The sequence below is a fragment of the Marinobacter albus genome (genome assembly GCF_030238305.1).
In the GTDB taxonomy this organism is placed as follows: Bacteria; Pseudomonadota; Gammaproteobacteria; order Pseudomonadales; family Oleiphilaceae; genus Marinobacter; species Marinobacter albus.
Window position 1 is genome coordinate 1,767,996 of sequence record NZ_JASSQD010000001.1, and the last position, 57,356, is coordinate 1,825,351.

Annotated in this window: 52 protein-coding genes and 1 tRNA gene (1 of these 53 only partly in view); 36 read left to right on the forward strand and 17 right to left on the reverse strand. The window is 54.6% G+C overall.

Annotation, left to right across the window (positions count from 1 at the left end; all coding sequences use genetic code 11):
- Positions 1–193 precede the first annotated feature (193 nt).
- Positions 194–1,255: a quinolinate synthase NadA gene (gene nadA / locus QQF73_RS08310; RefSeq protein ID WP_285367843.1), complete on the forward strand. Its 1,062-nt coding sequence runs from the start codon at positions 194–196 to the stop codon at positions 1,253–1,255.
- 12 nt (positions 1,256–1,267) lie between these two features.
- Here nadA and QQF73_RS08315 read toward each other — a convergent pair whose 3' ends face one another.
- Positions 1,268–2,779: a M48 family metalloprotease gene (locus QQF73_RS08315; RefSeq protein ID WP_285367844.1), complete on the reverse strand. Its 1,512-nt coding sequence runs from the start codon at positions 2,777–2,779 to the stop codon at positions 1,268–1,270.
- Positions 2,780–2,911: 132 nt separating this feature from the next.
- On the opposite strand from QQF73_RS08315, the gene QQF73_RS08320 reads away from it, so the two are divergent.
- Positions 2,912–3,139 (forward strand): sulfurtransferase TusA family protein, encoded by a 228-nt coding sequence (locus tag QQF73_RS08320; RefSeq protein ID WP_219865916.1) that lies wholly within the window; start codon positions 2,912–2,914, stop codon positions 3,137–3,139.
- 16 nt (positions 3,140–3,155) lie between these two features.
- The gene (locus tag QQF73_RS08325) at positions 3,156–4,235 is read left to right on the forward strand and encodes an AI-2E family transporter (protein ID WP_219865915.1); all 1,080 of its coding nucleotides are present in this window, start codon (positions 3,156–3,158) and stop codon (positions 4,233–4,235) included.
- Positions 4,236–4,242: 7 nt separating this feature from the next.
- Here QQF73_RS08325 and QQF73_RS08330 read toward each other — a convergent pair whose 3' ends face one another.
- The gene (locus tag QQF73_RS08330; RefSeq protein WP_285367845.1) at positions 4,243–4,710 is read right to left on the reverse strand and encodes a peroxiredoxin; all 468 of its coding nucleotides are present in this window, start codon (positions 4,708–4,710) and stop codon (positions 4,243–4,245) included.
- 74 nt (positions 4,711–4,784) lie between these two features.
- On the opposite strand from QQF73_RS08330, the gene dapA reads away from it, so the two are divergent.
- From dapA to QQF73_RS08360, 6 genes are all read left to right on the forward strand, one after another.
- Positions 4,785–5,663, forward strand: coding sequence for a 4-hydroxy-tetrahydrodipicolinate synthase (gene dapA / locus QQF73_RS08335; RefSeq protein WP_219865913.1), 879 nt, complete (start codon positions 4,785–4,787; stop codon positions 5,661–5,663).
- Positions 5,664–5,698: 35 nt separating this feature from the next.
- Complete coding sequence (gene bamC / locus QQF73_RS08340) at positions 5,699–6,796, forward strand: NlpB/DapX family lipoprotein (protein WP_285367846.1); 1,098 nt, start codon at positions 5,699–5,701, stop codon at positions 6,794–6,796.
- Between the two features lie 45 nt (positions 6,797–6,841).
- Positions 6,842–7,555, forward strand: coding sequence for a phosphoribosylaminoimidazolesuccinocarboxamide synthase (purC, locus tag QQF73_RS08345; RefSeq protein WP_219865911.1), 714 nt, complete (start codon positions 6,842–6,844; stop codon positions 7,553–7,555).
- Between the two features lie 31 nt (positions 7,556–7,586).
- Positions 7,587–8,324 carry a TIGR04219 family outer membrane beta-barrel protein gene (locus QQF73_RS08350; protein ID WP_219865910.1) on the forward strand — a complete coding sequence of 246 codons (738 nt, stop codon included), beginning with the start codon at positions 7,587–7,589 and terminating at the stop codon, positions 8,322–8,324.
- Positions 8,325–8,336: 12 nt separating this feature from the next.
- Positions 8,337–9,344 (forward strand): NAD-dependent epimerase, encoded by a 1,008-nt coding sequence (locus tag QQF73_RS08355; protein ID WP_219865909.1) that lies wholly within the window; start codon positions 8,337–8,339, stop codon positions 9,342–9,344.
- A 117-nt stretch (positions 9,345–9,461) separates the two neighbouring features.
- A complete protein-coding gene (locus QQF73_RS08360; protein WP_219865908.1) occupies positions 9,462–10,094 on the forward strand; it encodes a GNAT family N-acetyltransferase in 633 nt (210 codons plus the stop codon).
- Positions 10,095–10,128: 34 nt separating this feature from the next.
- Here QQF73_RS08360 and QQF73_RS08365 read toward each other — a convergent pair whose 3' ends face one another.
- The 8 genes from QQF73_RS08365 to QQF73_RS08400 form a co-directional block, all read right to left on the reverse strand.
- Complete coding sequence (locus QQF73_RS08365) at positions 10,129–10,950, reverse strand: RluA family pseudouridine synthase (RefSeq protein ID WP_285367847.1); 822 nt, start codon at positions 10,948–10,950, stop codon at positions 10,129–10,131.
- A gap of 109 nt (positions 10,951–11,059) precedes the next feature.
- Positions 11,060–11,866, reverse strand: a complete 807-nt coding sequence (locus tag QQF73_RS08370; RefSeq protein ID WP_219865906.1) for a cupin-like domain-containing protein — start codon at positions 11,864–11,866, stop codon at positions 11,060–11,062.
- Positions 11,867–12,167: 301 nt separating this feature from the next.
- Positions 12,168–12,244, reverse strand: a tRNA-Val gene (locus tag QQF73_RS08375).
- A 55-nt stretch (positions 12,245–12,299) separates the two neighbouring features.
- Positions 12,300–13,250, reverse strand: coding sequence for a DMT family transporter (locus QQF73_RS08380; RefSeq protein ID WP_285367849.1), 951 nt, complete (start codon positions 13,248–13,250; stop codon positions 12,300–12,302).
- 156 nt (positions 13,251–13,406) lie between these two features.
- Positions 13,407–14,495, reverse strand: a complete 1,089-nt coding sequence (locus QQF73_RS08385; protein WP_219865904.1) for a hypothetical protein — start codon at positions 14,493–14,495, stop codon at positions 13,407–13,409.
- Positions 14,496–14,619: 124 nt separating this feature from the next.
- Complete coding sequence (locus tag QQF73_RS08390) at positions 14,620–15,693, reverse strand: hypothetical protein (RefSeq protein ID WP_285367850.1); 1,074 nt, start codon at positions 15,691–15,693, stop codon at positions 14,620–14,622.
- 140 nt (positions 15,694–15,833) lie between these two features.
- A complete protein-coding gene (locus QQF73_RS08395) occupies positions 15,834–16,451 on the reverse strand; it encodes a YceI family protein (protein ID WP_219865902.1) in 618 nt (205 codons plus the stop codon).
- The gene (locus tag QQF73_RS08400; RefSeq protein WP_219865901.1) at positions 16,438–17,172 is read right to left on the reverse strand and encodes a CDP-alcohol phosphatidyltransferase family protein; all 735 of its coding nucleotides are present in this window, start codon (positions 17,170–17,172) and stop codon (positions 16,438–16,440) included. The genes QQF73_RS08395 and QQF73_RS08400 overlap by 14 nt, the downstream gene beginning before the upstream one ends.
- Before the next feature lie 144 nt (positions 17,173–17,316).
- Here QQF73_RS08400 and QQF73_RS08405 point away from each other — a divergent pair, with 144 nt between their 5' ends.
- From QQF73_RS08405 to QQF73_RS08420, 4 genes are read left to right on the forward strand one after another with little or no spacing between them, the layout of a single operon-like run.
- Complete coding sequence (locus tag QQF73_RS08405; protein ID WP_285367851.1) at positions 17,317–18,318, forward strand: zinc-dependent alcohol dehydrogenase; 1,002 nt, start codon at positions 17,317–17,319, stop codon at positions 18,316–18,318.
- A gap of 27 nt (positions 18,319–18,345) precedes the next feature.
- Complete coding sequence (locus tag QQF73_RS08410; protein ID WP_219865899.1) at positions 18,346–18,744, forward strand: 6-pyruvoyl trahydropterin synthase family protein; 399 nt, start codon at positions 18,346–18,348, stop codon at positions 18,742–18,744.
- Positions 18,731–20,665: a glycosyltransferase family 4 protein gene (locus QQF73_RS08415; protein WP_285367852.1), complete on the forward strand. Its 1,935-nt coding sequence runs from the start codon at positions 18,731–18,733 to the stop codon at positions 20,663–20,665. Before QQF73_RS08410 ends, QQF73_RS08415 begins: the two co-directional genes overlap by 14 nt.
- A gap of 50 nt (positions 20,666–20,715) precedes the next feature.
- A complete protein-coding gene (locus QQF73_RS08420; protein ID WP_285367853.1) occupies positions 20,716–21,663 on the forward strand; it encodes a lysylphosphatidylglycerol synthase transmembrane domain-containing protein in 948 nt (315 codons plus the stop codon).
- Here QQF73_RS08420 and QQF73_RS08425 read toward each other — a convergent pair.
- The gene (locus QQF73_RS08425; RefSeq protein ID WP_219865896.1) at positions 21,620–22,483 is read right to left on the reverse strand and encodes a RibD family protein; all 864 of its coding nucleotides are present in this window, start codon (positions 22,481–22,483) and stop codon (positions 21,620–21,622) included. The two genes, QQF73_RS08420 and QQF73_RS08425, sit on opposite strands and share 44 nt — an antisense overlap.
- A 157-nt stretch (positions 22,484–22,640) precedes the next feature.
- Between QQF73_RS08425 and QQF73_RS08430 the strand changes: the two genes are divergently transcribed.
- Entirely contained in the window at positions 22,641–23,057 is a 417-nt protein-coding gene (locus tag QQF73_RS08430; RefSeq protein ID WP_219865895.1) for a helix-turn-helix transcriptional regulator, read from the forward strand.
- A gap of 17 nt (positions 23,058–23,074) precedes the next feature.
- On the opposite strand, the gene galU is transcribed toward QQF73_RS08430, so the two are convergent.
- A complete protein-coding gene (gene galU / locus QQF73_RS08435; protein ID WP_219865894.1) occupies positions 23,075–23,911 on the reverse strand; it encodes a UTP--glucose-1-phosphate uridylyltransferase GalU in 837 nt (278 codons plus the stop codon).
- 333 nt (positions 23,912–24,244) lie between these two features.
- Here galU and QQF73_RS08440 point away from each other — a divergent pair, with 333 nt between their 5' ends.
- The 10 genes from QQF73_RS08440 to prpF all read left to right on the forward strand — a co-directional run bounded on the left by QQF73_RS08440 (position 24,245) and on the right by prpF (position 37,768).
- Positions 24,245–25,396 (forward strand): ShlB/FhaC/HecB family hemolysin secretion/activation protein, encoded by a 1,152-nt coding sequence (locus QQF73_RS08440; RefSeq protein ID WP_285367854.1) that lies wholly within the window; start codon positions 24,245–24,247, stop codon positions 25,394–25,396.
- A gap of 144 nt (positions 25,397–25,540) precedes the next feature.
- The gene (locus tag QQF73_RS08445) at positions 25,541–27,034 is read left to right on the forward strand and encodes a glucan biosynthesis protein G (protein WP_285367855.1); all 1,494 of its coding nucleotides are present in this window, start codon (positions 25,541–25,543) and stop codon (positions 27,032–27,034) included.
- A gap of 24 nt (positions 27,035–27,058) precedes the next feature.
- Positions 27,059–27,346, forward strand: coding sequence for a hypothetical protein (locus QQF73_RS08450; protein WP_219865891.1), 288 nt, complete (start codon positions 27,059–27,061; stop codon positions 27,344–27,346).
- On the forward strand, positions 27,333–29,450 hold the full coding sequence (gene mdoH / locus QQF73_RS08455; protein WP_285367856.1) for a glucans biosynthesis glucosyltransferase MdoH: 2,118 nt from the start codon (positions 27,333–27,335) through the stop codon (positions 29,448–29,450). Before QQF73_RS08450 ends, mdoH begins: the two co-directional genes overlap by 14 nt.
- A gap of 12 nt (positions 29,451–29,462) precedes the next feature.
- A complete protein-coding gene (locus QQF73_RS08460; RefSeq protein ID WP_219865889.1) occupies positions 29,463–31,043 on the forward strand; it encodes an OpgD/OpgG family glucan biosynthesis protein in 1,581 nt (526 codons plus the stop codon).
- 108 nt (positions 31,044–31,151) lie between these two features.
- Positions 31,152–31,832, forward strand: coding sequence for a GntR family transcriptional regulator (locus tag QQF73_RS08465; protein ID WP_219865888.1), 681 nt, complete (start codon positions 31,152–31,154; stop codon positions 31,830–31,832).
- A gap of 18 nt (positions 31,833–31,850) precedes the next feature.
- A complete protein-coding gene (gene prpB, locus QQF73_RS08470) occupies positions 31,851–32,738 on the forward strand; it encodes a methylisocitrate lyase (RefSeq protein ID WP_219865887.1) in 888 nt (295 codons plus the stop codon).
- A 45-nt stretch (positions 32,739–32,783) separates the two neighbouring features.
- Positions 32,784–33,914: a bifunctional 2-methylcitrate synthase/citrate synthase gene (gene prpC, locus QQF73_RS08475; RefSeq protein ID WP_285367858.1), complete on the forward strand. Its 1,131-nt coding sequence runs from the start codon at positions 32,784–32,786 to the stop codon at positions 33,912–33,914.
- Positions 33,915–33,995: 81 nt separating this feature from the next.
- The gene (gene acnD, locus QQF73_RS08480; RefSeq protein ID WP_219865885.1) at positions 33,996–36,593 is read left to right on the forward strand and encodes a Fe/S-dependent 2-methylisocitrate dehydratase AcnD; all 2,598 of its coding nucleotides are present in this window, start codon (positions 33,996–33,998) and stop codon (positions 36,591–36,593) included.
- Positions 36,590–37,768, forward strand: coding sequence for a 2-methylaconitate cis-trans isomerase PrpF (prpF, locus tag QQF73_RS08485; protein WP_219865884.1), 1,179 nt, complete (start codon positions 36,590–36,592; stop codon positions 37,766–37,768). The genes acnD and prpF overlap by 4 nt, the downstream gene beginning before the upstream one ends.
- Before the next feature lie 71 nt (positions 37,769–37,839).
- Here the strand turns inward: prpF and QQF73_RS08490 are convergent, their stop codons facing one another.
- Positions 37,840–38,574: a THxN family PEP-CTERM protein gene (locus tag QQF73_RS08490; protein WP_219865883.1), complete on the reverse strand. Its 735-nt coding sequence runs from the start codon at positions 38,572–38,574 to the stop codon at positions 37,840–37,842.
- A 285-nt stretch (positions 38,575–38,859) separates the two neighbouring features.
- On the opposite strand from QQF73_RS08490, the gene QQF73_RS08495 reads away from it, so the two are divergent.
- The 10 genes from QQF73_RS08495 (at position 38,860) to QQF73_RS08540 (ending at position 51,326) form a co-directional block, all read left to right on the forward strand.
- The gene (locus QQF73_RS08495; RefSeq protein WP_285368288.1) at positions 38,860–40,344 is read left to right on the forward strand and encodes a bifunctional 2-methylcitrate dehydratase/aconitate hydratase; all 1,485 of its coding nucleotides are present in this window, start codon (positions 38,860–38,862) and stop codon (positions 40,342–40,344) included.
- 712 nt (positions 40,345–41,056) lie between these two features.
- The gene (locus QQF73_RS08500; protein WP_219865882.1) at positions 41,057–42,469 is read left to right on the forward strand and encodes a TIGR03013 family XrtA/PEP-CTERM system glycosyltransferase; all 1,413 of its coding nucleotides are present in this window, start codon (positions 41,057–41,059) and stop codon (positions 42,467–42,469) included.
- A 60-nt stretch (positions 42,470–42,529) separates the two neighbouring features.
- Positions 42,530–43,171, forward strand: coding sequence for an XrtA/PEP-CTERM system exopolysaccharide export protein (locus QQF73_RS08505; RefSeq protein ID WP_219865881.1), 642 nt, complete (start codon positions 42,530–42,532; stop codon positions 43,169–43,171).
- Positions 43,172–43,222: 51 nt separating this feature from the next.
- Positions 43,223–44,752 carry an XrtA system polysaccharide chain length determinant gene (locus QQF73_RS08510; protein ID WP_219865880.1) on the forward strand — a complete coding sequence of 510 codons (1,530 nt, stop codon included), beginning with the start codon at positions 43,223–43,225 and terminating at the stop codon, positions 44,750–44,752.
- Positions 44,749–45,648 carry a P-loop NTPase family protein gene (locus QQF73_RS08515; protein ID WP_228743209.1) on the forward strand — a complete coding sequence of 300 codons (900 nt, stop codon included), beginning with the start codon at positions 44,749–44,751 and terminating at the stop codon, positions 45,646–45,648. Before QQF73_RS08510 ends, QQF73_RS08515 begins: the two co-directional genes overlap by 4 nt.
- Positions 45,649–45,661: 13 nt before the next feature.
- Positions 45,662–46,927, forward strand: a complete 1,266-nt coding sequence (locus QQF73_RS08520; RefSeq protein WP_285367859.1) for an outer membrane beta-barrel protein — start codon at positions 45,662–45,664, stop codon at positions 46,925–46,927.
- Positions 46,928–46,967: 40 nt separating this feature from the next.
- Positions 46,968–47,837, forward strand: coding sequence for an XrtA system polysaccharide deacetylase (locus tag QQF73_RS08525; protein WP_219865878.1), 870 nt, complete (start codon positions 46,968–46,970; stop codon positions 47,835–47,837).
- Positions 47,838–47,859: 22 nt separating this feature from the next.
- A complete protein-coding gene (locus tag QQF73_RS08530) occupies positions 47,860–49,173 on the forward strand; it encodes a FemAB family XrtA/PEP-CTERM system-associated protein (protein ID WP_219865877.1) in 1,314 nt (437 codons plus the stop codon).
- Positions 49,173–50,291, forward strand: coding sequence for a glycosyltransferase family 4 protein (locus tag QQF73_RS08535; RefSeq protein ID WP_219865876.1), 1,119 nt, complete (start codon positions 49,173–49,175; stop codon positions 50,289–50,291). Before QQF73_RS08530 ends, QQF73_RS08535 begins: the two co-directional genes overlap by 1 nt.
- A 228-nt stretch (positions 50,292–50,519) precedes the next feature.
- A complete protein-coding gene (locus QQF73_RS08540; RefSeq protein WP_285367860.1) occupies positions 50,520–51,326 on the forward strand; it encodes a polysaccharide deacetylase family protein in 807 nt (268 codons plus the stop codon).
- On the opposite strand, the gene QQF73_RS08545 is transcribed toward QQF73_RS08540, so the two are convergent.
- Both QQF73_RS08545 and QQF73_RS08550 read right to left on the reverse strand, forming a co-directional pair.
- A complete protein-coding gene (locus tag QQF73_RS08545) occupies positions 51,306–52,475 on the reverse strand; it encodes a carboxylate--amine ligase (protein ID WP_219865874.1) in 1,170 nt (389 codons plus the stop codon). The two genes, QQF73_RS08540 and QQF73_RS08545, sit on opposite strands and share 21 nt — an antisense overlap.
- An 8-nt stretch (positions 52,476–52,483) precedes the next feature.
- Positions 52,484–53,659, reverse strand: coding sequence for a carboxylate--amine ligase (locus tag QQF73_RS08550; protein ID WP_219865873.1), 1,176 nt, complete (start codon positions 53,657–53,659; stop codon positions 52,484–52,486).
- A 241-nt stretch (positions 53,660–53,900) separates the two neighbouring features.
- Between QQF73_RS08550 and QQF73_RS08555 the strand changes: the two genes are divergently transcribed.
- Both QQF73_RS08555 and QQF73_RS08560 read left to right on the forward strand, forming a co-directional pair.
- The gene (locus tag QQF73_RS08555; protein WP_285367861.1) at positions 53,901–54,437 is read left to right on the forward strand and encodes an arsenate reductase/protein-tyrosine-phosphatase family protein; all 537 of its coding nucleotides are present in this window, start codon (positions 53,901–53,903) and stop codon (positions 54,435–54,437) included.
- The gene (locus QQF73_RS08560) at positions 54,430–55,776 is read left to right on the forward strand and encodes an O-antigen ligase family protein (protein WP_219865871.1); all 1,347 of its coding nucleotides are present in this window, start codon (positions 54,430–54,432) and stop codon (positions 55,774–55,776) included. Before QQF73_RS08555 ends, QQF73_RS08560 begins: the two co-directional genes overlap by 8 nt.
- A 59-nt stretch (positions 55,777–55,835) precedes the next feature.
- Here the strand turns inward: QQF73_RS08560 and QQF73_RS08565 are convergent, their stop codons facing one another.
- Together QQF73_RS08565 and QQF73_RS08570 are read right to left on the reverse strand one after the other, a co-directional pair.
- Positions 55,836–56,825 carry a glycosyltransferase family protein gene (locus QQF73_RS08565; RefSeq protein ID WP_285367862.1) on the reverse strand — a complete coding sequence of 330 codons (990 nt, stop codon included), beginning with the start codon at positions 56,823–56,825 and terminating at the stop codon, positions 55,836–55,838.
- A 23-nt stretch (positions 56,826–56,848) separates the two neighbouring features.
- A protein-coding gene (locus tag QQF73_RS08570) for a polysaccharide lyase family protein (protein WP_285367863.1) crosses the window boundary here: on the reverse strand, positions 56,849–57,356 show its 3' portion. Its footprint extends 365 nt past the window's final position; the window shows 508 of its 873 coding nt (coding positions 366–873); its start codon lies off the right edge, out of view; its stop codon occupies positions 56,849–56,851.

Here is a 57,356-nt window from a genome sequence, read left to right on the forward strand (position 1 = left end):
ATTGCAGGACCCTTCACGGGTTTTTGCGAAAAAGAGCCTACGGGCTCTTTTTTTTTGCCTAAAAGTTCTTACCTAGTCAGGAGAGGGTACTGAAATTCCGCCCGGGGTTCTGTTGCAGCCATGCGCCAGAATCACGAAAGACGGGTTTGAAGTGATATACTCCTCCCAGACCACGCAACACAGAGATGCAGTAATGACACGAGCTGAAGATCGTATTCTTGTCCAGGAACACCTCGCCCACGCCGCGGAACCAAAACCGCTGAGCGCTGACGAGAAGGCTGATCTGGAAGGCCGCATCAAGGCAGCCCTGAAAGCCAAGGATGCGGTCTTAGTGGCTCATTATTACACCGATCCCGATCTCCAGCGCCTGGCGGAGGAAACCGGTGGCTGTGTTGCGGATTCGCTGGAAATGGCGCGCTTCGGAAACCAGCACCCGGCCTCGACCGTGGTCGTGGCAGGCGTGCGCTTTATGGGCGAGACGGCCAAGATTCTCAACCCCGAGAAGAAGGTGCTGATGCCAACCCTGGAAGCGACCTGTTCTCTTGATGTTGGCTGCCCCGCGGATGAATTCGCGGATTTCTGCGATCAGCACCCGGACCGCACCGTTGTGGTTTATGCGAATACGTCGGCGGCCGTGAAGGCGAGGGCCGATTGGGTGGTGACCTCCAGCTGTGCCCAGGCCATTGTTGAGGATCTGGATGCGCGCGGTGAAAAGATCCTGTGGGCGCCCGATAAGCACCTGGGGCATTATGTCCAGAAGACCACAGGCGCTGACATGCTGTTGTGGGACGGATCCTGTATTGTCCATGAGGAATTCAAATACCGCGGCCTTGAAGACCTGAAAGCGCTCTATCCGGAGGCGGCAGTGCTGGTTCACCCGGAGTCACCGAACGCTGTCGTGGAAATGGCGGATGTGGTGGGGTCAACGTCCCAGTTGATTCACGCGGTCCAGAGCCTGCCGAACGACAAGTTTATCGTGGCAACCGATAACGGCATCTTCTACAAAATGCAGCAGCTTGCGCCTAACAAGACGCTGCTTGAGGCGCCCACGGCCGGTAATGGTGCAACCTGCCGAAGCTGCGCCCATTGCCCCTGGATGGCCATGAATGGTCTGCAGAACCTGCTCCATGTGCTGGAGCACAGTGATCAGGAAGTTGAGGTGGATGATGCCTTGCGTGAGCGCGCGCTCAAGCCTTTGCGGCGGATGCTGGATTTTACGGCCAACATGAACCTGAAGGCCGCAGGCAACGCCTGATCTTCCCGTTTGTCAGCTATTGCGCCGGGCGTTCAGGCGGCTGGTGATTTCAGCCAGTCTTTCGGTCACAACCTGGCGTTGGGGGGATCCTGCCGGAAGCTTTTCCTGGGCTTGTCGCAACTGACGTTGGGCTGATTCGAGATCTCCCAACAGTGCATCGTATTCGGCCCGTGCACGATGCACACCGACGATGTTACGTGCCATGCCTTCAGCCTCGGCCAGCCGGAGCCAGAGATGTTCCTGGGCGGGAAGCTGGCGGGTCAACTGCTTGAGGTATTCTGCGGCGGCGGCGCCATTGCCGTCCGCTATTTCCGCTTCCGCGAGTTTGAAGGTGATGGGGTAGTTTCCGGGGTTCCTGGCCAGAGCCTTCCGAAGGATGTCTCGAGCCTCCTGAATCTGCTTCTGATCGATCAGTACGTCTGCCAAGGTCACCTGAAACGTTATTCGGCCGGGGTTCCGGTCCAGAAGATCCGTTATTACGGCCAGGGCCTTTTCGGGTTGGTTGTTTTTCTGGTAGGCAACCGCAAGGCCGTAGCGGATGGCGTCGTGCCTCTGCGCCTTGTCACTGTCGAGATATGCCTCGAATGTTTCCACGGCTACGTCCGCCGAGGCGGCATAGCGCACCTGCAGTCGGTTGCGCATGAGGTGGTATTCCTGGCCGTCCCGGATGTTTTTGTCCGGGTACTGTTCGGCCCGGTTTCGGGTGTCTGCTACCCGGCTTTGGGTAAGTGGGTGCGTGGAGAGGTATTCAGGGACCTGGTTTCCCTGCAGCCGGTTCTGGCGCATCATGATCTCGAACATCTCGGGCATGCCCCGCGGGTCCATGCCCGCAGTTGCCAGGATGTCCAGGCCAATCCGGTCTGCCTCCTGTTCATGGGCCCTGCTGTAGGCAAGCATATTCTGGACTGCCAGAGCCTGGGTGCCTGCGATGGCTGCGATACCAAGGTCTGATTGGGTGACGGCCGACAGAATTATACCGGCGATCATGCCGGCCATGGTCAGAGGGGTGCTGGTTTGCTGTTGCTCAAGGCGGCGGGCAAAGTGCCGCTGGCTCAGGTGTGCAAGCTCGTGGGCAAGTACCGACGAGAACTGCTGTTCAGTTGTCGCGTTGAGGAACAGTCCACCGTTAACGCCGACAATGCCGCCCGGAACCGCAAAAGCGTTGATGTCAGGGCTGTCGATCAGTGCCAGGGTCAGGTTTCGGTCCTGGAGGGGAGCGGAAGGCACCAATCGGTAGATGATCGCGGTCAGATAATCGTAGACTAGCGGGTCCGTGATCCTCGGTGCCGATCGACGGATTGAAACCATGACCTGCTGGCCTATTTCCGATTCCTGTTGACCCGAAATGAGGCCGCCACCATTGCCACCGATATTTGGCAAATTGGATTCCTGGGCCTGAAGCGGCGTAAAGGCAACCCCGAGGCAAGCGGCCAGAGCGCCAGCTCTGGCCGTGCGGGAAAGTCGGGCAAAAGGGTATTGGAAAAAAGTCATGTAACGCAGGGTGCCTTTCATTCTAAGTGCCATTGTGACAACAGCTTACGATAAAAAGTTCTGATATTTCGATTAAAATCTATTGTGATGCAATACATTATCACTGTCGGCATAATGCGTGCTTGTTAATTAGCCTTACTGTTTCGTGAAGGTGCTTCTTTACTTATGGTAGACCGTACTCTGGATGCTTCCGGGCTTCGCTGCCCGATGCCTCTGCTTAAAACCAAGCTGGAACTCAATGGAATGGACGCGGGTGAGGAGCTTGAAGTCATTGCTACCGACTCCGGCTCGGCCCGGGATATTCCCGCTTTTATTGAGCTTTCAAGTCACCAACTGATGAGCTCATCTGAAACCGATGGTCAATATCGGTTTGTGATAAAGTGCGGCGGCTAACTTTTCGGAGTCATTGATGATCAGGATATTACGCGGTCTTGCGCACAAGTATTTTTCAGATGAAGAGGCGGTCATTCTGTTCCTAATCCTGGTGATAGGAACCGTCCTGGTCATCTGGTTTGGCGCCATGCTCGCGCCGGTTATCGCCTCTCTGATAATCGCTTTTATCCTTCAGGGGCTCGTTACCAAGCTCGTAAAGCTGGGCGTGCCGGAAATGGTCGCCATCATCGGTGTGTTCCTGCTGTTTCTCGGCGTTCTGGTGGGAGTAATTTTCGGTCTCCTGCCACTGATCTGGACCCAGGTAAGTAACCTCGCGGGCGAGACGCCGAGGATCATTCGTGAGATGCAGTCCTATCTCGAGCTGCTTCCCGAGGAGTACCCTCAACTGATTTCTGCGGATGCCGTAAATGCCCTGTATCAGCAGGTTTCGACCGAAGTGGGGCACATGACGCAATGGCTGGTGTCTTTTTCATTATCCAGCATTCCCGATCTGGTGGCATTGCTGATCTACGTGGTGCTGGTGCCCATCCTGGTATTTTTCTTCCTGAAAGACCGCGAAGTGCTACTTGGTTCTATCGGCCGGCTGCTCCCGTCCCAGCGCCCGATGATGTTGAAAATCTGGCATGAAGTGAATCTGCAGTGCGCCAACTACGTGCGCGGCAAGTCGGTCGAGATTCTTATCGTGGGCGGCGCGACCTATGTGGCATTCAAGCTTCTGGGTATGCCGTACGCTGCACTCCTGTCACTCCTGGTCGGCCTGAGCGTAGTCATTCCTTACATTGGCGCCGCTGTCGTGACGATACCCGTTGCGATGATCGGCCTGTTTGCCTTTGGCTGGGGCAGTCACTTTATCTGGGTGATGGTGATCTACGGCATTATTCAGGCTCTGGATGGCAATGTCCTGGTGCCGGTGCTGTTTTCTGAAGTGAACAACCTGCATCCGGTGGCCATTATTGTTGCGGTCTTGTTCTTCGGCGGTATCTGGGGGTTGTGGGGGGTGTTCTTTGCTATCCCGCTGGCGACGCTTCTCAAGGCGGTGTTTGCGGCCTGGCCGGTGAAGGAACGCGCCACGCCACCGGCCACTGAGCAATCCTGATCTCTGGTCAGAGAGCCCTGACGGCTTCGAGGACCTCGTGAGCGTGTCCTTTGACCCTGACGCCGCGCCAGGCTTTTCGAAGTATGCCCTTAGCGTCAATTAGAAAGGTGCTGCGGTCGATGCCCAGATACTCTTTACCGTACAGTTTCTTGGGTTTGATGACGTCAAACAGGTTGCACAGCGTCTCGTCCTTGTCTGAAATAAGGTGGAACGGGAATTCGTGCTTCGCCCGGAAATTCTCGTGAGCTTTCAGGCCATCTCTGGAGACGCCGAAGATCTCGGTATCGAGTTCAGTGAACTCTTTCATCAGGTCCCGGAAATCCTGACCCTCGGTCGTGCAGCCGGGTGTGTTGTCTTTGGGGTAGAAATAAATGACGACGTTTTTGCCCCGGAGATCGGCCAGACGTATGGTTTGATCGCCAGTGGCTGACGCCTCGAAGTCGGGCACACGTTGGTCCAGTTCAACAGATGGCATGACAACTCCTTTAATTCCCTTGTGTCAGTTCGTGCCCAACATTACCATATCGGTTTTATTCGGACGGAGCTTTTATGATTACGGGTAGCCTTGTCGCACTGGTCACGCCCATGGATCCAAACGGTGAAATTCACTGGAAGGAGCTGGATCGGCTGGTGGACTTTCATATCGAAAACGGCACCCATGGCATCGTTGCCGTGGGCACCACGGGTGAATCCGCAACCCTGGATCCGGAAGAACATTGCCAGGTGATTGGCCATATCATAAAACGCGTGGATGGTCGCATCCCCGTCATCGCGGGCACAGGTGGAAACAGTACCCGTGAGGCCATCGAGCTGACCACCGAGGCCCATAAACTGGGTGCCAACGCTTGTCTGCTGGTAGTTCCATACTACAACAAGCCAACCCAGGAAGGTTTGTACCGCCATTTCAAAACGATTGCCGAAGCCGTCCCCGGCATGAATCAGATGCTCTACAATGTTCCGGGCCGGACAGCCTGTGACATGTTGAACGAGACGGTTCTTCGTCTGGCGGATATTCCGAATATCGTTGCCATCAAGGATGCGACCGGCAACATTCCCCGTGGCGCCGAACTGATTGAGGCCTTGGAAGGTCGCTTGGCCGTGTATTCCGGCGACGATGCGACCGCAGCCGAACTGATGTTGGCAGGAGCCAAGGGCAATGTTTCGGTGACGGCGAATGTCGCGCCTAAAGCCATGGCTCAGTTGTGCGAGGCGGCCATCGCGGGCAATCGGGAAGAGACCGAACGCCTGAATGAGCTTTTGATGCCCCTGAACCGGAAACTGTTTCTGGAGGCCAACCCGATACCCGTAAAATGGGCTCTGCACCGTATGGGGATGATCAGTGAAGGCATACGTCTACCGCTGACTCCGTTGAGTGACAAGTTCCACGCGGAAGTGGAAGATGCGCTGAAAGCCTCAGGTGTGCTCTGAGTTTACTGAAACTGTGTCTGACCCGGAGTAACCCGATGCCGGTTCTTCAAGGAACCCGTAGTACCCCGTTGTTTTGTTTTCTGGCCCTCGCATCCGGACTGCTGTTGGTGACAACGCTGTCCGGTTGCAGTCTGATAGAAGATCGTTCCGAACGTTACGTTTCTGCAGAAGAGGGGAAGCCGCTCGAGCTTCCGGCCAGCGCGGAGAAGTCCCGCTTCAGTCAGGTAATGCCAATTCGGGATGTTGCTGTCGCCGACGCTGGCAAAATGTATTCGTCCGATATTCCCAGTCCGCCGGACATGACGTCCGAGATTCTTGAAGAAAACTACGTCATTGAAGAGCTCGATGGCCGTGTCTGGTTGCTGGTGAATGACGTCCCCGGACGTATCTGGCCGGCCGCGAACGCTTACATGGCTGACCGTGGGCTTGGTGTCGATTACGAAAGCCCCCAGCTAGGGCTTCTCCAGAGTGAACTGCTCAATTTCAGCATGCGTGCCCGTCAGTTGGCCGAACTGCCGGATCAGGCCGGCGTCGACGAGCCCAGGGTTGTTCTCCAGATGCGTATGGCGCCGGGAGTTCGCCGTAAGACTACCGAGATTCAGATCCGGAAGCTGACCGTCGATGGCCAACCCGAGGAGTTGGTCCCCTGGTCCGGCGTCAGCAACCCCTATCCTGATGCATTGGAACTGCAGAAACGTTTGCTTACCGACCTGGGGGATTTCCTCAAGGCCAGGGAAGAGAACAAGTCCTTCTCTCGGGCGGCCTCTGGCATGGTCAGTGACCCCCTCGTCAACCTTGTTTCAGAAGATGATCAGGCCGTCGCTATCCGAATGAGCCTTGACTACGGTCGCTCCTGGGCTGAGGTCAGACGGGCCTTGAACGAAGCCAATATCGCTGTAGTCGATCTCAACCGCAGTGAAGGCTGGTTCTATGTGGATTTCCGCACCGAGGATGAGCGTGACTCTGGTTGGTTCGACTGGTTCAGCGACGAGGAAAAGCCGGAACATACCCACACGGTCACCCTGACAGAGCGTGAAAGCGACATTGTCATTACGACCGAGCGTCTGGCCAGCTATGACGGTGAGCACACTGGGCCCGACCTTCTGGCACAGCTGTTTGACTATCTATACTGATTGAGTGGCTGGTTGGCTGACCCGATCCCACTTCGGAGACCTTTAATGGAAAAGCGTGAAGAGCTATATGCCGGTAAGGCAAAGTCCGTTTTCAAGACAGACGATCCCGATCGTTTCGTGCTCGTCTTCCGTGACGACACCTCAGCCTTCGATGGCGAGAAAAAGGAACAACTGAATCGCAAGGGCATGGTGAACAACAAGTTCAATGCGTTCATCATGGAAAAGCTGGAAGCCGCAGGCGTTCCGACCCATTTCGAAGGCTTGTTGTCCTCCACTGAGTCGGTCGTGAAGAAGCTGGACATGATTCCGGTTGAATGTGTGGTGCGCAACATTTCTGCAGGGAGCCTCTGCCGCCGGCTGGGCGTAGAAGAGGGGCAGGAGCTGACGCCGTCCACATACGAGCTGTTTCTCAAGAACGACGCCCTGCATGATCCGATGGTGAACGAATCGCTTGCCGTAAGTTTTGGCTGGGCATCGGCTGAAGAGCTCGACCGTATGAAGGAACTCACCTACAAGGTGAATGACGTGTTGAAGGCTCTGTTCGACGAGGCTGGAATGCTGCTTGTCGATTACAAGTTGGAATTCGGTCGAAGCAACGGCGACATCGTGCTGGGCGACGAGTTCAGCCCGGATGGTTGTCGCATCTGGGACAAGGAGACGCGGAAGAAAATGGACAAGGACCGTTTTCGCCAGGGATTGGGTGACGTGATTGAAACCTACGAGGAAGTTGGGCGGCGTCTGGGTATCCAGTTCGACTGATCCTGACACACAACAAAAGAAAGGGTGTTTTATGCGTAAATTGGTGGTTGCCGCCTGCAGTTCTCTAATTTTGTCAGCACCGGTGGCTCAGGCCGATGTTGTAGGGCTTGGCGCGAACGTCAGTTACTGGGATTCCGACCTTTCCGGTCAGGCCACCGATAATGGCGATGTCGTTGATGTCGAGAATGATCTCAATCTGGACAGCGACTCCAACGCCAATGCCTCACTTTATTTTGAACATCCGGTTCCCGTTTTGCCGAACGTTCGCTTGAACTACACTTTGATTGAGCAAACGGGCCGTGGTCAGTTGGGTGCTGATTTTGGCGGTATTTTTGTGGGTAGCGGCGTGGACGTCCGATCAGACCTCGATTTGGAGCAGTTGGACCTCACCCTCTATTACGAAGTGCTTGATAACTGGGTCAATCTCGACCTGGGTTTGACCGCCCGAAGTCTGGATGGCGAACTGAACGTTAAGGAGATCGGTGGAACTCAGGCCAGCAAGACTCAAGTAGATGCGGTGCTGCCTATGGGCTATGTGGCCGCCCGCTTTGACCTGCCGCTAACGGGTGTGTCGGTGGGTGCCGAAGGCAACTTCGTCAGCTACAGCGGCGACTCACTGCATGACTTCAGCGCATACGGGCAGTTTGAGATTGCGGTTCTTCAATTGAGAGCGGGTTACCGTCAGATGTCTATCGATTATGAGGACGATGACGAAAGCCTCGACGTTGAACTCGACGGACCGTTCGTCAGCGCGGGCGTTGTGTTCTAGGGAGAAGGAACTTTGAAGATTCTCGTTACGGGAACTGCCGGTTTTATCGGCTCACATCTGGCGCATCGCCTGCTCGACCGTGGCGATCAGGTCATCGGTGTTGACAACGTCAACGATTACTACGATGTCAGCCTGAAAGAGGCCCGGCTTGAACGACTGACTTGTAAGCCCGGCTTCACCGAGGTGCGTCAGGACGTTGCGGATCGGGGCGCCATGGAGGCACTTTTCGCTGAGCAGAAGCCTGAGCGGGTGGTCCACCTTGCGGCCCAGGCGGGTGTCCGGTACTCCCTCGAGAATCCCCATGCCTATGTTGACGCCAACCTTGTAGGATTCATGAATATCCTCGAAGGTTGTCGTCACAACAGTGTAAAGCATCTGGTCTACGCATCGAGCAGCTCTGTCTACGGTGCCAACGAAACCATGCCGTTCTCCGTGCATGACAACGTGGACCACCCCCTTAGCCTCTACGCAGCCTCCAAGAAGGCCAATGAATTGATGGCCCACACTTACAGCCATCTCTACAACCTGCCGACCACCGGCCTGAGGTTCTTTACTGTCTATGGTCCCTGGGGCCGTCCGGACATGGCGCTGTTCATTTTCACCAGAAAGATTCTCGCCGGTGAACCGATTGACGTTTTCAACCATGGTCATCACAGACGCGATTTCACCTACATCGATGACATCGTGGAAGGGGTGATCCGTACCCTGGATCATGTGGCAGAACCCAATCCTGAATGGACCGGCGAAAATCCCGATCCGGGCACAGGGAAGGGGCCCTACCGGATTTACAATATCGGTAGCAACAACCCCGTGGAATTGTCGCGTTTCATCGAGATCATTGAGGAGCGGGTAGGGAAAAAAGCCGAGAAAAACCTGCTGCCGCTGCAGCCGGGCGACGTTCCTGCCACCTACGCCAATGTCGACGACCTGATCGCAGACGTTGGATACAAACCCGGTACTCCGGTGGAAGAGGGGATCGCGAACTTCGTTGACTGGTATCGGGATTTCTATGGAATCTAGCCAGTTTGCCCAGGCTGGTTCGAGGAAATCCGCAACCGAGATTTGAAGTGATTCATAATCCGGCTAATATTTGAAGAGTTGCGTCCAGAATGTTAGACCTCAGGGGATGATCGGTCATTGAAGACTCTACGGCGTTGGTTGCGCCCCATAAAACGGTGGTTCAACCGCACACTTCGAATTGATGCGGGTATCTTCCTGTCCAAGCCCATCGAGCAAGACAAACTCCCCCGTATAGACGGCTCCCATGAAGTGTCCGACATGACGGACGTGACAGACCTCCGATCCGATCTACCTTTCTCCAAGGAAGAATTTAAAAGGCGAGTGAGAGAAGGCCACAGATTCTTCGAATTTTTTGTTGATAGTGAGCCAGTATCGTACAACTGGGTCGCCTGTACCGGCGCAAATATTGGCGTCTTGCATGATCTGAGGTTAAAGGTTCCTGAGAACGTGTTGTACCTCTGGGATGGTGCTACTGTCCCGGAACACAGAGGCAAAGGGTTTCTTTCTGCAATGATCAACGGAATTTTGCAGGATCAGAGTCGAAATACGAGTATTGCCTGGACAGCCGTTGCCGTAAGTAATCACTCCTCGCGGCGTGCTCTTGCCAAGGCGGGTTTTCAGCCAATGTTTACCTATGTCAGTGTTCAACTCTTCGGACGAACTCTGTTGAGTTTTGTGATTAAGGACGGAAGACTGGCAAAGGCGCAGCCTGTGTTCGATCGGTTAGCCCGCGAGCCCGTGTCTATCTGATTTATTCAAGCGACCAGCAAATTGCAGGCTTTTTCTATTCTGGACTAGCGAGACTGTTCAAGCGCTCAGGCAGACAGATCCGTATTCGCTCTCGGGCCAGAGGGCAGTCAAATTCCAGACGGTAAGCTAACAGCTGCAAAGGCACTGGGGCGGGCTTGCCATAGAGGCGATCGCCGACAATGGGGTGGCCCATGCCGGCAAGGTGTTTGCGAATCTGGTGCTTTCGACCGGTTTCAATGTTGACCGCCAGCAGGCTGGTCTCATCGGCTTCTTCAACCTGGATAGTGGTCATTCGACTGATAGCGCTTTTGCCATCAATCGGGGTGTCGACCACCCGATCCTGCACCACCAGCAGGCCACGGACTCTGGCTTGGTAGTCCTTGGTGATGGTTCTGCCGGCGAAACACTGAGACAAAGCGCCTGCGGCCTTGGGGTCGTGAGCAATTAGCATCAGACCAGCCGCGTCGGCATCGAGCCGATGTATCAGAAAGCAGTCTCGTCGCAGTTGGATTTCGGCAGTGCGTAGCAGGCTGCAGTGGTCGCCCCACTGGGACCCTTGCGCCAGCATCCCGTGGGGTTTGAACCAGACAGAATACCGGCCACGATCTTCCAGACATTCCGCCTTTCCCGGTTTACGACCAAGAACCGCGTCATCATAGAACAGCTGCAGCCGTGTCCCGGCCCGGATTTCGCGCTTGGCTTTGCGTAGTCGTACCTGTTTGCCTTTGTGCGTCCACCAGCAGGCGCCCTTGTTCATGGCATCCTTGATTCGCTGTTTAGGAAGACCTGAGGCCTCGCTGAGCGCATCAACTGCAACTTCTGTGTGTTCGACGGTGAGGTCTATGGACGTTCGCATGAGATGCTTAAAAAAAGTGGCCGAATCGGGAGGTGAGGATAAGTAATTGGCCGGGGCCTGGCAATAGAACTTGCACGCCCCGACCACGACTTGCGGCATTGGGAGAGGGCTAGTGGGCCAGTGGCTTGAAGCTCTTGTGGCGCGGCTCGTTTCCCCCCAATGCGTGAAGCAGGTTTTCGTAGAACGCGACAACGGCGCACTTCATGGCAACCGGAACAAAGGTGAAGTCCGGGAGTCTGGCGTCAAAAAGAATGGATCGTCGGAGCACGTCCACCCGCGGCGCGACGAAAGACAGGCTGATGGTAAGGGAGAGTTCACGGGTTCTCGTCTCCGTGCAGTGCGGGCTGGTTGATGGCATGTAGAGACCCATTCCAGGCTCAAGATCCAGTATCAAAGCCTTTTGGTCAAACGAAGGGCGGTATTTCAGGGACGGCGGATTGCACTCTCCACCAAAGAACTCCTGCAGACTCTGTTTCGGGACCAGCTCAGGGTCATTGGGGCTGAACGCGAGAAAGTGCTTGCTGCCTCGAAGCTGCAGCAGCAGGTTACTGCCGTAATCCAGATGGTAGGGAGTAGTCGCCTGGCCCCGGCTAATGAATAGTGAACCGGTGCAGAGGGTCACTTTGCCATAGGGCGCCGGTAAAGATTCCCTCAAAGCGGATGCCATTTCCCGAAACACATGGCGCAATATCGGTGTGTCTTCAATTTCGTGCAGTGCAATCCAGACATCTCCGTCGGGATCCTCTAACAGTTTTAACAGCTCTGATCTCGGAATGTTGTTGGTATAGACGCGTTCATGGCGTTTCTGCGCCGGCGGCTTGGCTTTGATGCTTTCGAGAGGAATGGTTTCGAGGATTTTGGCAATGCCGGAATCCGTACAGCAAGGATCAAGGTGGCAGTCATGCGTGACCGGCATAGGCTCTTTTCCGATGTCACAGAACACAGTTGAGTCAGGGGTATTAAAAGTAATCATTTCAGTCACCTGCTACGCAACGTTGGAAGATTGCAGAACAGATTGTTGAGGCGGCGTTGGCCATAAACTGACCCACAGCGGGAAAAGTGCCGATGCCTCATTGACAAGAATAAGTGAGCGCCGGATTTTGGCTATGCGGGTTTAAGAATCGTTTGAAATGCTACAGACGTTTTCAGCATTCACGCGTCTAAACCGACTGGTGTTCTGAAAAGTCTTCGGAGGGGGTTGCAGATCTTCGTGAGATTGGTAGGACCACCCAGATTCGAACTGGGGACCTCTACCATGTCAAGGTAGCGCTCTAACCAACTGAGCTATGGTCCTATGTCCTGCAACGGGGACGCAATATACTTATTCTCCGGTTTTCGGTCAACCATTTTTATGCGGTTTTCCGATTCCTCAGCCAGGTCTTTATGGCTTTGCCCAGGGCACCCCAGCGATTGACCACCAATGCAGTGAAAATCAGGGCGCACCCGCCGAGTTGGACGGGACTCATGCTCTCTCCAAACCAGCCTGCTGCAAACAGCGCTACCCAGATAGGTTCCAGTACCAGGATGACCACGCCATGGCTGTGGGCTGACAAGCTCTGGGCATAGGTCTGTAACAGAAAACGCCCCGCGGTTCCGATGAGCGCGCTCGCCAGTACCCACCAAATCAGCAGGGGCGATGGATCAACAAGGGTTTGCTGCCAGGGTTCCAGAATCAGCGACTCTACAAGTGTTACCACGCCCACGGTTAACAGTGCCAATGCGGTCAGGGGTAAAGCCGGTACCCTGTGCTTTTCGATCGTTTCTCCCCGACGGTTGATGACGATCCGTTGATTGGCAGTTCGGGTGTTCAGGGTGAAGTACAGCGCAAAGATGAAGGCGGCGCAGACAAAGAAAATTTGGCCGGGTTCCGGTTGAAAGCCGTTCTTCAAAGAGAGCAATGCAAGGCCGGAAACGGCAATGGGAATGGCAAGCCAGGTACTCGCAGGTTGTTTCTCCTTGAAGGCCAAGCGGGCAATGATGGGCACGATCACCACGCCCAGGCTGGTCAGGAATGCGCCTTCGCCCATGCTTCTTGTGTGGAAAAGGCCCATAATCCAGAAACTCATGGCCACTCCGAACACCAGGCCAACCCCCACACTGCGTCGAACCTGATCGGCACTCAGCCTTGAGAGGGGACGCCAGGCTGCGAGGGCAAGGGCGCTGCCGGCAATGAGGAACCGCGCTGCCATAAACATCAGAGGAGGCATCAGCAGAACCGCTTCCTTGGAAAACATCCAGCTGATGGCCGCCACAAGAGTCACCGCGACCAGAAGTGCATCTGATTTTTGAGCGTCGGACATTGGATACCCGTTTGAGTGTCGACCAGCGACGGAAAGACAGAAAGCGGGACAATGTATAGCTTGCGAATAAAAAAGAAAAGGCGGGCCGGGCCGGGCGGATTTGGCGGGCCCCTCCGTGAACCCGCTTTTTCCTAATTAAATCAAAGAATTTTCAGATCAGTTGTTGAGCGTGGTGTAGACCAATGTCGACATGTCGGTCTGATCGGAGCCTGGCACCTCAATATAGGTATCGCCGGCTCCCCACCATTGCCACCAAGCCCGTTGATTGTAGGTTCGGCTGGCAAAGTCCACCCGAAGTCCGTTCAGGGTTGTGTTGTTCACAACCGGCACCGACGTGTACCCAGTTTCCGATCCGAGCACGCCGCTGTGCGTTACGCCTTCGTTCATCAGGACCGGGAAGTGATTGAACCAGAGGCCATCCGGCCCGTTCTGGCTGGTTACCTTGCCGGCCAGGCTGATTCTGTTCGAGCAGGAGTCGATCCCTTCGGCCGTTGTTGAGCCACACGCGGAATGCGTCGGGACCACGCCATCGTCGGTCCCGGCGATAAAGGGTTTTGTTACCCCGCCATAGGAGGCACCCCCGGCGACAAACCGAAGCCTGGGAATCGAATTCGGGCTGATCGCAAGGTTTCGGGCCGCGTTGGTCTGTAGGTCATTTACCACGCCCAGTTTGCCCGGTTCCGGTTCAATGCCGGTGAAGGCTTCTACGGCGGCCTTCAACGGCCAGTTATACCAACTGTCATTGTAGGCAATGCTGAGAGCGAGATCGGCCAGTTCCGTACCCCCTCCGGCGCCGGAATAGTCGATGGCAGCGAGGATTTTAAGGGGGGCGAGTCCTTCCGATTGCAGCCAGCGGGCCTGGTTCTCCAGCAAGTAACGCGTTACCAGGTCTCCCGTGGAGTGGGAGACAACGATGCAGTAATTGCTGCAAAGGCCCTGTTGGCTGATCTGGCGAATTTGCTGATAGGCCTGTTGAGCAATGCTGCCCTCGATCCGTCCGTCGCTTCCCCAGTCGACTCGTGCGTCGGATCGGGATAGCCAGAACGTACGCCAGTAGTCTTCACCGGCATCTTTTACGGCCTGAAAATTTTCTGGTGGATTGGCCAGGTCTTCCTGTTGGAAGCCATGAACCAGTATCACATTATGCCCGGCTAACTTGGCCTGGGCGGTTCCGGCAAAAAGGCTGCCGGTGATTGCGACCGCGAGCGCGGCCTTGCAGGCATTTCCGATCTTTGTCGTTGTCATGATTGCTCCGTCTTTGCTGAATTATTGTTGTAACAAGACGTTTACCCGTCGTCCCCGGATACTGAAGGTACGTCCGACGGTACACCCCGGCGTCTGCCGGTCAGGAGCCGGAAAGGCCCCCTTATCAGAACTTGTCGGCCAACTGCCGGAGCAGGGCGGCCCGTCGCTCTGATTCAGGATCAACCGACGGAGCATCTCGCAGGTTTTCGAGATCCGGCGGCGAGAATGAATAGCCCTCTTCCGGCCCGAACGCGTAATTGGTCCGTTCCCCTGGCCTGGCGGGCAACTGGCGAATCTGAAGGTTGCGCAGCTCCAGTTGACCCTGTACCTCTCGGTTCGCCAGCACCGTTCCATGGGCTTTGAGAAGGATAGTGTCCGCCCCCATGTCGAGGCGTTGTTCAGACTGCAGTTGGGCAATGGGGGTTTGTCCGGCGTACAGCTGGGCGGAAAGGGCGTAGAACCCCGGCGTTTCCGGAGAGAAATGGACGGGTATGACCAGGTTGTTGTCGTTCAGGTAAGTGTCTCCGAGGCCTTCGAAGTCTCCGAGGTAGGGTTCAATAGTCAGCGTGGAGACATGCCTTACTGGCTTACCGTCCACCTGGGCCTCGACTATGAGCCGATATTCCCCGGGGTCTTCATCCGATTCCAGGGAGCCTTCATAAAATCCCCGACTGTCTGAGGAGTCGAGGTTGGTAGAAGCAACGGCCTCCCGCACTTGCGTTGCCTCCAGTGTTGCCTGAAGCCTATCGCTTACAACCTGAGGTCCCGTCAGCGACGCAACCACAAGAATGGATTCGCCCTTCGTGAACCGGTATTTCTCCAGGGTGACCGTGAAGTGGCCGTCGTCGCCCAGGGGGAGGCTGACCGGATGATAGCGATTGCCCTGGTAACCTCTGGCCTGTGCCGGTGAGAGAGGAATGGACCAGGAGGGATAGCGCGTATTTTGTGTGTATTGGTCGGCAATGCTGGTCAGCATGAAACCGAGGGCGTTGTCACCCGGCTGCCGAGGCGCCGATTGCGTGGTCGCAAGGTGACGATCCTTTATGGCCTGACCTGCAGGAATGTCTTGTCGAACGCTGTCGGAAAATGGGATGTTCAGCCATTCAAACGTCGAAGTGTTGTCTGCGGACAGAAAATAGCCGGTACCAACCACGCAGGTGGTTACAAGCATTAACAATACGAGCGCCTTGCCGGGCATCCGTCGTTTCCTTGTTATTTTTGTCTTGTTTATGGCTGATAAACATACAGACGTTAAGGACAGTCCGGCAAAGCTTTGAGTTCAGAATGTAACAAAATGTGTTCGCGATGAGGGGTAGATCACAAAACGGGAGGCTGCGCTCAGAACCAGCCGGAGTCCCGATTCGCCTCGAACCCGAAACGCATTCGGACCTCATCGCCTACGAGGGCCGAGTCGAGGCCGTAAGTCATTCCCCAATCACTCCTTTTCAAGATCGTTTCGGCGCTGATGCCCAGCGTGAAGTCCTCGTGCCCAATGGGGTAGACGGCGGATTTGTTCAGGGTGACATCGAGAACGACGGGATTGGTTTGACCCAGCATGGTGAGGTCCCCAGTAACTTTTCCCGCGTTTTCACCCGTTGATTCGAACTCAGTCAGGGTGAAGACGATCTCTGGGTACTTCGCACTGTTCAGAAAGTCCTCCCCCCGCAGGTGATCGTCACGCTTTTTGTGATTTGTAAATACGCTGTCACTCTGGAAAACCAGTGTTCCTGAATTCAGATCGCCCGTTGCCTCGTCATAGACAAATTCTCCGTCTACTTCCCGAAACATGCCAATAACCGGCGCATAGCCAATATGCATGATTTCAAAGGCCATGGAGAAATGTTCCGAGTCCACCGTGAACTTGGCCGGCTCGGCCGAAACCACAGGCGCGACGGCCATGAGCGCGGGCAAGAAAGCGAAGCGTGAAATCCGTGAAATCGTGTCAGGCAGTTGCATGAGCGGTTCTCCTTTGAAAGAGCCAGTAAATATCGACGTAAAACGAACAGATCAGGAGTATCAGTGCCGTTGCCAGTGCCAGGCTGGCAAACACGGGCGAAATTGGCGGCAGGATAGCCACCATCAGGGAGACGATTTGCCAGACACAGATGGTCTTTCGCCGGAAGCTTTCAGGAAGTGGATGGTTGAGCCAGCGCCAGAAACAACCCGCAATCAGGAACCCATAGCGCATTAATCCGAGCGCGAGCACCCACAGTCCAGCCTTGTCCAATGCGACAACAGCAACACAGAGTCCCAGAAGAAATGTGGCGTCCAGTTCCATATCAAAGCGAGCACCGAATTCGGTCTGGGAGTTGGTCGCACGGGCTATGGCGCCATCCACACCATCGAGAATCAGTGCCACGAGGGCCAAGATTCCATACAACCAGACTCCTTGCCCCAATCGATCGGCGAACGGTGCGCTGGCGAAAAGAACAATCACCAATGTTGCCCGCAGGAGCGTCGCGCGGTTGGCAGGCCCAATATCTGAATCGGGCAACCAGTGGCGAAGTACACACCCGCTGAGAACGATGAAAAGAACTCCGGCGATCAACCAGAAGAAGGCGGGTAGCGACCAGAGCAAGGCAAGCGCAGAACTAAGACCGGCGGTCAGAACGAGTGCCCACGTCAGGTCCTGCAGTGCAGTGAGACCCGGCGAAGCCGAGTCGCCTTTCGAATCCATATCAAAACCCCAGCGTATAGCATTGAAGTCTGCGGGGACGGTGCCGCAGCGATTCAGGGACTATAGTGCGTCACGTCTGAGTGTGATTACGTGGGAAATCGCCGTTCGGACTCAAAGCCACCGCCCAGATGCAGGGAGAGTCTATTGGAACCCGAAACTGAAGTGACCTCGGAAACGACACTCGCCTGGTGGGCGACAGGTCCCGGACAGGGGACTTTATTGAGAACCGAAATCAACTCGGGCCTTCCCGGTAATTCGGACGAGTTGGTGACAGTGGAAACCGTGTATTCCGGTATTAGCCGTGGAACCGAGGCGCTGGTTCTCGGCGGCCAAGTGCCAGAGACAGAATTCGAACGGATGCGAGCGCCTTTTCAGGAAGGCCGGTTTCCGTTCCCGGTCAAGTATGGCTATGCGAATGTGGGGCGGGTGACAAGCGGTCCCCGACATCTCCAGGGTCGATTGGTGTTTTGCCTGTTTCCGCATCAGCAGCGTTATCAGGTTCCGGCCTCAGCCGTTACCGTCATCCCTGAATCCGTTCCTGCCGAACGTGCGGTGCTTGCCGCGAACATGGAAACTGCTGTAAACGGGCTCTGGGACGGCGCGCCCGGCGTTGGCGACCGGATAGCGGTGGTTGGTTCGGGGGTGGTCGGTCTCCTGGTAGCCTGGCTGGCCAGTAAGATTCCGGGGACGCGCGTGACCGCCGTAGACATAAATGAGGATCGTAGGGCGATCGCGGAAGCCCTTGGGCTCAGCTTCGAGTCATCATTCGCGCCGGATGACCACGATCTGGTCTACCACACCAGCGGCCATCCCTCCGGCCTGGAGACGGCGCTCGCACTGGCCGGTCCGGAGGCGGTGATTGTGGAAATGAGCTGGTATGGCAGCCAGCCGGTGCCGGCGACCCTGGGTGGCGCTTTCCACTCCCGTAGGCTGACTCTCAGGTCCAGTCAGGTTGGCCAACTTCCGCCGCTCCGCCGCTCCCGCTGGGACCACAGCAGGCGCATGCGGCTGGCCCTTGAATTGCTTGACGATGGCCGGCTGGATTGTCTGATCAGTGGCGAGAGCCGGTTCACCGACATGCCAGAAAAGATGGCCAGCGTGCTTGCCGATGCAAATCGTACGCTATGTCACCGGATCGTTTATTAACCTGCCTGTGTTGCTTGAGGATATTCTATGTTCAGTCTGACCGTTCGCGACCACATGATGATCGCGCACAGTTTCATGGGAGAGATTTTCGGGCCTGCCCAGAAGCTTCATGGCGCCACTTATGTGGTCGATGTTTCCTTCGAGCGGGACCAGCTGGATGCCGACAATCTGGTAGTGGACATAGGCCTGGCATCAGCCTTGCTCAAAGAGGTGCTGGGTGAGTTCAATATGCAGAATCTTGACCAGGTTGGGGCGTTCGAGGGCCGCAACACGACCACCGAGTTCATGGCGGGCGTGGTTTTCGAGCGGATCGCAGACGCGATTCGAGCCGGGCGTCTGGGAGAGTCTGGCAAAGGCATCGTTAGCCTGAAAGTGACACTGTCGGAATCTCACATTGCCTGGGCCAGTTACCATGGCGCGATCTGAATCGCCCTGGGACATAGAGTTTGTGGTCCCGGGAGACCCGAATCAGAATACGGGCGGCTATTGTTATGTTCGGCTTCTGGTCGAGGCTTTGAAGCAATTGGGCCTTACGGCAGAGGTTACTGGTGTGCCAGGGCGTTTCCCCCGGCCTGACGCAGAAGCGAAAGCCGCACTGGACCGGTGCCTGAGGGGCTTTCACGACGGTGCCGTGGTTGTACTTGACGGTCTCGCCATGGGCGGTTTGCCCGAGGTTGTGGAGGCCCATGCTTCGCGATTAACCCTGACGGCGCTGGTGCATCATCCGCTGGCGGATGAAACGGGGCTGAGTGCCGAAGAGCAGCGCTGGTTCTTGACCCAGGAGAGGCGGGCCCTGGCGGCAGTCGGCAGGGTGATTACCACCAGCGGGTTCACTGCAGACCGTTTGGTTGACTTCGGTGTTCAGGCGCAGAACATCCGAACCGTAGAGCCGGGCGTTCAGTCAATTCCAGGGTCATCGACACCTGACCCTTCGGTCCGGGTTTCCGGCGACGCACCTCGCATTCTGTGTGTCGCGCACCTCTCGCCGCGCAAAGCGCAACATCAACTTATCGAAGCCCTGGCCGGGTTGCGGTCATTGCCCTGGTTCTGCACCCTGGCCGGGTCCTGCGACCGGAATCCCGACTACAGTGAGCGGGTCAGAACCCAGATCAAATCTGCCGGGCTCGAGAGTCGGGTGTCCCTCACCGGTGAGGTCAATGAAGATCGACTGTTTGATCTCTACCGCCAGGCGGACCTGTTTGTGTTTCCGTCACTTTATGAAGGCTATGGGATGGTGATCGATGAAGCCCTTGCGGCGGGCCTCCCGGTGATTACGTCTAATGGTGGGGCTCTGGCACAGACGGCAAGGCGTCGTGGGGTGGTGCAGTATGAGGCGGGTGACGTCGGTTCATTGTCTGCCACGCTGGGAGGCTGGTTGGCAGACCCGCAGGAATTGGCTCGCCAGAAAGATAGCGCCAGGCAGGAGTCGGCTCACACGCGGAACTGGCGGCTGGCGGCAATCGACTTCCAGGAAGCCATGGTTGATCTGGTGGGCACCAGGCAACAAAGCCTGTTCGACCGTGAATGGCTCCGTCGTCGCGAAGGGTCCGATCATGCTGCCCGCTCGGAAAGACTGACGCTGGATCTGGCCCGCTGGGTGCGAACGGCTTACCCAGCGCATCCTCAACGAAACGGACCCGGAGCGGGCGTCTCCATCGTTGATCTCGGAGCAGGTCGGGGCTCCAATGCCCTGTACCTCATACCGCGGTTGCACGTTCCCCAGCGGTGGCTATTGCTGGACCAGGACGCCGGCCTACTGGATGAGGCCCAGGAAAGGCTGACAGCGCCGGACGTCGAAGTGTCTCAATCAGTTGTCCGGCTGGGCGAGGATTCCCTTGGGCGCCACATCCCAGCTGAGGTCGGCCTGGTAACGGCATCGGCACTGATCGACCTGGTTTCCGAGAACTGGCTCAAGGCGTTGGTAAAGGCTGTCGTTACCCGTCAGTCAGCCTTGCTGGTGGTTCTGAGTTACGCCGGTCGTTTTGAGTTGGACCCGCCGCACGAGCACGATGACCGACTCCGTGCGCTGGTTAACCGACACCAGCATCGGGATAAGGGAGTAGGGCGGGCACTGGGAGCCGAAGCCACCCGGGTCCTCAAAGACCTGATGGAGGATTCTGGGTATACCGTTTCCGTTGCCGACAGTCCCTGGTGCCTGGAGCCGGGGAACGCCTCCCTGACCGGCAGATTGCTTGAGGGGTGGGTGCAGGCGGCTGACGAACAGGACCCCTGCGGTGCGGAATGGCTTTCCGACTGGTTAGCGACCCGAGAGACTCAGCTGGCGGCGGGAACGCTGTCCGTTACGGTCCATCACCTGGACTTGCTGGCCTTGCCGGGAGAGGCGTGAGAATGAAGTGGTCGGGGCATCCAGCGCGCCGTCCCCTACTGAAATGGGGCATGGCATCATGTCTGCTTGCTGCTGTGCTCGTGTCTGTGGATCGCGAGACGCTGTGGCAGGAACTGTCGCAGTTGCCGGTCGACCTCCTGCTGCCGGCATTGGTTTTGACGGTGTTTCAGGTGCTGTTGTCGGCATGGCGCTGGTGGTACACCTCACGGCTTCTGAAAACGCCTTTGTCGTATCCTGTGGCTGTGCGTGAGTATTACCTGGCCAGTTTCCTGAACCAGGTATTACCGGGTGGGGTACTGGGGGATGTGAATCGGGCATGGCAACACGGCAAGGCCAGTGGGCGGCCGCTGTTCGCGATTCATGGTGTCGCCATCGAGCGTTTGTCAGGCCAGCTGGTGCTGGGCCTCGTAGTGTTGATCGCTGTGGCCTGGTTGTCGCAGGCGGGCATGTTTCCCATCCAGTCTCAGTGGTGGGTGTGGGGGGGTACCGGGCTGGCTACCCTCCTTCTCTGTCTGGGGCGATTTGTCATTCGTCCGGACGATGGCCCTGAGCGGTATCTGAGGCGACTTCGGAAAGACATCGGTCGCACGCTTCTGGGGTGGCCGGCATTCCCGGTTCAGATGGGAACATCCCTTCTCGTCCTTGCCAGCTATCTGGGAGTTTTTCTGATTCTGGCCCATGGCGCGGGCTACCTCGACAGTTTGAATTCCCTGTTGCTGATGACGGCGTTGTGCAGCCTTTTGCTGTTAAGCATGGTTATCCCCGTCACCGTCTCTGGCTGGGGGGTTCGGGAAGGTGCTGCTGCGTTACTGTGGCCGATGGCGGGATTGCCTCCGGAGCAGGGCCTGGCGTTGAGCGTCGGTTATGGCGGGCTGGTTTTCCTGTCCACCCTGCCGGGGCTGCTGGTTCTGGTCGCACGGATGCGAAACGCTGGATTCCTGGTCGACGGGCAGGTCAGGAAAAATCGAGATCAAAGAGCATATCACTGCCCAGATTAACCAGTCGGGACCGTGGACGCAGCGCATCCTCCAGCAGGTCAATCTCAGGAAGGGAAAAGGCGGGCCTGCCGCTGCCGATGATCATCGGGGCCACCATGACATGAAGCCGGTCAAGCAGCCCCGCACGCAGGAATGCTGAGACGGTGACGCCGCCGCCTTCGACAAAAATCTTGCGAAGTCCGAAGTCTGCCAGTACCTGGATAATAATCGTCGGATTGACCGTCTCCCGGTCTCGGTCATCACCGAGACAGGGCACTTCTGTCACGCCTTCGCACAATGTTGCCTGGGCTCTCGGCTTGTACCGTCCGGCCACCAACCTCAGTGTTGGCGCTTCGTCATCGGTGAACAGGTGGTGGCCGTCCGGAACGCGGCGATGCCGGTCGATGACGACGCGAACCGGATTGGGGCCCTGGGTGCGTCGGACGGTCAACCGCGGGTTATCCGTCATCGCGGTTCCGGCGCCGACGATCACCGCATCCGATACAGCACGGATACGGTGCAAATGAGTAATGCCGTCTGAACCGTTAATAAACCGTGAGCGCCCAGTGACCGTCGCGATTCGACCATCGAGGCTCTGCCCGAGTTGTCCGACCACGCGTGAGGGTGTGCCGGGTGCCAGTGGCTTGCACAAGGGCAGAAAGAGGGAAAGAACGTCTTTTGCCTGGGGCGTCGCAGGATGCAGCAAATGCCATGCACCCTGGCCATTGAGCCTTACCGCAGCCTCGCTGCTTTCAGGCAAGCCCAGTGTCACATCGCTGCGATTGACGGCTTGCAGCACCAGTTGCCAGGCGGTCTCGACATCCAGAGGTTGTGCAGCCATATACATCCTGTTCCGTCGCCATCGGATTCAATAAAGGTAGATTGTGTGCAAAGCTATATGTACGTTACATTTCCAGTTTGATTCACTTTTCGGTGAGATTCGGATCTTTTCTGGGCTCAGACACACTGGCCCCTGCAGAGGGTAGAGGCAACCAGTTATGCGGTACCTGCAAACGTTCAATCGTCGCTTGCGACAGATTCGTGAGGACGGTCGCCTCTCGCGGTGGGATGTAGCCCAGATGTGCGGTGTGGAGGAGACCCGCGTCAGAAGCTGGGAGGCAACCGATGCGAGGCAGCGCAGTTACCCCAGCGTGACCGAACTGCTTGATTTCTGCATGCGTACTGAAACTCCCCTGGAAAACCTTCTTGATCTGGACGAGCCTGGCGATGGCGGCCAGCTCGAGTTACCAGGCCTGGCCTTCAGCAACAGTGACGATCTCTCGGTCGCGATCAAACAACTGGAGCAGGAAATCAACCGCGTTCAACTGTCGGAGGAGGAAGTGGAACTGCTGCGCCGGTTCCGCAATACGTCCACGGAGAACCGGCGCATGATTCTTCAGATCCTCGGTGGCTAGCCAAAGCCGCCTACCTCTCAGTTTTCCTTCTTGTAGATGTTTTCGTAAACATAGTTGGTCGCTTCAACAAAGCCATCGATACTGCCGCAGTCGAAGCGGCGGCCCTTGAACTGGTAAGCGAGCACACAGCCATTTTTGGCCTGTTCCAGAAGTGCATCGGTGATCTGAACTTCGCCGTTCTTGCCGGCCGGTGTTCGTTCGATGATTTCGAAGATGTCCGGGGTCAGTATGTATCGGCCGATAATCGCAAGGTTGCTGGGCGCGTCTTCAGGTGCCGGTTTCTCAACCATGTCGGTAATCCGGTACAGGCCATCCTTCATGGAGTCGCCAGCTATGACGCCGTATTTGTGGGTCTCGTCTTCCGGCACCTCTTCGATGGCAACAATGGAGCAGCGGAACTGGTTGTAAAGCTTGACCATCTGAGCCAGCACGCCATCCTCACCATCAGGGCCCAGGCAGAAGTCGTCCGCCAGAACCACCGCGAAAGGGTTGTCTCCGACCAGGTTGCGACCTGTCAGAATCGCATGGCCGAGGCCTTTCATCTCGTTCTGGCGGGTAAATGCAAAGGTGTTGTTATCGATCAGGTCGCGAATGGACGCGAGTAGGTCTTCCTTGCCCGAGCCTGCGATCTGATGCTCCAGCTCATAGCTGATATCAAAATGATCCTCGATAGCCCGTTTGCCGCGCCCGGTTACAAAACCAAATTCATGGATCCCGGCCTCGGCAGCTTCTTCCACACCGTATTGCACCAGCGGCTTGTTAACGACCGGGAGGATTTCCTTCGGCATGGCCTTGGTGGCGGGAAGAAAGCGGGTGCCGTATCCGGCAACGGGGAACAGACATTTTTTGATCATTGGGTTCGTCCTTTGTTGAGCAATCACTGCCCCTGAATGGGAATCTTCCAAGCGTGTCGCTTTAGCCTAATCACAAACTGTGCCGAGTTTAACGAAGTTGTCCGTCGAAATGGAGGTTTGCGGCCTTGGTGTAAGGAAGTGTAACCGGAATGTTTCAGGATCGGGCTTTGGTTACACTGTGCAACACTTCGCAAACAACTTTCAAATGCAATTATAAGGGCATGTATTGCCGCATATTAAAAGATGTAATTTTTGGTCAATCTGGCTGGTGTTGAACGCCGTTGGGCAGATAAAGTGCTGTTCATATTTTGGTCACCTCCCGAAGGATCACGAGTGCGAGTTACCCGTTTTTTTGCACTGATTTTGTGCATTTCACTCATCAATATTGGCGCCGCATCGGGCTATGAAGGCGCAAGCGGGCCTGCAGGTGGCTACCCGGGTGAACTGCTGCCATCAGTTGCCAGATACGTGGCGTCGAAAGTTCAGGTCACCGGCTCCTCCAATCACGACGACGAACGGACGTACGGCAGAGTTGGCCTTGCAAGCGATGACCTGGGCTGGTCAAAGCAGCGGATCGGGCTCAATTATCAGGACACTGTCTCCCGACGTGAAAATCTTGAGTCCAGCTCTCTGGTGTTCAATTACGGGCTTTCGGTGTCGAACTTTGATATCGGTATGGAGTTCGAGAACAGCGATTGGACGGGAGTGAGCGTTGGCGAAGGCAACCGGTTCGACTCCCAGAGCGAACACGATGTTTTCAGGATCAAGGGGAGCCGGCCACTGGTTTCCTGGCGCGGGTTTTCCCTGAACAGCCTGTTGAACCATGCCTCCGGCACTTCGAGCATGGCAAATGCGACGGGCTGGGCGGAGGAAACCCAGTACCAGATTTCGAAACTCGGACTCGAGGTGCGGGAAGATCACGAGTTGTTGGCGGGATTGCGGTCCTCCACAAGTCTTAGAGCGTTCGGCGGTGTTGAAACCCGGGACGTCACCAACACATCGAGTCACAACTACACGGAAGATCAGTTCCGGAAAATTGCGCTGTCGGCATCGATCCATCGGGATATTCATGACTGGAGCCTCGGATTGGGCGGTCAGTACCAATTTGCAGGTAAGGATCTGCCCTCAGCCGAGCAGATCCAGATTGCAGGATCGTCCTTGGCCATGGGTTACAGCGGCCAAGCCAAATACGCCGCAGAAGGCGGATGGCTGCGGCTTGAAGCGGGAAGTCCAAAATTCCGGATTCCTGTGTTCCCCGGCACTCAGTCCTCTGTCCAGATGGCGATGCTCCGTGGTTGGACCCCGGGTAATGAGCCTGACGGCCTGCAAGAGGGCGGCGCGAGCGTGGGCGAAGTTTCCCTCAAACTCGATTCCCGGGATTTTTACGCCGCATTAAGTGTGGGTAAGATGCTCGCGGTTTCGGACCCTGAGTTGACTCTTCCGAGCCACCCAGATCTGTCTTTTTCCATTTTCGTCGACATGTAACCTCCGTTTCCTCTACTTTCGAGTTGCCACTTGTGGCTAGATTTGCCTATGTTGATAGGTGATCCATCGGAAGCACGCAAGGAAGAGGGCAGGATCGTGGCAGATACCAGGAAGTATCGAGTCATACTTTGCTTGGCATTTGTTATGACGTTGCCTCGCCTCGTTTACGGCTTCGATTTTAACGATGTTGAGCAGAAAGCTGAGGCGCTTGCTGGGGCGGAATTTGAGGCGCCTCAAGAAGTGCCGGATTTTCTCCGGGAACTCAGCCCGTCCCAACATCGATCCATTCAGTTTGATCCGAACGCAGCCCTTTGGCGTGAGTCCGGGGCAAAGTTCCGGGTGACGATGATGGCGCCCGGCAGCTTTTACGCTCACCCTGTGCGCCTTAATGAGGTGAAGGAGGGAAACGAGCACCCCATTCCATTTCGCCGGGAAGCGTTTACGTATCCTGACAAGGACTTGATGAACCGTATTCCAGCCGACCTGGGGTATGCGGGATTCAAAGTCACCTACCCGTTCTCTGGCTCTGATGTGAGAGAACAGTTCCTGGTATTTGGTGGCGCCAGTTACTTTCGGGGAATGGGCGAAAATCAGCGTCTGGGAATATCGGCACGGGGCATCGCCATTAACACCGGCTTGGCCTCAGGTGAGCAGTTCCCGTCGTTCACTGAGTTCTGGCTCCAACAACCTGCAACTGGCGATGACTCAATGGTGGTGTTCGCGCTGCTTGATGGAGCCTCGATTACCGGCGCCTACCGATTTGTCATCCAGCCAGGCTCCTCCACCCGGGTGGATGTCACGGCCAAGCTGTTTTTCAGGGAGGATATTGAGCAACTGGGCCTCGCGCCTTTGACGTCAATGTTTTTCTACGGCGAGAACTCGTTGAAACCCTTGGGGCAATGGCGCCCCGAAGTTCACGACTCGGATGGCCTCCTTGTTCACGACGTTGAAACCGGGGAGTGGCTTTGGCGCCCGCTGCTGAACCCGAAAAAACTGAGGATGAGTTACCACCAGGTCGGAGATCTGGAAGGCTTTGGGTTGATGCAAAGGGACCAACAGTTTGAATCCTATGAAGATGTTGGGTACCGGTATGACGTCAGGCCAAGTGCCTGGGTTGAAAGCGGCGATGGTTGGGGGACCGGCAATGTGGTGCTGGTCGAACTGCCCACCGAGGAGGAGTCGAACGACAACATCGTGGCGTTCTGGAAACCCGATTCCACATTTCGCGCCGGGGAGACGTTGGACTTCAATTACCGGGTGAGTTTTGGTGGCCCCGATATCAGCGGTCAGAAAACCGGGCGCGCCATCCCGACCTTCTTCGGTAGCAGTGAACCCTCTGATGACAATCCCAACGCCTACCGGTTTGTCGTTGATTTTGAGAGTGAGGAGTTGTCAGGGCTTTCCCGCGACGCACCCGTGGTGAGTAATGTTTCCGGTGGGGAGGGTGTCGAGATTCTGGAGCATTTTGTCCAGTTTGTAGAAGCAAAGGACATGTGGCGCCTTTCGATATTGGCGCGTCCTGAGCCTGGCAAGGTGTTGTCCCTGAGGGCCTTCCTCAGCCTTGATGGCGCCCCAATGACCGAGACCTGGATTTACGAGCTGGGCAGTGACAATAACCTGATGCGTCAGTCCGAGTGAGCAACCCCGGGAGCAACGTTTCGAATGCGCGATATTGACCTTCAGGACGTCTTCAACCGGGCCTTCCTCTACCTCGTGGAATCCGGTGTCGAGATGACCGGAGACCAATGCTGCAGGCTGCTACAGCTTCTGGAGAAGGCGGTTCTGGCGTCTCAGGCAGACGATTCCCAGACCAGTGTCCGGGATCGTGTAATAGATATGATTCCCGAGTATTTTTCGTTACCCACTCTTGCCGTGCCTGAGATCTGTCCGCCCCTGAAACGGGGCAGTATTGGCTACAATCCGCCCGGAGTTGACGATGGGAAAGGCTAGGCAATCCGGTTGGCGTGGTGTTGCAATCTTTCGCCGGAGCCTGATGATATTTCTGGTGTTCGGCCAGACCGCCATAGCCACCTATTACCTGCTCTGGATATTGCCGTACCACGGCGGCACGATCGTTGAAAAAGCCCTGATCGTTCTTTTCGCTGTGCTTTACATCTGGATTGCGATTGGCTTCTGGATCGCCGTCTGGGGATTCTTTATCCGGTCCTTCGGAGGCGATTCCTATTCGCTGGTCAAGCGGCATTCAAAGGCAGAGCTTGAGTCAGCGCCGCTGGCGACAACCGCGATTCTGCTCCCCATCTATCACGAACCCGTCGACTGGACCTTCAAAGGCCTGAAAGCGGTCTATGAAGACCTTGCCGGCCAGGGGAAACTCGACCACTTCGAGTTTTATATCCTTTCTGATAGCCGATCCCCGGATGTTTGGCTGGAAGAGCGGGCGGCCTGGTACGATCTCGTGACCGAGCTTGGTGCGGAGGGCCGGATCTTCTACCGGCGCAGAGCGGTCAATCTGAATTTCAAGAGCGGAAATGTGGCAGATTTCCTCCGACGGTGGGGACGCCGCCACAAATATATGGTTGTCCTCGACGCCGATAGCCTGCTGAGCGGCCAGACGGTCTGCCAGATGGTGCAGCTTATGGAGCTGGAGCCCCAGGTCGGGATCCTGCAAACCAACCCCAACATCATCAATGGAAAATCGCTGTTTGCAAGGATTCAGCAGTTTGCTAACCGTTTCTATTCTCCACTGTTTGCCACCGGCCTGGCCGCCGTACAGATGGGTGACGCGGCGTTCTGGGGCCATAACGCGATACTTCGGGTTGAGCCTTTCATGAAGCACTGCGGGTTGCGAAAACTCCCTGGACGAGGACTCTTCAGCGGCGCCATCATGAGTCACGACTTTGTCGAGGCGGCCTACATGGGTCGTGCCGGCTACGAAGTCTGGCTGGAGCCGCAGCTGGGTGGAAGCTTTGAGGAATCGCCGCCAACACTGGGAGATGAGCTGGCTCGAGATAACCGATGGGCAAAGGGCAATCTTCAGCATCTTTGGGTCATGCTTCGGGAGCCAGGTCTGCGGTTCGCGCACCGGATGGCTTTTCTCAATGGAGTTATGGCCTATCTGGCATCCCCGCTGTGGCTGCTGTTCCTCATCGCGGTGACGATCTCGGCGGCGCAGATGACGCTTGCGCCCATTGACTACTTCCCTGAAGGGTATCAGGGCCTGTTCCCACTATGGCCGGAGTGGCGGCCCGAGTGGGCGTTGGGGCTGGCCCTGAGTACCTTGATGCTGTTGTTCTTCCCGAAGTTCCTGGCCATTTTCGATTCAGTGGTCCAGCGCACTTCCGCCGGGTTTGGTGGCTATATAAAGTTGCTGAAGAGTGTTCTGCTTGAAAGTCTGGTGTCTGTCTTGCTGGCGCCCGTTCGAATGTTGGCTCACAGTCGGTTTGTCATTGCGGCGCTCTTTAACGTTTCCCTTAAATGGGCCGGTCAGAACCGGACCGAGGAGATAACCTGGCGAGAGGGATTCTGGAATCAACTGCCGGCCATGCTGGTTGGAAGTGGTTGGGCACTGTTTGCCTGGCAGCTGGATACACTGTTTTTTTTCTGGTCGCTTCCGGTCGCGGTACCGCTGATTCTGTCGGCGCCGACTTCCGTCCTGCTGAGTCGCCAGGCGCTGGGGATAGGGTTGCTGGAGAGGCGCTTGTTGATGATACCCGAGGAATTCCAGCCACCTCCCGTGCTTGAACGTGCCTTGGAGTACCGGTTGTTGAGCAGGCCTTCCCAAACCCTCACACCTTTCCAGCAGGCGATTCTGATTCCACATGTCAATCGCCTGCATCAGGCGTTCGCTCGTGTTCATACAGCCGCTGCCCGTCAGCAGCATTGGGCCAGTGATGTGGAGAGTTGCCTGCAACACGGCCCTGTCTATTTGTCGAACGCAAAGGTTGCACGCATCGCAAGAGACAGGTGGGCGCTGGATTATCTTCACAGGGAAGCATGGAAAGCATCAGTAGGGACTTATTGGGGGCAATGTGTTCATCGGCGCATTCTGGAGAAGGTAGACGGCTCGGCCAGAGATGCCGACGTCTACAAATGAGAAGGAGGAAGCATGGACAGGCGTTCACTGCTCAGGTGGGTTGCAGTCGGTGCGGGTAGCTACTATTTCCCGTCCGGCTGGTTGTGGGCTGCAGAGAGCGAGAGTCCGTCAGAGGGTCCGAAAACGTTCAGCTACGAGTGGCTGAAAGGCAGGGCCAGGTATTTGTCCGAGCAATCTTATGAATCCCATGAGGGCGAATTGCCCGACTCGCTGAAGGCCTTGTCCTGGGATGATTATCAGGCAATCAGTTTTCGCCCTGATCGCGCGTTGTGGGCCGGTCAATCTCTGCCATTCCGGGTGCAACTCTTTCATCTCGGCCTGTATTTCCAGACCCCCGTTCGCATCCATGAGGTGCAGGAGGGTATGGCCTGGCCGCTGGAGTACCACCCGGATTATTTCAAGTACGAAGGCGAACAGCCGTTGGGAAAACTTCCCCGGGACCTGGGGTTCGCGGGTTTTCGTATTCATTATCACACCAATTTTGAGCTGGATCTTGCCGCCTTTCTGGGTGCGAGCTATTTCCGCGCTGTGGGAAAAGAGATCCAGTACGGTATGTCCGCTCGGGGACTGGCCATCAACACGGCGGGGCCCGACGGTGAGGAATTTCCACGTTTTGCAGAGTATTGGCTCGAACGGCCAGCGCCCGGAGCAAAGGCACTCCGGGTCTGGGCTTTGCTGGATTCGCCAAGCGTCACCGGTGCCTACGCGTTTGTATTGGATCCCGGCGCCAGATTTGTGATGGACGTTGAGGTGGCGCTGTATCCCAGGAAAGAAATCGACAGGCTCGGCATTGCACCACTGACCAGCATGTATCAGGTCGGCGAGAACAGTCGCCGGATGGACTATGACTGGCGACCGGAAATCCATGATTCAGATGGCCTGCTCATGCACACCGGGGCAGATCAGTGGATCTGGCGACCGATCGTGAATCCCGGGAGTCTCCGCTACAACAGTTTCCTCGATCAGCATCCGAAAGGCTTCGGGCTTTTGCAGCGCGACCGAGACTTCGATCATTACCAGGACGACGGGGTTTTCTATGATCGACGCCCCGGTCTCTGGGTGGAACCTCTGGATGGCTGGGGCGCGGGCAGCGTCGACCTCGTAGAAATTCCAACTGTTGATGAAACGTTCGACAACATAGTGGCCTACTGGAATCCGGAAACAGTCCTGTCTCCGGGGCAGGAGTATCTGTTCTCCTATCGTCTCACCTGGGGCGATACAGCGCCGCTTGGCGAAGCCAGACTGGCAACAACCCGAGCAACCCGGACAGGGCTGGGTGGCGTTGTAGGTCAACCGAGAGAGTACTTTTCGTGGCGGTTCGTTATCGATTTTGCCGGTGGCATGTTGGAGATGCTATCCGGGGACGCGCAGGTGGAACCGGTGATAACGGTGAGTCGCGGCTCTGTCGAAATCTCGTCGGCGAGGCCCCTGGCTTCGCTCAACGGCTATCGAGCGATGTTCGATCTTGTACCGGATAATTCGACTGACCCCATTGATCTGACAGTGGTGCTGAAGTTGGGTGACGAAGTACTGACCGAGACGTGGGTGTATCAGTATTCACCGCCGCCACCCAAGGAAAGAGAACTGTACTGATCGGCAGCTTGAATGTTGACAATAACTGCACTGTGCTGAAGTGCATTGTTGACAATATGGGCTTTTCGGCGTAATTTCTCTGGAAAATATTCCGGATTGTTAACAAAAATGCCAGAGGTCAGCGAAAAAACATACACCCGTGCGGATGAAGCATTCGATTGTCTGCAAACATCCATCGTAAAAGGTGAGCTCGCTCCGGGAGAAAAGATCGGAGAGCTCGAGCTTTGTACCCGGTTCAACCTGACCCGCGGACCGCTCCGGGAGGCTCTGGGCCGCCTCGAATCCCGAGGGCTTCTGGTTCGCCGGCCCCATGCCGGCGTGAAAGTGGTGTCCGTGAGCGCTGCAGAGTTGGTTGAGCTCTATCGCATCCGGGAAGTGATGGAGGGGCTTGCCGCCCGGCAGGCTGCCGAGAGAATGACCGATGCGGAGATTTCCGACCTGCAGGCTACACTGGATGTTCACGAACGCATGATTGAAGAGGCTCAGGGGCAGGCCTATTACCAGGCAGAGGGTGACTACGATTTCCATCACCGCATTGCCACCGGCAGCCGCAATACCAAACTGGCCCAGATGTTACTGGGCGATCTCTATTACATGGTGCGAATGTACCGTTACCGGTTAAGCACCTCCGCCGGGCGCCCCCATCTGGCGCTCGGTGAACACCGCCGTATCGTCGAAGCCATTGCCCAGCGTGATGGTGAACTCGCCGAATTTTTGATGAAACGACACATCAACGCCGCTCGCCGAAATATCGAAAAGAAGATTCAGGAAGGCGTTTTAACTATCTGATAGATGAGGGTACGCATCATGTCCACCAAACTTTCCCCGGGAGCACGCTTCCGCAAGGCATTGAAAGAAAACCAGCCCCTGCAGATTGTAGGCACCATCAACGCTTATGCGGCGATGATGGCGCAGAAAGTAGGGCATCAGGCGATCTACCTTTCGGGCGGCGGTGTCGCAAACGCCTCCTATGGTCTGCCGGATCTGGGCATGACCAGCATGAATGACGTTGTAGAAGATGTTCGTCGTATTACTGCGGCCTGCGATCTGCCGCTGCTGGTGGATATCGACACAGGTTGGGGTGGGGCCTTCAACATTGCCCGCACCATTCGTGAGATGGAACGGGCGGGTGCTGCCGCTGTCCATATTGAGGATCAGGTGGCCCAGAAGCGCTGTGGGCACCGACCGAATAAGGAAATCGTGTCGCAGGAAGAAATGGTTGACCGCATCAAGGCCGCTGTAGATGCCAGAGAGGATGATGACTTCTTCATTATGGCCCGTACCGATGCCTTCCAGAAAGAAGGGTTGGACGCAGCCATCGAACGGGCCAAGGCGTGTATTGAAGCGGGGGCCGACGGTATTTTCGCGGAGGCGGTGACCGAACTTGAGCATTACAAGGCGTTCGCGGACGCGCTGGATGTGCCGATTCTGGCGAACATTACCGAGTTTGGCGCCACGCCTCTTTACAACCGCTCAGAGCTCGGCGATGCCGGTGCTGACATGGTTCTGTACCCGCTGAGCGCCTTCCGCGCGATGAACAAGGCTGCCCTGTCTGTTTACCAGAACATTCTTGAGAAGGGCGATCAGAAAGATGTGGTCGATCTGATGCAGACGCGGATGGAGCTTTATGATTTCCTGAACTACCACGAGTTCGAGCAGAAGCTGGATCAGCTTTTCCAGCAGAAGAATAACTAATCCGATACGTGACTGATGATCATCCTGAGATGAGGGAGAGCAACAATGGCTGAAGCGAAGAAACTGGGAGGCGCAGGTCTGCGCGGACAGGTAGCGGGTCAAACGGCCTTGTGTACGGTGGGCCAGTCCGGTGCAGGACTGACCTATCGCGGATATGAAATCGCCGATCTGGCTGAGAAGGCCCAGTTTGAGGAAATTGCCTACCTGCTGTTGAGAGGCAAGCTGCCCAACCGCCAGGAGCTGGACGCCTACAAACAGAAGCTGCAGAGTCTCCGAGGCCTTCCGGCTGCCTTGAAGACTGTGCTTGAGCAGATTCCCAGGGATGCGCACCCCATGGACGTCATGCGCACCGGTTGTTCCATGTTGGGCAACCTGGAGACGGAAAAAGATTTCAGCGAGCAGGACGACAAGATCGATCGCATGCTGGCCGTTTTCCCGTCGATCATTACCTACTGGTATCGATTTGCGCACGAAGGTGTTCGAATTGAGACTGACAGTGATGTTGATTCTATCGGTGGCCATTTTCTGGAGCTGCTGCACGGTAAGAAACCGAGCGAGCTTCATGAGCGAGTAATGAACGTGTCGCTGATCCTGTACGCGGAGCACGAGTTCAATGCGTCCACCTTCACGGCCCGTGTCTGCGCCTCCACGCTGTCCGATATTCACAGCTGTGTGACGGGCGCTATCGGCACCTTGCGGGGGCCTCTGCATGGCGGAGCGAATGAGGCAGCCATGGAGCTGATCCAGAGGTTCAGTACTCCGGATGAAGCAGAAGCGGGCCTGATGGGCATGCTCGAGCGGAAAGAAAAGATCATGGGCTTCGGCCATGCCATCTACAAGGACTCGGATCCCCGTAACGCGATTATCAAAAAATGGTCCGAAAAGCTGGCGGATGAAGTGGGCGATACCATCCTTTACCCGGTTTCGCTCCGTTGTGAAGAGGTTATGTGGCGGGAGAAAAAGCTGTTCTGTAACGCCGACTTCTTCCACGCCTCGGCCTATCACTTCATGGGCATTCCAACCGAGCTGTTTACCCCGATCTTTGTTATGTCGCGGGTTTCGGGCTGGACTGCCCATGTAAAAGAACAGCGGGAAAACAACCGGATCATTCGTCCCAGTGCCGAGTATACCGGTCCCGCGGATTCGAAGTGGGTGCCCATCGACGAGCGCCCGTAAGCCTGCCGAGGCACTCCCGGAGTTTTCCCGGGAGTGCCCGTTCCCGCCCACATCTTCGATACCTGACATGAGTTTCTGCCGATGAACACTGATTACCGTAAGCCACTCCCGGGCACCGACCTGGACTATTTCGATACCCGCCAGGCCGTGGAAGACATCCAGCCTGGTGCCTATGACACGCTTCCATACACCTCCCGGATCCTGGCCGAACAGTTGGTCCGCCGTTGCGATCCGGAGATGCTGACGGCTTCACTTAAGCAGCTGATCGAGAGTAAGCGCGATCTGGATTTTCCGTGGTATCCCGCGCGTGTGGTCTGTCACGACATTCTTGGCCAGACCGCCCTGGTTGACCTCGCGGGCCTGCGGGACGCCATCGCTGAGAAAGGTGGTGATCCCGCTAAAGTGAACCCTGTGGTTCCAACCCAGTTGATCGTCGACCATTCGCTGGCGGTAGAGCACGCGGGTTTTGAAAAGGATGCGTTTGAGAAGAACCGTGCGGTGGAAGACCGTCGCAACGATGACCGTTTCCACTTCATAGACTGGACAAAAACGGCCTTCAAGAATGTGGATGTGATCCCGCCCGGCAATGGGATCATGCACCAGATCAATCTGGAGAAGATGTCTCCGGTGGTGCAGTCCCGTGACGGTGTAGCCTTCCCGGATACCTGTGTAGGGACCGACAGCCACACTCCGATGGTTGATGCTCTGGGCGTCATCTCTGTCGGTGTGGGTGGCCTGGAAGCCGAGAGCGTGATGCTTGGTCGTGCCTCGATGATGCGCCTGCCGGACATCGTCGGTGTGGAACTGACGGGTAAGCTGCGGCCGGGCATTACCGGTACCGATATGGTGCTCGCTATTACCGAATTCCTGCGTAAAGAGCGGGTTGTTGGCGCGTACCTGGAGTTCTACGGTGAGGGTGCAGACAGCCTCACGGTTGGCGACCGCGCCACCATCTCGAATATGACGCCAGAGTACGGTGCGACTGCGGCCATGTTCTACATCGATGGCCAGACGATTGACTATCTGAAACTGACCGGGCGTGAGGATGATCAGGTTGCCCTCGTCGAGACGTACGCCAAGCACACAGGGCTCTGGGCTGACAGCCTGAAACAGGTCGAGTACGAGCGGGTATTGAAGTTTGACCTGTCCAAAGTTGAGCGGACCTTGGCAGGCCCCTCCAACCCGCATGCGCACCTGCCGACCTCCGAGCTTGCCAAGCGCGGAATTGCCGGTGAGTGGGAGCAGGAAGAGGGCAAGATGCCCGATGGTGCGGTGATCATTGCAGCAATCACCAGTTGCACCAATACCTCGAACCCCAGGAACATGGTGGCAGCGGGCCTGATTGCCCGCAACGCCAACAAGCTGGGACTCACGAGGAAACCCTGGGTGAAGACCTCGCTGGCACCGGGATCCAAAACGGTGAAAATGTACCTTGAAGAGGCCAATCTCCTTCCGGAACTTGAAGACCTCGGTTTTGGCGTCGTCGCTTTTGCCTGTACGACCTGCAACGGCATGAGCGGTGCGCTGGACCCAAAGATCCAGCAGGAAATCATCGACCGGGACCTATACTCTACAGCGGTCCTGTCCGGTAACCGGAACTTTGACGGGCGGATTCACCCCTATGCGAAACAGGCATTCCTGGCTTCTCCGCCGCTGGTTGTCGCCTATGCGATTGCAGGAACAATCCGTTTTGATATCGAGAAAGATGCGCTGGGCTATGATCAGGACGGTAACCCGATAACGCTGAAAGATATCTGGCCGAACGATGAAGAAATTGACGCAATTGTGAAGGCGAGCGTCAAGCCGGAGCAATTCCGCAGTACCTACATCCCGATGTTCGACATCACTCGCGATGCCCAGGCGAACACCAATCCGAATTACGAATGGCGCCCCCAGAGCACCTACATTCGTCGTCCTCCCTACTGGGAGGGTGGGCTTGCCGGCGAGAAGACCCTCAAGGGCATGCGCCCGCTGGCGATTCTGCCGGACAATATCACCACTGACCACCTGTCGCCCTCGAACGCCATCCTCGCCAACAGTGCGGCCGGTGAATACCTGGCGAAAATGGGCTTGCCGGAGGAAGACTTCAATTCCTACGCAACGCACCGTGGCGACCACCTCACGGCCCAGCGTGCCACCTTCGCCAATCCCAAGCTGTTCAACGAAATGGTCCGGGATGAGAATGGCAATGTGAAACAAGGCTCCCTGGCTCGGGTTGAGCCGGAAGGGAAGGTAACGCGCATGTGGGAGGCGATTGAAACCTACATGGAGCGTAAGCAGCCGCTGATTATTATTGCCGGGGCAGATTATGGTCAGGGTTCTTCCCGCGACTGGGCTGCCAAAGGCGTAGCCCTGGCGGGCGTTGAAGCCATCGTCGCCGAGGGCTTTGAGCGCATTCACCGCACGAACCTGGTGGGTATGGGTGTGATGCCTTTGCAGTTCGAGGAAGGCACGACTCGCCAGACTTTGGCACTGGATGGCACGGAAACCTACGATGTCGAGGGCGTTGCCTCGCCGAAAGCCGAGCTGACGCTGGTGATTCATCGTAAGAACGGCAGCACCGAGCATGTGCCCGTGATCTGCCGGCTCGATACCGAGGAAGAGGTTTCAATCTACTCCGCCGGGGGTGTGCTCCAGCGATTCGCTCAGGACTTCCTGGAGGCGGAGGGCGCCGCATGAGCTTTCCAGCGCAAATCAGAATTCCCGCCACGTATATGCGTGGCGGAACCAGCAAGGGCGTGTTTTTCCGGCTGCAGGATCTGCCGGAAGCCGCCCGGGTTCCGGGTACGGCCAGAGACCAGCTGCTGCTGAGAGTCATTGGCAGCCCGGACCCCTATCAGAAGCAAATCGACGGTATGGGCGGGGCGACCTCCAGCACCAGCAAAACGGTGATCCTGGCTGACCCTACCCAGCCTGATCACGATGTGGACTACCTTTTCGGGCAGGTGTCTATCGACAAGCCGTTTGTAGACTGGAGCGGAAATTGCGGCAACTTGACCGCCGCGGTCGGCGCATTCGCCATCAACGGTGGGTTTGTTTCGCGAGATCGCATTCCCGACAACGGCTTCTGCAAGGTCCGTATCTGGCAGGCCAACATCCGGAAAACCATCGTCGCCCAAGTACCAATTACCAACGGAGAAGTTCAGGAAACCGGTGATTTCGAGCTGGACGGAGTGACCTTCCCGGCGGCCGAGGTTCAGGTGGAATTCATGGACCCCGCCGATGGCGACGGAGCCATGTTCCCGACTGGCAATGTGGTTGACGAACTCGAGGTTCCCGGAGTCGGTTCACTCAAGGCTACGATGATCAACGCAGGTATCCCGACAATCTTTGTGAACGCCGAGGATATCGGCTACACAGGGACTGAATTGCAGGATGACATCAACAGCGACCCAAAGGCGCTGGCGATGTTTGAGACGATTCGGGCCCACGGTGCCGTGCGAATGGGGTTGATCGAAAACATTGAGGAAGCGGCGAATCGGCAGCACACGCCCAAGGTTGCCTTCGTCAGTTCGCCCGCGGATTACATCTCGTCCAGTGGAAAACAGATCAGGGCCGGTGAGATCGATGTCCTGGTCAGAGCCTTGTCCATGGGCAAACTCCACCATGCCATGATGGGCACAGCTGCAGTTGCCATTGCAACGGCGTCAGCCGTTCCGGGAACTCTTGTGAACCTTGCTGCCGGTGGAGGCGATCGTACCGATGTGACCTTTGGCCACCCTTCAGGCACGCTCCGTGTGGGCGCTGAGGCGCGGCAAGAGGACGGCGAATGGACAGCAACCAAAGCTATCATGAGTCGAAGTGCGCGGATACTCATGGAAGGGTGGGTGCGTGTTCCCGAGGACACTTTTTAGAGTGCAATAATAGCCCGGTGGCATCCATTCCAGGGATGTCACTGCGGCCATTTTCAGCCAGAACAGTCAGGCTAACCTCTTCTCCACATCTTCCTTGAGAAAAAGCCGAGCAAACTTAGCGCTACCAGAGCGAAGGATGATGGCTCAGGCACTTCCAAGGCACTGGACCGTATGATGCCCGAAAGCAATGAGGTACTCGTGGTCCTCTCCTGGGTCCACAGTTCGTGAGCGAGTTCACCGTCTTGGAAGAATCCGGTGATATCCAGATAGTACTTTTTCGAGCCAATCGCATAGTAGGAAGAACTCGACTCGTTCAACGCGAGAGTGACGCGGTCGGCGCATCCATATTGATTAATCGTAGATTCTCTGGATTCTCCATTGGCGCATGTTTCACCGGCGGCTGGTCCGTTGACGGTTTCCCAGTGGTCGAACTGAAAGATGGATTCCAGTATTTGGGAAACTCCGTCGAGATTGACCATCGCTGTAACCTTGAGTTCAGCACTCGTTAAAGGCGTACCGCCAATCGGGTGGTTGAAATGCATGAACTCGCCGAGCGAAAACTCCTCTCCCTCAGTGGCATGAAATGCTGGAGCCGCATTGCCAAGGAAAGCATAGCCACTCTGGTAATCAGGGTTGGAATTTCCCCACTTAATTGTATCCGTGTTCAGGCCTGAGACCACGGGCGCACCCGGCGTCACGTTTACCCAAGACCCCGTAACATCCGCTATCTTGATGGGAGACGCAGCGGCCAAGCCTGTCACAAAAGCCGAGCTGCAAAGAATCAGTGTAATGGCAGAGTGTTTCATAGCTAGGCATCCCTAAATAGTGAAACGCTGCTTTAATAAAGCATTACTACTGCTCTTAAAAACGAACGCAAGGTGAGTACCAGTTCTAGAATTACTGCGCTAAAACAAGCGTGTTTATTGGGGGCGGTTGGGCTACTTTGTCTGCAAGAACGAAGGGTTGTAAAAAAATGTGACGCTGGTCACGTATTGCTGCTGACGAAGCGTGGTTCCGGTAAATCCGTCGTTCCGATAGAGAGTGAACTAGGCTTTTACCTGATAACTCTGGCTGGAAAGGAGTGTGTGATGATGACCGACAACAGCGACCAGAATGAGCGCCCGGACTTTGATGAAGTCCTCCAGACGATCGCAGACTATGTGCTGGACTTCACCATTGAGAGCGCTGAAGCCTGGCGAACCGCCCGTTACTGTCTGATGGACACCATCGGCTGTGGCCTGCTGGCGTTGCGCTTCCCCGAATGTTCAAAACATCTCGGTCCGCTTGTGGAGGGGACAATGGTCCCGCACGGTTCCCGTGTTCCGGGCACATCGTTCCGTCTGGACCCGGTCAAAGCTGCCTGGGACATCGGCTGCGCTGTTCGTTGGCTGGACTACAACGATACCTGGCTGGCCGCTGAATGGGGGCACCCCTCAGACAATCTGGGTGGCATCCTGGCAGTGGCAGATCATCTCTCTCAGAAACGTGTTTCGAACGGACAAATGCCGCTGACCATGCACACTGTTCTTGAGAGCATGATCATGGCGCATGAAATACAGGGGATACTGGCCCTGGAGAACTCCTTCAATCGGGTCGGCCTCGATCACGTGGTGCTCGTAAAAGTCGCCTCAACGGCTGTGACCGCGAAACTGATGGGTGCGAACCGGGACCAGCTGCTGTCTGCGCTTTCCCACGCCTGGGTTGACGGGCAGAGCCTGAGAACTTACCGGCATGCACCCAACGCAGGCTCCCGTAAATCCTGGGCTGCGGGCGACGCTACTTCAAGAGCTGTTCGTCTTGCAGACATTGCCATGCGCGGAGAGATGGGAATCCCCGGTGTGCTTACGGCGCCTCAATGGGGCTTCTATGACGTGTCGTTCAGCAAGACAAACAAGGATCAGAAGCTCAAGCCGGAGGGCGAGCGCCGCTTCTCGTTGCCGCGTGAGTTCGGGTCATACGTGATGGAAAACGTTCTTTTCAAGGTTTCTTTCCCCGCGGAATTCCATGCCCAGACCGCCGTTGAGGCAGCTGTCACCTTGCACCCCGAGGTCCGCAACAGAATTGAGGAAATCGACAGGGTTGTTATCACAACCCACGAGTCCGCAATTCGGATCATTTCCAAGCAGGGCGCTCTGGCCAACCCCGCTGACCGGGATCATTGTCTCCAGTACATGGTTGCGGTGCCTCTGATATTTGGGGGCCTGACGGCCGACCACTACGAAGACAGTTTTCACGAAGCAAACCCGACCATCGACGAAGTGCGGGCCAAAATGGAGGTTGTCGAAGATCCGCGCTACTCATCGGAGTACCTCGAGCCAGAAAAGCGCTCCATCGCCAATGCGATCCAGGTTTTTTTCAAGGACGGCAGCAGCACAGAAAAAGTCGCGGTAGAGTATCCGATAGGGCATCGCCGGCGTCGGGAGGAAAGTATTCCCCTGCTTGAGGATAAGTTCCTGATGAACCTGAGGACGCGCTTTCCACTTCAGAAAACCAGAACAATCCTGGATTGTTTCGCGGACCACGCAGCACTTGACGATATGCCTGTTCATTTATTCCTGGATCAGTTCGTGATTTGATCTGGTCCCAGGGCTGAATTTGTCCATTAAGACGCGATGTCGAATTAATTTACGCGCCTGAATTGGAGAACAGGCGCTTCGATACAGGGTGAAAGAAATCAGGCCGCAAAACATAGGGATGTTGTTGTGTGGTACAGCCTATGCAGGTGTTATTTGCCAGTGCTGTATTGGAGGGCTTATGAGGATCACCAGTGTTGGTAGATTGGTAGGTGCTCTGTCTGTGATTCTTTCGGGTGTTTTTGTCAGTGTCTCGGCTTCGCCCGTTATGGACCACGGTATCGTACTAGCCACGCACCATAGTTCCGCCAACGAAGCCCCGTCGGTACTTTCTGAGCAAAAACGGGATCTCGAGTTTCCCGATCCTTCTGGGTGGGAGGGAAAAATCCAGGGTAGCGAAGAACTCACATCCTCCCTGATCGGACCGAATTACAGTACCCGGGCCACCCCCATGACGGGCGATGACGAACTGGGTGTCAAAGTTGTGTGGCCACTCAAAGAACCCGGGTCTTTGGCGCTTTTGGGGCTGGGCATCCTCGCACTTTTGCTACTAAGCCGGGTGGGGCGCAGACGCTGACCGGAGCTCGTCGATTCCGCTTCGCAAATTCGCATCAATCATTGAAGTTACAAAAATTTACAGTAAACTCTAGTGTATTGAGTTCCCGCCGCAGTGGATGCAGGGATCAGGCTCGGTTGAACATCAAAAGGAGTTGACGTGGCCCACGTCAGGCTGTTCCGGCATTACATACACCTTCCCTTCGTAATCCTCGGCCTGATTGATTTCTCGGTGTTGGTCTGCAGCTTCTCGCTGGCCGCATTTTTTCGTTACTTTGGCGATGCTGGGTTTTTCCTTGAAAACCTCGTTTTTGTTCTCCCTTCCGCCGTAGTTTTTGCTGCTGCCAACCTGCTGGTAATGATCTCGATAGGCGTCCATCAGGCCCGACTGGAAGAGGGCATGTCGGGAATGATGCTGAGAACAATCCTGGCATTGATCGTTGGCGTGCCTGTTGCCGGTTTTACTTATCTGCTGGCCAGCGAGTGGCTATGGTACCTGGGCTCCAGCGGAGTACTGACCACGGCCTCTGTTTTCGGTTTTTTTCTACTGGGTATTGTTCGCTCCGTGTTTTTTGCCGTGGCGGGCAAGGATGCTTTTAAACGCAAAGTTCTGGTCCTGGGCTCGGGATTTCGTGCAAATCAGCTTCTTGAAGACCTGAAGACCCCCTTTAATCGCAAAGGCTTCAGGCTGAGTGGTTTTGTGCCCCTCCCCGGAGAAAAAAGAGAGGTTCCGGAGGAACACCTGATTTATCCGGGCACCACTCTGCAACAATACATTCACAAATACCCTGTTAGTGAGATCGTTGTAGCCGTTGACGATCGCAGGAAAGGACTCCCGATGGAAGATTTACTCGAGTGCAAGATGGAGGGTGTAAAAATTGTCGACGGTGCGACCTTCTACGAACGGGAATCCCGAAAAGTCGCGCTGGAAATGATTTCCCACGGATGGCTCGTGTTTTCGGACGGGTTTACTGTCTCGTCGGTTTTCGGCGTTGGCAAACGATCCCTGGACATTCTCGCGGCGACAGTGCTGCTGATTGCAGGCCTACCGCTGATGGTCCTCACGGCAATTGCCATCAAAATCGAAGACGGATTGAAGTCCCCTGTTTTCTACAGCCAGGAAAGGGTGGGGCTTAATGGGCAGGTTTTCAAAGTGTATAAATTCCGGTCGATGATTACGGACGCGGAGAAGAATGGAGCAGTGTGGGCGAGTAAGAATGATTCTCGTGTTACACATGTCGGCGAGTTCATCCGCAAGGTCCGAATTGACGAGCTGCCTCAAATCTTCAATGTACTGAATGGCACTATGGCCTTTGTCGGCCCCCGCCCTGAGCGGCCGGTATTTGTTCAGCAACTCTCTGAAAAAATACCCTTTTACAGCGAAAGGCATCGCGTGAAGCCAGGGGTGACCGGATGGGCCCAGCTTTGTTTCGCCTATGCTGATAATGAGGAAGATACTCGGGAAAAACTTCGCTATGACCTTTACTACATCAAGAATCAAAGCCTGCTGCTAGATTTATTGATTATAATTCAGACAGTCGAAGTGGTATTGTTCAAAAAAGGATCAAGGTAGTTTCGGGGTTATGCTGTTCCCGAGATATGGAAAAGCAAGGAATTGTAGAGAGGATTTACAATGTCACGGATGTACTCCCTTCCAGGGCTTGCCCTGTTTTTAGTGGTCACCCTGATTTCAGGATGTGCCGGTCAGTCTGCCTCATCTCGAGATAAAATCCAGCGGGCGTTGAGCGTCAATACTGCGACCAGTGTTGAGGAATATGTGCTCGGGGCCACGGACACCGTGAAGGTTTCGGTCTGGCGTAATGAAGACCTCAGCATCGAAGTGCCAGTTCGTCCAGACGGCAAGATCTCGGTTCCTCTCGTGGGCGATGTGCAGGCAAGCGGGCGCACACCGCAGGCACTGGCCGATGACATCGAAAGTAGCCTGGCACGCTATATTCGCCAACCCCAGGTCAGCATTGTGGTTACATCGATGGGTAGCCACGAGTATACCGATCGGGTGAGGGTGACCGGTGCCGTTGAACAACCTGTATCCGTGCCTCACCGAGCCGGAATGACCGTGCTTGATGTTGTCCTTGGTGCTGGCGGTACTACTCCCTTTGCGGCCCTGAATAAATCCATGTTGTATCGCAGGGTTGACGGTGAAGTTGTCGCCATTCCTGTGCGTCTGGAAGACATTCTGAATAACGGTGATGTAGCAACGAATTACGCGATTCGACCGGGAGATATTCTTAGTATTCCGGAGCGGAATTTCTGAGCCTCCGGATTTTAAACGGACCTGTGTTAATCCAATAGTGAGTTATGCGCCATGGCATTACCTCTGTCTGAATTACCAGTCGAAATCGTTAAGGAAGTTCGCTCCCGGAAGTGGCTGGCTCTGCTGATCTTTGTGATTGTGAGCTTCGGTGTTCTGGCCGCCGGATTTCTTTGGCCTTACAAATACCAATCCGAGACGGTGATATTTATTGACGATCAGAACATCATCCGTCCGTTGATGGAGGGCAGTGCGGTTGCCACGGAAATCAACGATAGGGCGTCTGCGGCTCAGGAATTACTCTGGAGCCGGAGCGTGATCGAAAAAATCGCCAAAGATGACGAGATTTTTGGAGAAGGTGCGGCGGACGTCGGGCGTGAAAGGCTTGAGAGCCGGATCTTCGCCTTGAAGCAGAATTTATCGGTCGTCCCGCGCGGAGACAGTTATTTTGCCATTGCGTATCAAGCCGAGTCTCCAATGCGAGCTTTTCTGGTGGCTCAGCGCATGGGGCAGCTCTTTATCGAGGAGACGAATGAACGAAAGCGTACTGAAAGTCGGAATGCGTATGAGTTCATCAATAACCAAGTGCGGAGTTACGAACGACAGCTCGCCCAGGCTGAGGAGCGACTTCAGGAGTTTCTTGCCGAAAATGTCGATGGCACCGAGGGCGATGCCAATAATCGTCTGGATAATCTGAGAAGTCAGCTTGAGCTTGCCCAGATGGAAAAATCGGAACTCGAGGCCCGGGAACGGTCGCTCGAATTGGAGCTCAGTCGAGTTAATCCGACCATTCGTCAGGGCAGGACACCGGATGCCTACCAAACTCGAATCAGTTCCCTCGAAGAGCAGTTGGATAACCTCCGTCTTCGGTATCACGATACCTATCCGGATATTGTAATCCTAAGGGAGCAACTGCAGGAGTTGCGCCGCCAGAAAGCTCGCCAACTCGCCCAACAGGGTGACGAGCCACAGCCCTTGGGAGAGGAGTCCCTATCGAACCCGGTCTATCAGGATATCCAGACAGAGTTGACCTCCACTCGAGCGGACATCCAGACCATGAATTCGAGAATCAATAGCTTTAGACGGCTGCTGGCAGAACAGGCGCAGCGGATGGAACGCATCCAGGAAAACAAGGCTCAGTACATGGAGCTTACTAGGGACATGGAGGTCAACAAAGAGATCTATGACGATCTTCTGAAAAGACGTGAGCGGGCAAGGGTGTCGATGCATCTCGACGTTGAAGGGCAGGGCTTGAACTATCGAATCAACGAGAAGGCTCAGTTTCCGCTCGCGGCATCGGGCCCCGGATTTCCACTATTCGCTGCTGCTGGTCTCTTTTTGGGGCTGGCTGCGCCTTTCGGTTTAGTCGCAGGTTTGCTGCAAATTGATCCCAGAGTCCGGGCAAGGGAGCAGCTTGAGGAAACCATTGAATTGCCGGTATTGGTGCTGCTGCCACAAATAAGGACACCTTATGAGCAACGGCGGGACCATAGGATCACCATGTTGGTTGGGATGATCGCAATCGTGGCCGTGGTTGTGTATTTGAGTATCGCTGGAGCCGCTTTGATGGGAGTTATCGGATGAATGACCGAAAAAGCAACACCGGTTCCCTCAAGGATTCGGAAGAAGACCAGCCAGTTGTTGGAGATGACAACGGAAACCATCCGGAAGATGGTTACTGGTTAAGAAGCAGGGATGAACTGAATAAAGAGGGTGTCCCATACTCGGAGTGGGATGATTCCCGAATGCTGGTTCCCAGCTCCCTTGAACTTGGGCCCGGAGCTGTAGACAGGTACGTCATCAGCAAGCAGATTGTCCGCATGCAAGAGCCTCGTCGGCTCACAGCGGATGATATGGATGAACGCCGGATTATTTATCCCGAATCTGGTAACCGTGCCATGGTGAACCGATTTCGGGATCTTCGGACCAAATTGCTTGAAGCTTCGGGAGGTAACAATTTTACAATCGTTGTGAGTGCGACCAATCGGGGAGCGGGCGCTTCATTTGTCGCCCTCAATCTGGCAGCGGCATTTGCATTCGATCAATCCAAAACGGCGGTGGTCATCGACTGCAATCTTCGTGAGCCATCCCTTCACTCTACGCTCGATATCATGCCGGAAACCGGGCTGACGGACTTTCTCGAGGATCCTGATTACGATATAGCCCGAATTCTATATCCAACAGGAATTCCCCGGTTAAGACTGATACCTGCGGGTAGTCGTCGGGAAACGCCCAGTGAGTTTTTTACCTCTTTCCGGATGAAACAGTTCCTCCAGGCGGTCAGGCGTCGTTATCCAGACCGATTTATTGTGCTCGATACCGCGCCGATCACCGAATCGCCTGATGCCCGAATTCTCTCGGAATTGTGCGATTACTCCATGTTGGTTGTCCCCCATGGTCGGGTTACTCCGAATCAAGTGGAGCAGGCAGCCACCGCCTTTAATCCCCAAAAATTCGTTGGAACGGTTATCAATGGTTAGACATGGATTGTCAGTGCTGAAACGTCGGAGTGGATTACTGTTTTTGGGGATCTGGATTTGTTCGTCAGGCCCAATAGCTGCAGCTCCCGCGGTCTTCTCGGTAGGGCTGGATTCGCGGTATACCAACAACGCAACGCAGGCTCCTTTTAATGAGGAGTCGGACCTTGAATCGAGAGTTTTTGTGGGTGTCCAGCATTCCTCCGATCCTGGTAATTGCAATTCCGAGCTGGCCGCACAGGTTGGGTATAGCCGCTGGCTTGATGAGACCTTTTCACCGGAAACAACCGCCAATGCTGACTTTGAAGGTGATTGTCGCCTTGGAAGTAACCTGGTTTGGGAGGCCTCGGACTATCTTAGAGACGTTGTGCGGGACAGCCGGGTAAACAATACACCCAATAACCGGACCCAGAAAAATGTTTTCCGAACCGGCCCGATTCTTACATTTAGGTTAGGGGCAGTGGATGAGCTCTTGCTTTCTGCATCCTACGAGAACACAGAGTTTCGTGAACCTGAGCAGAAGGATGGCGAACGGTATAGTGGGTCGGTCGGTTGGAATCATTTCTTCAGCCCTTCTTTCTCGGCCGGGCTGCGTGCGAGTGCAGACCAGTCTGAACTTGATACCGAAGAGGAATTCGATCGTGTCACTGTCAGTGCCCCTTTCAACAAGGCGTGGGCAGCGACCAGCCTGAGCGGCGCGGTAGGCTATGGCCGAATCGAATCGTCATTACAGAACAGCAGTCCACGGAAATACGACAGCTTCGTGGGCAACTTGCTTTTGGTGCGACAGATTAATGTCACAACAGAACTTGAAATTGAGGCAAGTCGAGAGCTCACCGATCAGACCTCGGATTTCGATACTCGATTTGATGATTTTATTTTCAACCTGGACCAGACAAGCGCTGTCGAGGTGACAGCTGTGCGTCTAGGGGTAAACAATGATCTTGGTGCCTCTACCTTTGACATTGGGTTGTTCGCAAACCGATCAGACTATCTCGATATAAGGATTGAGGAGGATAGTGCTGGTATTGATGCAGCCTTTCGGCGCCCGCTAACCGGCCAGTTAAACTGGACTGTAGGAGCGCGTTATGAGTTGTTCCGATACAGTGCCGACGATACCGAGGATGATGTTATTCGAGTCAACACCGGGATCGATTTCCAATTGAACAGACAGCTCAGTTTCGTGAGCGTAGTTGGATATGAAAAGCGGACCAGTGACGTGCTGAGTCGAGAATTCGATGAAGCCTGGGTCCTGGTTGGCGTTGAATATCTGTTCCGCTGAGGCCCGAATGAGGGGCACGCCAGACAGGGAAGAATACTCTATGCAGACGACGATACAGAACGCACTCACGATCGATGTCGAAGACTATTTCCAGGTTGCGGCGTTGTCGGAGGCCGTGGAACGGGATGACTGGTCGTCCATGGAATATCGGGTAGAAGCGAACACTGATCGTCTGCTTGAACTCTTCGACAGCCACAATATCAAAGCCACATTTTTCACTTTGGGTTGGGTGGCCGAGCGGTCACCCGCTCTGGTTCGACGGATCCGGGATGCCGGTCACGAGATTGCAAGCCACGGTTACAGCCATCAGCTAATTTATGATCAGACGCCGGAACTGTTTCGGGAAGAGACTCGCCGATCCAAGAGGATTCTGGAGGATATTACGGGCGAGCCGGTCACAGGCTACCGGGCGGCGAGTTATTCCATTACATCGAAATCGCGCTGGGCGCTCGACGTTCTCTGTGACGAGGGTTTTACCTGGGATTCCTCTATATTTCCGGTTCACCACGATCGGTATGGAATGCCCGGCACGCCGTTCGAGCCATACCAGCTTCGGGCACCTGGCGGCGGTTTGCTGACGGAGTTTCCCCTTTCAACGTGTCCCATCGGAAGGTACCGGTTGCCGATCGCTGGTGGAGGCTATTTTCGGCTTTTCCCATACTGGTTTAGTCGGTGGGGATTAGGGCAAATTAATAAGGCGGGACAACCGTTTATTTTTTATCTGCACCCCTGGGAAATCGATCCTGATCAGCCGCGACTGAAAGTAAAAGCTTTCTCGCGTTTCCGTCATTACAACAACCTCGATAAATGTATGAGCAGGCTCGAAAGTTTGCTTGGAGATTTTCGGTTTGGCCCCGTATCGAGTGTACTTTCGCGTGTAACGATTTCCTCAGAGGCTGTCGCCGTCTGAGTGCCTTTCGAAGGATAGTCTGATGGAAAGGGATATTTCCTTGGTTGGTCTGGAAGATCAAAAACATCGCCTGGATCGATTGAAAAACGAGAAGGGCCGCTTGGGCCGTTTGGTAAATGAGGCGCGACGGTCGGGAGGTACAGGGGATCACTGGATCTCAGAATTTCGCGACGTGTCCCAGGAGATCAAAAGGCTTCAGAAACTAATCAAAAAGCAGGTCAATGGCGCTGAGGTCGAAAAGAAATGGGCGCCGGAGACGATAGCACCCCCTCCAGCGATTACCGAGAAGCCCCTCGATAAGCCTGTTTCGGTCAAACCCTGTGTCGGCGACATGCTTATAGCGGCCGACGAATATGTTGGCCAACATCCCGGCGCAGCGGTATGGCATCGGCCCTTAATTTCTTCCTTCATCAAGCAGACGTACGGCCATAAAGCTCGTTACCTGTGTGCGGTGACAGAGTGCGGAAAATTGGTGGGAATTCTCCCTGTGGTTCGTCTCAATAGCCGTCTGTTCGGAAATTTCATGGTTTCCATGCCGTTCTTTAATTATGGCGGTGTGCTCGCGGATAATGCCGATATCGCCCATCAGTTGATTTATGCCGCTGATCAATGGCGAAGGGAGGAGGGGGCCAAGCACCTGGAACTTCGATTCCTTCAGGACAACAAACTCGGTCTGCCCCAAAGAACTGACAAGGTAACTTTCTGGTTACCTTTGCCGGATCAAAGCGATGCCCTGTGGAACAGCTTCAAGCCAAAACTCAGGGCACAGATACGTCGAGGTAATCGGGACCTGAGCAGCCTGAGTATTGGAGGTAGTGAGCTTCTGGATGAGTTCTACAAGGTATTCTCGGTCAATATGCGTGACCTTGGAACGCCGGTATACAGCCGCGCTTTTTTCCGGAATCTACTGGCAGGTCTGGACGGACAGGCCTGGCTTGTAGTGGCCCGAATTGGTGGGCGGGCAGCCGGCTGTGCGTTTTTGACCGGCTATCGGGAACGAATGGAGATACCGTGGGCATCCACCCTCAGGAAGCAGAGCCACACCGGCATCAATATGATCATGTATTGGAAGATCCTTGAGTTTGCGATTGAGCATAAATTTAAGATTTTTGATTTTGGCCGCTGCACCGAGAACGCTGGAACCTATAGATTCAAGGAGCAATGGGGGGGGCAGCCCATTGCTCTTCACTGGGATTATGTCCTGCCAACAGGGGAGAGGCTTCCAGAACTTAACCCGGATAACCCGAAATTCCGACTGTTAATAGCGGCCTGGCGAAAGCTGCCGGTTTGGGCTGCAAATCTGTTGGGGCCGCGCATTGTCAGGGTATTGCCATAATGCTCCACCACTCGGAGAAAACCATTCTGCATCTGATTGATACCACCGGACCCGGTGGCGCAGAGACTGTCTTTATTAATTTACTCAGGGAACTGGGGCGTACAGAGTTCCGAAATGTGGTGGTTCTTCGCGGTGACGGATGGGTCGCGGACAAGGTGCGTTCCATCGGGATCGCTCCACACTTTATTGATTCGAAGGGCAGTTTTAACCTTGGTTACATCAAAGCTCTCAGACGCTTGGTAAGTGATGAAAACGTTGCTCTGATTCACGCGCATCTCCTTGGCTCCAACGTTTATGGTGCGTTGCTGGCTCTCATTTGCCGAAAGCCAATGATTGCGACCTTTCACGGGGCTGTGGATGTCGCGGATGGTGAGCGGTTCCTCCGAGCGAAGTTCTTCTTGATCGGTCTTGGTGCTTCAAAGATCGTCTGTGTATCAAAACGGCTGAAAGAAGAGCTTTCCGCCCGAAGCGCCTTGCCAGCCGAAAAAGTGAAGCTGATATACAACGGTGTCGATCCTTCGAAATTTCTTAACGCCTCTCTCGCCAACTTAAAACAATCGCTCGGTCTGAAGCCGGAATCTATCCTGGTAGTGTCTGTTGGTAATATCCGCCCTGCAAAAGGCTATGAGTATCTGGTCGAGGCATCATTACGAATGTCAGAGTCTGATCCAGACATTCACTTCGTCGTGGTAGGACATCAAAGGAAGACACTTTTCGACAGACTGACCGAGCAGATATCCGAATCTACAAAAAAGCCCAGGCTTCACTGGCTTGGATTCCGGGAAGATGTGGCAGACATTCTGAGACAAGCGGATATATTTCTTCTCCCCTCCGTTTCCGAGGGGTTCTCTATCTCAACGGTAGAGGCGATGATGGCCGGGGTTCCTGTTATTGCAACGAAGAGCGGCGGGCCAGAGGAAATTATTGTTGATCGTGAAACCGGTCTTCTTATTCCGGTCAGAAACCCCGACGCCATCGTAGCGGCGATTAAGGACCTCAGAAAACCAGATATTAGGGAGAGGGTAGTGGCCAGGGCTCACACTGTTGCGGTCGAAAAGTTTGGCCTGGAGACTATGCTTCAAGAATACCGTGGGCTCTACCAACAACTTATCGGCTAGGGCAAGATGCTAAAAAGTGTTGTTCTGAAGTTTGCCAACTGTGTTGGCGAATCGGGTCTGTTTCGATCCCTTTGTCCAGGGCGGGTACCGGTGTTTATGCTCCACCGAGTGTCTGACTCTGGAGAGGAACGCCTGCCCGGATGCATGAATTCGGATATACTCCGCTCCCATCTGGATTACCTCGCCAGGAAAGGATTTCAGATTCTGTCTATGGAGGACCTCAGGGCCATGCTTGATGACGGCCGGCACCTTCCTTCGAAATCCGTTATGTTTACTGTCGACGACGGTTTTTTTGATCATCACGATGTGGCCGCCCGGGTATTTGGAGAGTTTGGTTTCACCCTGAACTTCTTTTTGATTACCGGATTTCTAGATTTGAAACTCTGGCCATGGGACGATCAGGTTGCGTACGCGTTGCATCGCGCTCAGCCCTCAAAGGTTCAGATAAAGATGCCCTCCGGTGCCATTTTTCCGCTAGACCTTCTGAACAACGAGATCAACGATGTTGTTTATAGTCTTCGCAGCAGGTTAAAGAAGGAAAGTCAGAGCGAACTTTATGACTGGTTGGAAACAGAGCTATATCCAGTTCTGAAGGTAGAATGTCCGGACGAGATCCCTCCTGAATACAAACCAATGTCCTGGGACAATGCCAGGACTCTCCGCGATTTGGGACACGGGGTTTTTCCACATACCTGCACTCATCGAATTCTTTCAACGTTGCCAATCGAACAAAGGCAAACGGAAATTGAAGTCTCAATCAAGAGAGTAGCGGCCGAGCTACGTTATGCTCCGGAGATTTTTGCCTATCCTACCGGGCGCCTGTCTGACTATGACGAGGTTGATGTCGAGCATCTCGGTAAACACGGCATCAAGATGGCTTTTAACACTGTTCCTGGCTACGTTCGAGCTGGACAGAATTGTTTTGAACTGCCTAGATTTTCATTGCCTTGTGATTCGGATGATTTTCGCCAAATCGTTAACGGGTTTGAGGCATTCAAGATGAAATTGCGGGGATTAGCTAAACCTGCGGCGTAATTTCTTGTTGGTTCTGCGAAAGATATTTTTAATAGCATCCCAAGAATATTTACAGGCCGGGATTGGATCTCTCCAATAGAATAATGCGCCAATCCTTCGGCGAAAGAGTAGTCTTAGATAGAGAAAAAGAATGGAGAAAATGTTTTCCCGATCTTCCAGCCTCGCAATCAAATCACCAAAGAAGTTCCAGTAGACCACGTTATTTGTTTGTGGACCAAACGCCACTTCCTGGCCATAGGCCACCCGAGTGCAGGCAAGAATGTTATTGATACCGCATCGAGTATCAAACCAGTTACACATGCCCAGGCGAGGATTAGTCTCGATATATAAGTATCGACCGGAAACGGGATCTTTTTTGAACTCGATCATGGCTGGCCCACAATAGTTCAGGGCCTTTCCGATCTTTTCACACTCCTCACGCAGCTCCATGTTCTCTCGACTAATGGCCAAAGAAGTTACACCGTAATGGGACGGCATCGTCCCTAGGCGCTGGAATAGAAAACAGGCGCTCATTTCTTTCTGGAGGTTAAAGGTGACATTACAAACCCATAGGTTGTCGTCTGCACCCTGAATGACTTCCTGGCCGATGAACCTCTCTACCTGCCCCCTGAAACGTTGTCGAAATTCATCGAGTTCGGTCTGGGTGTAGAGGATGACATTCTTGGCCCCCAATATTTGATAATCGCGAAACGTACGGGGCTTGATAATTAGTGGAAAGGATTCAGGATCGTTGACAGAGAGTTGGTAGTAGGTTTTGGGTAGAGCAATTCCGCCTTGCTCCATCGCCCGGCATTCGAGCTTTTTATCGTTCAGGATACGGGTCGTTTCCATGGAGGGGACAATCAGATGATGCTTGGAATACCCTTCATTTTTGAGCTCCCCCAGTAATTCGGCGGAATTGTCCGAGCAAGCCAACAAAACCCCCGGACCGTTCTCTCTGATGAACAACCGGTCGAGTATCGGCCTGAGATCTGCCAAAGAAGGATTAGGCGGTACCAGAAAAGTCACCTCGCTGAAACGACTGTAAGTGCTTAGGTCTGAACGTTTCGTGATCAAAGTGTAGGCCTTGAGGCCGGCCTGGGCCGCGGAACGGATCGCTCCAAGACCATTGAGGCCGTTTGCGAGAATGATGACGTAGGGAGACGGCATGGACACTGTCAGCGCCTCAGTGCTCTTAAGTATTGTCTGAGTTCAAACCAAAAAGGCCTGAGGTCGTTCCAGCGATTTACTTCATGCCGGGTTTGTAGCCCTGGCTGGAAAAAACGTAAAACTTCGATGAGCTTTTGCCCAAAGGAATAGTTTTTATTCGGCGACTTCAAGATGATGATAAGCCGATCAAGGTCTCCAAGGATCCAGCGTACCCGCCGTTGTCGCCACTTTACTTCGGGCATCTGCTGCTCGGTGCAGACGAGATACAGCCACCAGGGGAAGTCTATTCCTGAATCAATAGCCAATTGCAGGGAGCCCCAGAATCTGGGGTTTACCTCCATTAAATAGCCGGTGCCGTTATGGTCAACCCGGAACTCTACCATCGCAACACCATGCCACTGGACGCCTCCCAGGAGATGCTCGGCGGATAATCTTAACGCATCATTTAATGGTGCGGACTCGCTCAAGACACTAACGCCGCCCGCAGGGGGCTTTTCACGGATCCTGCGGTGTGAGAAATAGCACACTGGCTTACCATGATTATATAGCGCGAACACGCCTTGGCCCGTCCCTGCGATGAAAGATTGAATTGTGAAAGGATATGAAAAGAAATTGTAGGAAGCCAGGTACGAACGGGCCTGTTCAGCCGATTCAGCAATGAGAACGCGGGTTGATACAATATGGCCGTCCTCAAGAATTTTTGACTTGAACGGCTTTAACACGATGGGGAAGTGATCTATTTGGCCGAGCTTCCTCAGTCCTTCTTCAGCATTTTCACAAAACAGGGTTTCGGGAACCGGCACCCCCTTAATAGTGGCATATTTGAAAAGCTCGTTCTTGTTGGCAAGCTTCTCAACGGAGTCGCTACGTGGAAAGGGAAAGGTTACATGTTGAGGCAGTTCGTCGCGGTATCGGAGAAGGACATATGTGGTCGCTTCTGTAATGGGCAGCAAGAAGGAAATGTCCAGATCGTTGACTAGCTTTACTATCGCCTCAAAAAAGAGGCGTGGTGACTCATAAGGGTCAGGATAGGTCGCCCTTACTTTGCAATAACGGGACATTCCAGCCATCGAAGTCGCTGTGCTTTCCGCGACTGCCACCCATAGATTTCTAGAACCAAGAGATCTGACCGCTGCCAGCGATGCCCGCTGGTTCCCATCAAGCACCAAGATTCTGGATTCCATGGATAGCAACGTCCTTTGTTGGTACCAACCTTGAGAAGCGGGACTATATTATCATTAATAACAGCTCCAAATACTATCGAGGTGGGCCGTCGTAGAAGATACGTATGTTCCTCGTAATCTGATCAGGCGTCTATATGAAAGATAGCCTCAAGAACTTCTCCGTTGATTACTTCAGTTGTGGCATGATAGGGCTAGCCATAGATTTTCGGGGACTTTCACTCAGAAATAAGGAGATTATCTGGTGAACCGGGTGGTGTATGAACGGTTTGGATCAAGAAATGGGCTTGTTCGATTTCTTGGGTATTGGCTCCTCTTTCAGATAGGAGCCTATCGCCGTTTCCCCGCTTTGATACCTGCAGCCGATCAGCGGGTCGTCTTTGTTTGCAGTGGCAACATATGCAGAAGCCCTCTGGCCGAAGTGTATGCTCGCAGCCTGGGCCGTGAAGCCAAGTCCTGCGGGCTTGACTGCACCGATGGTCATCCTGCCGATCCGAGGGCTAGGGAATTCGCACGCAGGCGCGGTTTAACACTGGACGACCATAGGACGGTCAATGTCCGGAATTTCGAGTTTCAGGATAATGACCTGATCGTCCTGATGGAGCCGACGCATATCGCCTCTTTTCAGAATAAGATCGGTAAAGCCTATCCACTGGCGCTAGCGGGAAGTTATTGCAAGCGGCCTGCTCCTTATATTCACGATCCGTTTAATTGCAGTAAAGAGTTCTTTGCCAACTGTGAACACAAGATCATGGAAGCGGTGAGGAGAATCTGTGATTAAAAAGCGCAAGGAGGTCAGTCTCCAGGAGTTTTATCAGCTCAACATCGGGGCGATGTGGCGGTATTTCAGAACCGAGACACTGGCTTTCTGGATGATCTGCGCCTACCTGTTTCTGGAGTACGTAAGACCGCAGTCTATTTACCCTTTCCTGAACTTCCTTCCGTGGACACAGTTGGCTGTTCTTGGAGCATTCATCGGGTGCTTTAATGATAAGAGCGTAAAATGGGTTTCGTCTCCAATAAATATTTGGCTGGTATTGTTCTTTGTCATAATTGTCCTTTCAAGTGCCTTTGCCTATTGGCCATCATTTGCTTTTGAGCGACTGGAGAATTTTTATACCTGGTTTATTATTTATTTTTTAATTATTAATATCGTAAATACCGAGAAGCGGTTTTTTATATTTATATGTATTTTCTTTTTGGCGACGTTTAAACTATCACTTTCGCTTTCAATAACCTGGGCAAAGCGCGGCTTCGCGTTCACCGATTGGGGGTTAAGTGGGCCGCCTGGCTTTTTCCAGAACTCAGGTGAGCTTGCCATCCAAATGCTGGTTTTCTGGCCTCTTGCCTGGGCATTTGCCCTGTATCTGAAGCCACATATCAGTAAAGCTAAATATTTTATTCTGTTACTGATGCCATTTACTGCAATGATGGTCGTTCTCGGCGCCAGTTCCAGGGGCGCACAGCTTGCCCTGCTTGTTCAATTGATCGTACTTAACTCCAGGTCCCTGTTTAAACCAAAGGTTTTGGTTTCCTGTGCAGTGGTTTTATCCATTCTTTGGGCCGTTCTGCCCCAGGAGCAGAAAGATCGTTTTCAGGTGGCAGGGGACGATCGAACCTCGATTCAGAGACTCCTTTATTGGGAAAACGGCATTGATATGATGAACAATCATCCTGGGCTAGGTGTGGGGTATTTTAATTATGTCCCATTTTATGAACGGGCGTATTACGAAGACATGTTATACGATTTCGCTGAACTTCCTCACAATATCTTCATTCAAGTTGGAGCTGATTTGGGGTATCCCGCATTGGTACTCTATTTGATTATGATCTCCTATGCATTATTTAAGACTAGAAAAGTCGGGAAAGTTCTGAAAAAGAATGCAGAGAGTAGTTTCTTCACGACAATTTTTTCTTATCTAAACCTTTCTCTTATTGGGTTTGTCGTTGCGGGTCAGTTTGTTTCCGTTGTTTATTATCCTTTTCTCTGGATTCATTTTGCTTTGTTTGTGTGTGCCTGCAATATTGTTTTTTCGGAGGTTTTGGTCCCAAGTCGTCGCAAGAAAAAAATTCATCGACTTGGGCGCGGAGCTGAAGGCAAGGAACTGAGTCGGGTGTAAATTCGGCAATGCCCTGATAACTGTTCATGGGTTACAGTTTGATCAACCTAATCTAGGAATTAAAGCTGCTGAATCTGGGAGAGTAGTATCGCCCTCTGGCTGGTTTCCCTTTCGAGAATTTCTTTTTTCAGGTCAACTGCGTCCTGACGCATGGGCTCAAGACCGTTTACCATTTGATCTATCGCATGCTTTATATCCTGCGCTGTGTTCTGGCTAAAAACGGCGCCTTTCGAGAAGTATCTCCTTTGCACGGGCGTGTCCGAGAGAATCACGGGTTTCTCGGCGGAAATACTCTCGTACGCTCCACATACCATGCAATCCGACCGCTTTGTCATATCAATGCAGAAGTCCGCTGAAAAAAGATGATCATGGAAAGCATTTTCATCTATGAAGCCGAGAAGATGGACGTTGCTTGGAATGGTGTTAGTACGCAAGGATCGGATTTTCTTATGGTTTCCGGAAAAAAAGAACTCGACCTCATCTGTAAAAGCTGAAGCCGCTTCAAGAATTTCGCGGTAAGGTTCGTCTTCGCTCCAGGAGGTAATGCAAAACGCTTTGATCTTCTTTTTTCCACCGCATTCGACCGGTGCCATTTTCCTCTCAAGGTTTGGAAGAGGGTCCGGCAGGATGATCGGAGTGCCGCCACACGAGGTGATGAATTCGGCCAATTCCGGGTTTGTTACGATGACGGCGTCAGCCTTTCGAATAACAAACCTGTTTATTCTTGGCAGAAACCGACTACCGTTTTCCGGCCCGTGAATTCCGGCGTTGTGGGCGTCGATGATTACTTTAAATTTTCGCCACGGTTTGAGAGTTATCGCGAGGACTGCCAGAACAATAGAAGGGTTCTGAGCAAAGAAGTAGCGCGGTTTTTGTTTTCCTACAATAGCGATGGTTCGGAGAGTGCTTCTAATATAACGCGAAGCGCGACCGGGGCCTTCTTCAATGACTTCGTAAAGCGGGACATTAAAATAATCACTCGCAGAGCGGTTTCTGGTTTGCCGCTCCCATGTCACCCAGACTGCATCATCCCTGATTGTGGGGGGCATAAGAATACCTTTCTTGAAATGGTCTATTCCACGTTGAGCTGTGGTGCCGCTGGACGAACACTTGGCTCCCCGCCACCGCTACTGGCACCGCCAACCATTGGATTGCCGCTAGCGTCTCGGTTCGAAGGCGTATCCGACGTAACCACGATATCGTCTACATACATGAACTGCGTCTTGGGCGCTGCGCCATTCCAGTATGTGAAAAGATGAGCCCGGTCAGACGTGTCGGAAGAGCTGTTCAGCGTTTCAGCCCCCGTGATTTCCCGGAGCAGCCTTCCGTCTTTCCATACCCGAACGACGGCAGTTCCGCCTTGGTCGGCGGGAACATTATCAAATTTGATATACATCTCATAGGTTTCCCACCGTCCGCGTTGGACCTCATCCGAGGGCGCACCGAATTCAAACCATTGTTGCTGACCTTCGTAAATAAACTTGTGGGGAACCGTGGATGCTTCCGGGTTCATGTACCAGTCGTTGTACCCGGAGTTGGAACCATCACTCTTCTGAGCATGAATCCTGAGAAACTTCAGG

What these genes read in the sequence shown, in the direction of transcription:
- QQF73_RS08465 (WP_219865888.1), top strand. Translation starts at nt 31,152, where the DNA reads ATGCCAGAGGTCAGCGAAAAAACATACACCCGTGCGGATGAAGCATTC.
- QQF73_RS08550 (WP_219865873.1), bottom strand. Translation starts at nt 53,659, where the DNA reads ATGGAATCCAGAATCTTGGTGCTTGATGGGAACCAGCGGGCATCGCTG.
- QQF73_RS08565 (WP_285367862.1), bottom strand. Translation starts at nt 56,825, where the DNA reads ATGCCCCCCACAATCAGGGATGATGCAGTCTGGGTGACATGGGAGCGG.
- QQF73_RS08445 (WP_285367855.1), top strand. Translation starts at nt 25,541, where the DNA reads ATGACGTTGCCTCGCCTCGTTTACGGCTTCGATTTTAACGATGTTGAG.
- QQF73_RS08370 (WP_219865906.1), bottom strand. Translation starts at nt 11,866, where the DNA reads ATGCCGGTCACGCATGACTGCCACCTTGATCCTTGCTGTACGGATTCC.
- QQF73_RS08505 (WP_219865881.1), top strand. Translation starts at nt 42,530, where the DNA reads ATGTCACGGATGTACTCCCTTCCAGGGCTTGCCCTGTTTTTAGTGGTC.
- galU (WP_219865894.1), bottom strand. Translation starts at nt 23,911, where the DNA reads ATGATCAAAAAATGTCTGTTCCCCGTTGCCGGATACGGCACCCGCTTT.
- QQF73_RS08515 (WP_228743209.1), top strand. Translation starts at nt 44,749, where the DNA reads ATGAATGACCGAAAAAGCAACACCGGTTCCCTCAAGGATTCGGAAGAA.
- QQF73_RS08415 (WP_285367852.1), top strand. Translation starts at nt 18,731, where the DNA reads ATGGCGCGATCTGAATCGCCCTGGGACATAGAGTTTGTGGTCCCGGGA.
- QQF73_RS08350 (WP_219865910.1), top strand. Translation starts at nt 7,587, where the DNA reads ATGCGTAAATTGGTGGTTGCCGCCTGCAGTTCTCTAATTTTGTCAGCA.
- QQF73_RS08380 (WP_285367849.1), bottom strand. Translation starts at nt 13,250, where the DNA reads ATGTCCGACGCTCAAAAATCAGATGCACTTCTGGTCGCGGTGACTCTT.
- bamC (WP_285367846.1), top strand. Translation starts at nt 5,699, where the DNA reads ATGCCGGTTCTTCAAGGAACCCGTAGTACCCCGTTGTTTTGTTTTCTG.
- purC (WP_219865911.1), top strand. Translation starts at nt 6,842, where the DNA reads ATGGAAAAGCGTGAAGAGCTATATGCCGGTAAGGCAAAGTCCGTTTTC.
- QQF73_RS08325 (WP_219865915.1), top strand. Translation starts at nt 3,156, where the DNA reads ATGATCAGGATATTACGCGGTCTTGCGCACAAGTATTTTTCAGATGAA.
- QQF73_RS08365 (WP_285367847.1), bottom strand. Translation starts at nt 10,950, where the DNA reads ATGCGAACGTCCATAGACCTCACCGTCGAACACACAGAAGTTGCAGTT.
- QQF73_RS08510 (WP_219865880.1), top strand. Translation starts at nt 43,223, where the DNA reads ATGGCATTACCTCTGTCTGAATTACCAGTCGAAATCGTTAAGGAAGTT.
- prpB (WP_219865887.1), top strand. Translation starts at nt 31,851, where the DNA reads ATGTCCACCAAACTTTCCCCGGGAGCACGCTTCCGCAAGGCATTGAAA.
- QQF73_RS08420 (WP_285367853.1), top strand. Translation starts at nt 20,716, where the DNA reads ATGGCATCATGTCTGCTTGCTGCTGTGCTCGTGTCTGTGGATCGCGAG.
- mdoH (WP_285367856.1), top strand. Translation starts at nt 27,333, where the DNA reads ATGGGAAAGGCTAGGCAATCCGGTTGGCGTGGTGTTGCAATCTTTCGC.
- QQF73_RS08525 (WP_219865878.1), top strand. Translation starts at nt 46,968, where the DNA reads ATGCAGACGACGATACAGAACGCACTCACGATCGATGTCGAAGACTAT.
- QQF73_RS08395 (WP_219865902.1), bottom strand. Translation starts at nt 16,451, where the DNA reads ATGCAACTGCCTGACACGATTTCACGGATTTCACGCTTCGCTTTCTTG.
- QQF73_RS08320 (WP_219865916.1), top strand. Translation starts at nt 2,912, where the DNA reads ATGGTAGACCGTACTCTGGATGCTTCCGGGCTTCGCTGCCCGATGCCT.
- dapA (WP_219865913.1), top strand. Translation starts at nt 4,785, where the DNA reads ATGATTACGGGTAGCCTTGTCGCACTGGTCACGCCCATGGATCCAAAC.
- QQF73_RS08385 (WP_219865904.1), bottom strand. Translation starts at nt 14,495, where the DNA reads ATGACAACGACAAAGATCGGAAATGCCTGCAAGGCCGCGCTCGCGGTC.
- QQF73_RS08330 (WP_285367845.1), bottom strand. Translation starts at nt 4,710, where the DNA reads ATGCCATCTGTTGAACTGGACCAACGTGTGCCCGACTTCGAGGCGTCA.
- QQF73_RS08400 (WP_219865901.1), bottom strand. Translation starts at nt 17,172, where the DNA reads ATGGATTCGAAAGGCGACTCGGCTTCGCCGGGTCTCACTGCACTGCAG.
- QQF73_RS08425 (WP_219865896.1), bottom strand. Translation starts at nt 22,483, where the DNA reads ATGGCTGCACAACCTCTGGATGTCGAGACCGCCTGGCAACTGGTGCTG.
- QQF73_RS08390 (WP_285367850.1), bottom strand. Translation starts at nt 15,693, where the DNA reads ATGCCCGGCAAGGCGCTCGTATTGTTAATGCTTGTAACCACCTGCGTG.
- QQF73_RS08315 (WP_285367844.1), bottom strand. Translation starts at nt 2,779, where the DNA reads ATGGCACTTAGAATGAAAGGCACCCTGCGTTACATGACTTTTTTCCAA.
- nadA (WP_285367843.1), top strand. Translation starts at nt 194, where the DNA reads ATGACACGAGCTGAAGATCGTATTCTTGTCCAGGAACACCTCGCCCAC.
- QQF73_RS08410 (WP_219865899.1), top strand. Translation starts at nt 18,346, where the DNA reads ATGTTCAGTCTGACCGTTCGCGACCACATGATGATCGCGCACAGTTTC.
- QQF73_RS08490 (WP_219865883.1), bottom strand. Translation starts at nt 38,574, where the DNA reads ATGAAACACTCTGCCATTACACTGATTCTTTGCAGCTCGGCTTTTGTG.
- QQF73_RS08495 (WP_285368288.1), top strand. Translation starts at nt 38,860, where the DNA reads ATGACCGACAACAGCGACCAGAATGAGCGCCCGGACTTTGATGAAGTC.
- prpF (WP_219865884.1), top strand. Translation starts at nt 36,590, where the DNA reads ATGAGCTTTCCAGCGCAAATCAGAATTCCCGCCACGTATATGCGTGGC.
- QQF73_RS08450 (WP_219865891.1), top strand. Translation starts at nt 27,059, where the DNA reads ATGCGCGATATTGACCTTCAGGACGTCTTCAACCGGGCCTTCCTCTAC.
- QQF73_RS08530 (WP_219865877.1), top strand. Translation starts at nt 47,860, where the DNA reads ATGGAAAGGGATATTTCCTTGGTTGGTCTGGAAGATCAAAAACATCGC.
- QQF73_RS08540 (WP_285367860.1), top strand. Translation starts at nt 50,520, where the DNA reads ATGCTTGATGACGGCCGGCACCTTCCTTCGAAATCCGTTATGTTTACT.
- QQF73_RS08545 (WP_219865874.1), bottom strand. Translation starts at nt 52,475, where the DNA reads ATGCCGTCTCCCTACGTCATCATTCTCGCAAACGGCCTCAATGGTCTT.
- acnD (WP_219865885.1), top strand. Translation starts at nt 33,996, where the DNA reads ATGAACACTGATTACCGTAAGCCACTCCCGGGCACCGACCTGGACTAT.
- prpC (WP_285367858.1), top strand. Translation starts at nt 32,784, where the DNA reads ATGGCTGAAGCGAAGAAACTGGGAGGCGCAGGTCTGCGCGGACAGGTA.
- QQF73_RS08430 (WP_219865895.1), top strand. Translation starts at nt 22,641, where the DNA reads ATGCGGTACCTGCAAACGTTCAATCGTCGCTTGCGACAGATTCGTGAG.
- QQF73_RS08535 (WP_219865876.1), top strand. Translation starts at nt 49,173, where the DNA reads ATGCTCCACCACTCGGAGAAAACCATTCTGCATCTGATTGATACCACC.
- QQF73_RS08460 (WP_219865889.1), top strand. Translation starts at nt 29,463, where the DNA reads ATGGACAGGCGTTCACTGCTCAGGTGGGTTGCAGTCGGTGCGGGTAGC.